Source organism: Mesorhizobium sp. L-8-10 (assembly GCF_016756635.1).
Classification (GTDB): domain Bacteria; phylum Pseudomonadota; class Alphaproteobacteria; order Rhizobiales; family Rhizobiaceae.
The window spans coordinates 1,192,121-1,248,236 of the sequence record NZ_AP023263.1 but is presented as its reverse complement, the minus strand read 5'-3'; the positions used below and the strand labels follow the sequence as shown (position 1 = coordinate 1,248,236).

54 protein-coding genes and 1 riboswitch (1 of these 55 only partly in view) are annotated in these 56,116 nt (G+C 65.5%); of the genes, 36 read left to right on the top strand and 18 right to left on the bottom strand.

From position 1 onward, the window contains the following. The 5 genes from hisA to coaA all read left to right on the top strand — a co-directional run. Positions 1 to 162: the 3' end of a 1-(5-phosphoribosyl)-5-[(5-phosphoribosylamino)methylideneamino]imidazole-4-carboxamide isomerase gene (gene hisA, locus JN280_RS05680; protein WP_202310621.1), read on the top strand. The gene continues 594 nt to the left of window position 1, outside the view; the window shows 162 of its 756 coding nt (coding positions 595-756); its start codon lies off the left edge, out of view; the stop codon is at positions 160 to 162. A gap of 22 nt (positions 163 to 184) precedes the next feature. After that, the gene (locus JN280_RS05675; RefSeq protein WP_202310619.1) at positions 185 to 727 is read left to right on the top strand and encodes a Uma2 family endonuclease; all 543 of its coding nucleotides are present in this window, start codon (positions 185 to 187) and stop codon (positions 725 to 727) included. 9 nt (positions 728 to 736) lie between these two features. Next, positions 737 to 1,531: an imidazole glycerol phosphate synthase subunit HisF gene (gene hisF, locus JN280_RS05670; RefSeq protein WP_202310617.1), complete on the top strand. Its 795-nt coding sequence runs from the start codon at positions 737 to 739 to the stop codon at positions 1,529 to 1,531. An 83-nt stretch (positions 1,532 to 1,614) separates the two neighbouring features. Continuing rightward, complete coding sequence (locus JN280_RS05665; RefSeq protein ID WP_202310615.1) at positions 1,615 to 1,938, top strand: phosphoribosyl-ATP diphosphatase; 324 nt, start codon at positions 1,615 to 1,617, stop codon at positions 1,936 to 1,938. A gap of 22 nt (positions 1,939 to 1,960) precedes the next feature. Beyond that, the gene (coaA, locus tag JN280_RS05660; protein WP_202310613.1) at positions 1,961 to 2,920 is read left to right on the top strand and encodes a type I pantothenate kinase; all 960 of its coding nucleotides are present in this window, start codon (positions 1,961 to 1,963) and stop codon (positions 2,918 to 2,920) included. A 15-nt stretch (positions 2,921 to 2,935) separates the two neighbouring features. Here coaA and JN280_RS05655 read toward each other — a convergent pair whose 3' ends face one another. From JN280_RS05655 to arfB, 3 genes are all read right to left on the bottom strand, one after another. After that, positions 2,936 to 3,556, bottom strand: coding sequence for an alpha-ketoglutarate-dependent dioxygenase AlkB (locus tag JN280_RS05655; RefSeq protein ID WP_202310611.1), 621 nt, complete (start codon positions 3,554 to 3,556; stop codon positions 2,936 to 2,938). Between the two features lie 164 nt (positions 3,557 to 3,720). Beyond that, positions 3,721 to 4,239, bottom strand: a complete 519-nt coding sequence (gene lysM, locus JN280_RS05650; RefSeq protein ID WP_202310609.1) for a peptidoglycan-binding protein LysM — start codon at positions 4,237 to 4,239, stop codon at positions 3,721 to 3,723. A gap of 95 nt (positions 4,240 to 4,334) precedes the next feature. Further along, positions 4,335 to 4,772: an alternative ribosome rescue aminoacyl-tRNA hydrolase ArfB gene (gene arfB / locus JN280_RS05645; protein WP_202310607.1), complete on the bottom strand. Its 438-nt coding sequence runs from the start codon at positions 4,770 to 4,772 to the stop codon at positions 4,335 to 4,337. A gap of 112 nt (positions 4,773 to 4,884) precedes the next feature. Beyond that, a riboswitch (SAM-I-IV-variant riboswitch) is annotated at positions 4,885 to 4,989 on the top strand. A 44-nt stretch (positions 4,990 to 5,033) separates the two neighbouring features. Between arfB and metA the strand changes: the two genes are divergently transcribed. Continuing rightward, a complete protein-coding gene (metA, locus tag JN280_RS05640; protein ID WP_202310605.1) occupies positions 5,034 to 5,951 on the top strand; it encodes a homoserine O-acetyltransferase MetA in 918 nt (305 codons plus the stop codon). 93 nt (positions 5,952 to 6,044) lie between these two features. On the opposite strand, the gene JN280_RS05635 is transcribed toward metA, so the two are convergent. After that, on the bottom strand, positions 6,045 to 6,713 hold the full coding sequence (locus JN280_RS05635) for a nitroreductase family protein (protein ID WP_202310603.1): 669 nt from the start codon (positions 6,711 to 6,713) through the stop codon (positions 6,045 to 6,047). An 89-nt stretch (positions 6,714 to 6,802) separates the two neighbouring features. Then, a complete protein-coding gene (locus tag JN280_RS05630; protein WP_202310602.1) occupies positions 6,803 to 8,413 on the bottom strand; it encodes a phosphoenolpyruvate carboxykinase in 1,611 nt (536 codons plus the stop codon). A gap of 364 nt (positions 8,414 to 8,777) precedes the next feature. On the opposite strand from JN280_RS05630, the gene JN280_RS05625 reads away from it, so the two are divergent. From JN280_RS05625 to JN280_RS05565, 13 genes are all read left to right on the top strand, one after another. Further along, positions 8,778 to 9,479, top strand: coding sequence for a response regulator transcription factor (locus JN280_RS05625; protein ID WP_202310601.1), 702 nt, complete (start codon positions 8,778 to 8,780; stop codon positions 9,477 to 9,479). 20 nt (positions 9,480 to 9,499) lie between these two features. Further along, the gene (locus JN280_RS05620; RefSeq protein ID WP_202310600.1) at positions 9,500 to 11,281 is read left to right on the top strand and encodes a sensor histidine kinase; all 1,782 of its coding nucleotides are present in this window, start codon (positions 9,500 to 9,502) and stop codon (positions 11,279 to 11,281) included. 51 nt (positions 11,282 to 11,332) lie between these two features. Beyond that, the gene (locus tag JN280_RS05615) at positions 11,333 to 11,788 is read left to right on the top strand and encodes an HPr kinase/phosphorylase (RefSeq protein ID WP_202310599.1); all 456 of its coding nucleotides are present in this window, start codon (positions 11,333 to 11,335) and stop codon (positions 11,786 to 11,788) included. 163 nt (positions 11,789 to 11,951) lie between these two features. Beyond that, positions 11,952 to 12,353 (top strand): PTS sugar transporter subunit IIA, encoded by a 402-nt coding sequence (locus JN280_RS05610; protein WP_202310598.1) that lies wholly within the window; start codon positions 11,952 to 11,954, stop codon positions 12,351 to 12,353. Further along, positions 12,350 to 12,652 (top strand): HPr family phosphocarrier protein, encoded by a 303-nt coding sequence (locus tag JN280_RS05605; RefSeq protein ID WP_202310597.1) that lies wholly within the window; start codon positions 12,350 to 12,352, stop codon positions 12,650 to 12,652. Before JN280_RS05610 ends, JN280_RS05605 begins: the two co-directional genes overlap by 4 nt. Before the next feature lie 493 nt (positions 12,653 to 13,145). After that, positions 13,146 to 14,543, top strand: a complete 1,398-nt coding sequence (gene ahcY / locus JN280_RS05600; protein ID WP_202310596.1) for an adenosylhomocysteinase — start codon at positions 13,146 to 13,148, stop codon at positions 14,541 to 14,543. Positions 14,544 to 14,745: 202 nt separating this feature from the next. Continuing rightward, positions 14,746 to 17,310, top strand: coding sequence for a sensor histidine kinase (locus tag JN280_RS05595; protein WP_202310594.1), 2,565 nt, complete (start codon positions 14,746 to 14,748; stop codon positions 17,308 to 17,310). An 8-nt stretch (positions 17,311 to 17,318) separates the two neighbouring features. Then, entirely contained in the window at positions 17,319 to 18,905 is a 1,587-nt protein-coding gene (gene tsaE / locus JN280_RS05590; RefSeq protein WP_202310592.1) for a tRNA (adenosine(37)-N6)-threonylcarbamoyltransferase complex ATPase subunit type 1 TsaE, read from the top strand. Further along, a complete protein-coding gene (locus JN280_RS05585) occupies positions 18,902 to 19,636 on the top strand; it encodes a nucleotidyltransferase family protein (protein WP_202310590.1) in 735 nt (244 codons plus the stop codon). The genes tsaE and JN280_RS05585 overlap by 4 nt, the downstream gene beginning before the upstream one ends. Continuing rightward, the gene (addB, locus tag JN280_RS05580) at positions 19,633 to 22,752 is read left to right on the top strand and encodes a double-strand break repair protein AddB (RefSeq protein WP_202310588.1); all 3,120 of its coding nucleotides are present in this window, start codon (positions 19,633 to 19,635) and stop codon (positions 22,750 to 22,752) included. The genes JN280_RS05585 and addB overlap by 4 nt, the downstream gene beginning before the upstream one ends. Continuing rightward, positions 22,749 to 26,264: a double-strand break repair helicase AddA gene (addA, locus tag JN280_RS05575; RefSeq protein WP_202310586.1), complete on the top strand. Its 3,516-nt coding sequence runs from the start codon at positions 22,749 to 22,751 to the stop codon at positions 26,262 to 26,264. Before addB ends, addA begins: the two co-directional genes overlap by 4 nt. Before the next feature lie 76 nt (positions 26,265 to 26,340). Beyond that, complete coding sequence (gene trxA, locus JN280_RS05570; protein WP_202310585.1) at positions 26,341 to 26,664, top strand: thioredoxin; 324 nt, start codon at positions 26,341 to 26,343, stop codon at positions 26,662 to 26,664. A 376-nt stretch (positions 26,665 to 27,040) separates the two neighbouring features. Then, positions 27,041 to 27,322, top strand: a complete 282-nt coding sequence (locus JN280_RS05565) for a cupin domain-containing protein (protein ID WP_202310584.1) — start codon at positions 27,041 to 27,043, stop codon at positions 27,320 to 27,322. Positions 27,323 to 27,598: 276 nt separating this feature from the next. On the opposite strand, the gene JN280_RS05560 is transcribed toward JN280_RS05565, so the two are convergent. The 9 genes from JN280_RS05560 to JN280_RS05520 form a co-directional block, all read right to left on the bottom strand. Continuing rightward, positions 27,599 to 28,939 (bottom strand): bifunctional folylpolyglutamate synthase/dihydrofolate synthase, encoded by a 1,341-nt coding sequence (locus JN280_RS05560; RefSeq protein ID WP_202310583.1) that lies wholly within the window; start codon positions 28,937 to 28,939, stop codon positions 27,599 to 27,601. Positions 28,940 to 29,085: 146 nt separating this feature from the next. Further along, complete coding sequence (accD, locus tag JN280_RS05555; protein WP_202310582.1) at positions 29,086 to 30,006, bottom strand: acetyl-CoA carboxylase, carboxyltransferase subunit beta; 921 nt, start codon at positions 30,004 to 30,006, stop codon at positions 29,086 to 29,088. 81 nt (positions 30,007 to 30,087) lie between these two features. Next, positions 30,088 to 30,927 carry a tryptophan synthase subunit alpha gene (trpA, locus tag JN280_RS05550; protein WP_202310581.1) on the bottom strand — a complete coding sequence of 280 codons (840 nt, stop codon included), beginning with the start codon at positions 30,925 to 30,927 and terminating at the stop codon, positions 30,088 to 30,090. Between the two features lie 2 nt (positions 30,928 to 30,929). After that, positions 30,930 to 32,180 carry a tryptophan synthase subunit beta gene (gene trpB, locus JN280_RS05545; protein ID WP_202310580.1) on the bottom strand — a complete coding sequence of 417 codons (1,251 nt, stop codon included), beginning with the start codon at positions 32,178 to 32,180 and terminating at the stop codon, positions 30,930 to 30,932. A 104-nt stretch (positions 32,181 to 32,284) separates the two neighbouring features. Continuing rightward, the gene (locus tag JN280_RS05540) at positions 32,285 to 32,944 is read right to left on the bottom strand and encodes a phosphoribosylanthranilate isomerase (RefSeq protein WP_202310579.1); all 660 of its coding nucleotides are present in this window, start codon (positions 32,942 to 32,944) and stop codon (positions 32,285 to 32,287) included. 168 nt (positions 32,945 to 33,112) lie between these two features. Next, a complete protein-coding gene (locus JN280_RS05535) occupies positions 33,113 to 33,871 on the bottom strand; it encodes a M48 family metallopeptidase (RefSeq protein ID WP_202310577.1) in 759 nt (252 codons plus the stop codon). A gap of 115 nt (positions 33,872 to 33,986) precedes the next feature. Then, entirely contained in the window at positions 33,987 to 34,445 is a 459-nt protein-coding gene (locus JN280_RS05530; RefSeq protein ID WP_202310576.1) for a DUF2852 domain-containing protein, read from the bottom strand. Positions 34,446 to 34,663: 218 nt separating this feature from the next. Beyond that, positions 34,664 to 35,806 (bottom strand): benzoate/H(+) symporter BenE family transporter, encoded by a 1,143-nt coding sequence (locus JN280_RS05525; protein ID WP_202310575.1) that lies wholly within the window; start codon positions 35,804 to 35,806, stop codon positions 34,664 to 34,666. A gap of 1 nt (position 35,807) precedes the next feature. Continuing rightward, a complete protein-coding gene (locus tag JN280_RS05520; protein ID WP_202310574.1) occupies positions 35,808 to 36,581 on the bottom strand; it encodes an alpha/beta hydrolase in 774 nt (257 codons plus the stop codon). A gap of 188 nt (positions 36,582 to 36,769) precedes the next feature. Between JN280_RS05520 and infC the strand changes: the two genes are divergently transcribed. The 9 genes from infC to JN280_RS05475 all read left to right on the top strand — a co-directional run bounded on the left by infC (position 36,770) and on the right by JN280_RS05475 (position 44,197). Then, positions 36,770 to 37,306 carry a translation initiation factor IF-3 gene (gene infC / locus JN280_RS05515; RefSeq protein WP_202314564.1) on the top strand — a complete coding sequence of 179 codons (537 nt, stop codon included), beginning with the start codon at positions 36,770 to 36,772 and terminating at the stop codon, positions 37,304 to 37,306. A 235-nt stretch (positions 37,307 to 37,541) separates the two neighbouring features. Then, positions 37,542 to 37,751, top strand: coding sequence for a 50S ribosomal protein L35 (rpmI, locus tag JN280_RS05510; RefSeq protein WP_202310573.1), 210 nt, complete (start codon positions 37,542 to 37,544; stop codon positions 37,749 to 37,751). Positions 37,752 to 37,785: 34 nt separating this feature from the next. Then, complete coding sequence (gene rplT, locus JN280_RS05505) at positions 37,786 to 38,187, top strand: 50S ribosomal protein L20 (RefSeq protein ID WP_202310572.1); 402 nt, start codon at positions 37,786 to 37,788, stop codon at positions 38,185 to 38,187. 123 nt (positions 38,188 to 38,310) lie between these two features. Further along, a complete protein-coding gene (pheS, locus tag JN280_RS05500; RefSeq protein ID WP_202310571.1) occupies positions 38,311 to 39,408 on the top strand; it encodes a phenylalanine--tRNA ligase subunit alpha in 1,098 nt (365 codons plus the stop codon). Next, positions 39,405 to 39,812 carry a GFA family protein gene (locus tag JN280_RS05495; protein ID WP_202310570.1) on the top strand — a complete coding sequence of 136 codons (408 nt, stop codon included), beginning with the start codon at positions 39,405 to 39,407 and terminating at the stop codon, positions 39,810 to 39,812. The genes pheS and JN280_RS05495 overlap by 4 nt, the downstream gene beginning before the upstream one ends. Before the next feature lie 4 nt (positions 39,813 to 39,816). Then, positions 39,817 to 40,443, top strand: a complete 627-nt coding sequence (locus JN280_RS05490) for a DNA polymerase III subunit epsilon (protein WP_202310569.1) — start codon at positions 39,817 to 39,819, stop codon at positions 40,441 to 40,443. Then, positions 40,443 to 42,857, top strand: coding sequence for a phenylalanine--tRNA ligase subunit beta (pheT, locus tag JN280_RS05485; protein WP_202310568.1), 2,415 nt, complete (start codon positions 40,443 to 40,445; stop codon positions 42,855 to 42,857). The genes JN280_RS05490 and pheT overlap by 1 nt, the downstream gene beginning before the upstream one ends. A 116-nt stretch (positions 42,858 to 42,973) precedes the next feature. Continuing rightward, positions 42,974 to 43,564: a cytochrome b gene (locus JN280_RS05480; protein ID WP_202310566.1), complete on the top strand. Its 591-nt coding sequence runs from the start codon at positions 42,974 to 42,976 to the stop codon at positions 43,562 to 43,564. A 51-nt stretch (positions 43,565 to 43,615) separates the two neighbouring features. Continuing rightward, a complete protein-coding gene (locus JN280_RS05475) occupies positions 43,616 to 44,197 on the top strand; it encodes a YceI family protein (RefSeq protein WP_202310564.1) in 582 nt (193 codons plus the stop codon). Positions 44,198 to 44,233: 36 nt separating this feature from the next. On the opposite strand, the gene minE is transcribed toward JN280_RS05475, so the two are convergent. From minE to minC, 3 genes are read right to left on the bottom strand one after another with little or no spacing between them, the layout of a single operon-like run. Next, a complete protein-coding gene (minE, locus tag JN280_RS05470) occupies positions 44,234 to 44,500 on the bottom strand; it encodes a cell division topological specificity factor MinE (protein ID WP_202310562.1) in 267 nt (88 codons plus the stop codon). Continuing rightward, entirely contained in the window at positions 44,497 to 45,312 is an 816-nt protein-coding gene (minD, locus tag JN280_RS05465; protein WP_202310560.1) for a septum site-determining protein MinD, read from the bottom strand. Before minD ends, minE begins: the two co-directional genes overlap by 4 nt. Positions 45,313 to 45,331: 19 nt before the next feature. After that, positions 45,332 to 46,051 carry a septum site-determining protein MinC gene (minC, locus tag JN280_RS05460; RefSeq protein WP_202310558.1) on the bottom strand — a complete coding sequence of 240 codons (720 nt, stop codon included), beginning with the start codon at positions 46,049 to 46,051 and terminating at the stop codon, positions 45,332 to 45,334. 347 nt (positions 46,052 to 46,398) lie between these two features. Between minC and JN280_RS05455 the strand changes: the two genes are divergently transcribed. The 4 genes from JN280_RS05455 (at position 46,399) to JN280_RS05440 (ending at position 49,699) form a co-directional block, all read left to right on the top strand. Next, positions 46,399 to 47,385, top strand: coding sequence for a Gfo/Idh/MocA family protein (locus JN280_RS05455; protein ID WP_202310556.1), 987 nt, complete (start codon positions 46,399 to 46,401; stop codon positions 47,383 to 47,385). A gap of 292 nt (positions 47,386 to 47,677) precedes the next feature. Then, positions 47,678 to 48,601, top strand: coding sequence for an ABC transporter substrate-binding protein (locus JN280_RS05450; protein ID WP_202314562.1), 924 nt, complete (start codon positions 47,678 to 47,680; stop codon positions 48,599 to 48,601). A 12-nt stretch (positions 48,602 to 48,613) separates the two neighbouring features. Next, a complete protein-coding gene (locus JN280_RS05445) occupies positions 48,614 to 49,321 on the top strand; it encodes a L,D-transpeptidase (RefSeq protein WP_202310554.1) in 708 nt (235 codons plus the stop codon). A gap of 21 nt (positions 49,322 to 49,342) precedes the next feature. Beyond that, entirely contained in the window at positions 49,343 to 49,699 is a 357-nt protein-coding gene (locus JN280_RS05440; RefSeq protein WP_244743012.1) for a hypothetical protein, read from the top strand. 247 nt (positions 49,700 to 49,946) lie between these two features. Here the strand turns inward: JN280_RS05440 and JN280_RS05435 are convergent, their stop codons facing one another. Then, entirely contained in the window at positions 49,947 to 51,032 is a 1,086-nt protein-coding gene (locus JN280_RS05435) for a zinc metalloprotease HtpX (RefSeq protein ID WP_202310552.1), read from the bottom strand. Between the two features lie 249 nt (positions 51,033 to 51,281). On the opposite strand from JN280_RS05435, the gene dnaK reads away from it, so the two are divergent. From dnaK to JN280_RS05415, 4 genes are all read left to right on the top strand, one after another. Continuing rightward, positions 51,282 to 53,198, top strand: a complete 1,917-nt coding sequence (gene dnaK / locus JN280_RS05430) for a molecular chaperone DnaK (protein WP_202310550.1) — start codon at positions 51,282 to 51,284, stop codon at positions 53,196 to 53,198. A gap of 185 nt (positions 53,199 to 53,383) precedes the next feature. Further along, entirely contained in the window at positions 53,384 to 54,517 is a 1,134-nt protein-coding gene (gene dnaJ / locus JN280_RS05425) for a molecular chaperone DnaJ (protein ID WP_202310548.1), read from the top strand. A 99-nt stretch (positions 54,518 to 54,616) separates the two neighbouring features. After that, positions 54,617 to 55,234 (top strand): phospholipid N-methyltransferase PmtA, encoded by a 618-nt coding sequence (pmtA, locus tag JN280_RS05420; protein ID WP_202310546.1) that lies wholly within the window; start codon positions 54,617 to 54,619, stop codon positions 55,232 to 55,234. A 147-nt stretch (positions 55,235 to 55,381) separates the two neighbouring features. Continuing rightward, positions 55,382 to 55,975, top strand: a complete 594-nt coding sequence (locus JN280_RS05415) for an NADPH-dependent FMN reductase (RefSeq protein WP_202310543.1) — start codon at positions 55,382 to 55,384, stop codon at positions 55,973 to 55,975. Positions 55,976 to 56,116: the final 141 nt, after the last annotated feature.

The window sequence follows — 56,116 nt, the reverse complement described above, 5'->3', positions numbered from 1 at the left end:
CTGGCCTCGATCGCGGATATCGTGCGCATGACCATGCCGGACGCGAAGAAGCTGGAAGGCGCCATTTCCGGCCGCGCGCTCTATGACGGGCGCATCGACCCGGCCGAGGCGCTCGCCATCCTGCGCGGCGTTTCAAAACCGCCACGCGGCATGCTAGATTGAGGCGATGAACGTTCAGTCCAAAATGCCGGCTACTGCGGACGAATTCCTGCGCTGGAACGAAGGGCGCGAGGGCAGGAGGGAGTTCGTCAGGGGGAAGGTCGTCGAGATGATGATCAACGTCACGCGTGCCCATGCGCGGCTCGCCTTCCGGCTTTCCATGCAATTGGGACGGCAGCTCGACCCCTCCAGATATGACATCGGAGCGGGCGAATTCGCGGTCAGGACCAAGGATGGAATACGCTTTCCGGACGTCTATGTCGATCGCGCCTTCGATACGTTGCAGGATCTCGCGGCGAGGGAGCCTTTGTTCGTCGCGGAAATCCTGTCGTCGTCTTCCTATATCAAGGACTTCGGCGAAAAGGTTGCCGACTATACCGGCCTGTCGACGCTCCGCTATTACCTCGTCCTTTCGCAGGACGAGCCGCGCCTGTGGCTCTGGTCGCGCGATGCTGCCGGCGCCTGGACGGGACCGGCTCAGATCGCCGGCCGGGGCGAAGTCGTCGTCCTCGGCGATTTGGACGTGTCGATCGATGTCGGCGAGCTCTATAGCGGAATCGAGAACTGAAGCGCCTTCATGACCCTCAAATCCCGCGTAATCCCCTGTCTCGATGTCAAGGACGGCCGTGTCGTCAAAGGCGTCAATTTCGTCGATCTGATCGATGCCGGCGATCCGGTCGAGGCAGCGAGAGCCTATGACGCGGCCGGCGCCGACGAGCTCTGCTTCCTCGACATCACGGCGTCGTCGGACAATCGCGAGACCATCTTCGACGTCGTCGCCCGGACGGCCGAGCACTGCTTCATGCCGCTCACCGTGGGCGGCGGCGTCCGCCAGGTCGCCGATATCCGCAAGCTGCTGCTTGCCGGCGCCGACAAGGTATCGATCAACACCGCGGCGGTGAAGAACCCGGACTTCGTGGCCGAGGCCGCGGACAAGTTCGGCGACCAGTGCATCGTCGTCGCCATCGACGCCAAGAAAGTATCGGGCGCGGGTGAAGGAGATCGCTGGGAGATCTTCACCCATGGCGGGCGCGAGCGCACGGGCATCGACGCCGTCGAGTTCGCGCGGAAGGTCGTCGCCCTGGGGGCCGGTGAGATCCTGCTCACCTCGATGGATCGCGACGGGACCAAGGCTGGATACGACATCGCGCTGACGCGCACCGTCGCCGACGCGGTTCGCGTGCCCGTGATCGCCAGCGGCGGCGTCGGCACGCTCGATCATCTGGTCGAAGGCATCCGCGACGGCCATGCCACGGCGGTTCTGGCCGCTTCCATCTTCCATTTCGGAACCTATTCGATCGCCGAGGCCAAGGCACATATGGCCAAAGCCGGGCTCGCCATGCGACTCGACTCCGTTCCCCCGACGCATTAGATCGGACCGAAAGCGGAAAACGACATGCGTATCGGTCCAACCGTCGCGCTTCACCACACGACCGGCGTTCGAGGGGCGCGCCCATGACAGCATTCTCACTGGCCGACCTCGAAAGGATCGTCGCGGAGCGGGCGCAGTCCGGCGATGCCCAGTCCTGGACGGCCAAGCTCTTCCGGTCGGGCATGGAGCGGGCGGCCAAGAAGCTCGGCGAAGAGGGCGTCGAGACCGTGATCGCGGCTGTCGGCGGAGACAAGGCCGCGCTTGTTTCGGAGAGTGCTGATCTCCTCTACCATTGGTTGGTGGTCCTGGCGATCGCCGGCATCCCGCTCGACGACGTCATGACGGAGCTCGAGCGGCGGACCGGCCAGTCCGGGATCGCCGAAAAGGCATCGCGCAAGCACGGCTGAACTGACGAGGGGTCGCGCATTGATGGATCAGCTTGTTCGAACCGAGAAGTACTCACCCTACAGATTCTTCTCGGCCGAACGATGGGCGGAGTTCCGGGCCGATACGCCGCTCACCCTTACCGCCGACGAAGTTCGCAGGCTGAGCTCTCTCTATGATCCGATCGACCTCGACGAGGTCCGCAGGATCTACCTCTCGATGTCGCGCCTGCTGTCCTACCACGTGGAGTCCAGCCAGCTTCTGTTCCATCGCCGCAAGCTCTTCTTCAATGCCGACAATGTGGTGAAGACACCCTTCATCATCGGCATGGCCGGGTCGGTGGCAGTCGGCAAGTCGACCACGGCGCGCGTGCTGAAGGAGCTTCTGGCCCGCTGGCCGTCGAGTCCGAAGGTCGATCTCGTCACCACGGACGGCTTCCTCTATCCGAATGAGGTGCTGCGCCGCGAAAACCTCATGGAGCGCAAAGGTTTCCCCGATTCTTACGATGTCGGCGCGCTGCTGCGTTTCCTGTCGGCCATCAAGTCCGGCCAGCCAAACGTACGGGCGCCGATCTATTCGCACCTCACCTATGACGTCATGCCGGGCGAATTCGTCACCATCGATCGGCCGGATATCCTCATCTTCGAGGGCCTGAACGTGCTGCAGCCGCGCGAACTGCCGAGGGACGGCAAGTTCGTACCTTTTGTCTCCGATTTCTTCGACTTTTCGATCTATATCGACGCCGAGGAGGAGTTGATCCACAATTGGTACATCGCCCGCTTCATGCGGCTGCGAGAGACGGCCTTCCGTAATCCTCAATCCTTCTTCCATCGCTATTCGCAGCTTTCGGAAGACGCCGCCCGCGCAATCGCCGAAGGGCTGTGGAGCAACATCAACCTGAAGAACCTGCGGGAGAACATTCAGCCGACGCGCCCGCGCGCCGACCTCATCCTGAGGAAAGGCGTCGATCACCTCGTCGAGGAGGTCGCTCTCAGGAAGCTCTGACGCCGGGCTGCACGATCATCGTCCGGACAGAGTCACGCGCCTAAGCGTGAGGTTGATGCGCCCGCCATTCTTGAGCAGGGTCGAGGTCGACGGGTAGATGCGGTCTACGCCGTGGAAGGCCAGCCGTCCTTCGCCGCCGAGCACGACGAGATCGCCGCTCTTCAACTGGAAGGATATTGTGCGGCCGTCGCGCCGTGTCTGCCCGACACGGAACAGGCAAGTGTCGCCGAGCGAGATCGAGACCACGGGAGCGGCAAATTCCGCTTCGTCGCGGTCCTGGTGCAGGCCCATTTTCGCATCCTCGCTGTAGAAATTGACGAGGCATGCCTCGGGTGGGTGCGGATAGCCGGAAACCGCTTCCCAGATCCGCAGCAGGCGATCGGGGATCGGCGGCCAGGGTTGGCCGGTCATCGGATGCGTGGCCTGGTAGCGATAGCCGCGATCCTGATCCGTCACCCAGCCGAGCGTGCCGCAATTGGTCATGCGCACGCTCATCGGCTTGCCGGTGCGCGGCATCACCGGCGTATAGAGAGGAGCATTCTGGACGACGTCGCGTATTTCGGCGACGAGCGCCTCCTGCGCCTCGCGGTCGAGGAAATCCGGCATGTGCCTGACGCCCTTCGGCAGAACCTGCATGGTGTCGCTCCCGCTATGCCAATAGGCCTGGATGTCGACACATCCAGGCGCGGCGCGTAGTCGCGCGCCGATTTCATCGGCCGCTCGCATTACTCTCGGGTCAATCAGAAACGGCGGCCCGAGGCCGCCGTGCTGCAGGCTTTGTGAGACGGCCGCCACCCGTTTCAGGCTTCGGCGAGATCCGGGATGCGCAGCACCTGCCCCGGATAGATCTTGTCCGGATGCGTCAGCATCGGCTTGTTGGCCTCGAAGATGATGTTGTTCTTGGCGCCCTTGCCCTTGCCGTAGTGGTGTTCGGCGATCTTCCACAAATTGTCGCCCTTCTTGACCGTGTAGAAGACCGGCTGTTTTGCCGGCGTGGCCGCCTTGACCAGGGCCGTCATGTCCGCATTGGCGTCGAGTTTCAGCCCGGAATCCGGCGCGACAACCTTGAGTTCGCCGGCCTCGACCTTGGTGATGCCCAGCGTATTGCCGACGGCGATGACCGCCTTCTCGAAGACGGACTGGTCGGAGACGACACCCTTGAGGATCGCCTTGTCGCCCTGGACCTCGACTTCCACCTTGTCCGTGCCAAGCTTGTAGGAATCGAGTTCCTGCTTCAGCTCTTCCGGCTTCGGCGCCTCGTCGTCACCGCCGAAGCCGAGCTTCTTGCCGACATTCTTCACGAAATCAAACATGCCCATGGCAGGTTCTCCTCTTGCCGCATGAAATCGCGCCCGACTGTTGCATCCGCCCCCGCAAATTGGAAGGCAGGAAATCTGCCGGCCGCGGCGAGCCGTCATTCCCCGTCGACGCGGCCGCGCAGCTTCTTGACTGTCGACCGCCCGGCCTTGGATTTCAGCCGGCGCTCGACGGCGCCCTTGGACGGCTTGGTCTTCTTGCGCGGCGGAGGCGGCGGCTCGGCCGCCCTGGCGACGAGCGCGGTCAGCCGCGCCCTGGCGTCCGCCCGGTTCTGCTCCTGCGTGCGGAAGCGCCCCGCCTCGATAACGACGATGCCTTCCTTGGTGGCGCGCTGGCCGGCAAGCCTGATCGTTCGCTCGCGCACCCTGTCCGAAAGCCCTGCCGCATTGCGGGCGTCGAAGCGCAACTGCACGGCGGTCGCTACCTTGTTGACGTTCTGTCCGCCCGGTCCGGAGGAACGGATGAAGGTCTCGGTGAGATCGGCCGGGTGAATCACGGCATCCGCGGCGATGATGATCTTGTCGTCGAAGTTCATGCTGCAAGTGATGCCGCGACCCACCGAAAAAGGAAAGGGCCGCCATGCGCGGGCGGCCCCTGCGGCAGCGCGGCAGGTCCATTGAAATTTCGCGCGGCGCCCGCTAGATGTGTCGCCACATCAAGAGTTGGGCCGACGCCCAACGCCAACCTGCTCCCCGGGCAAGGTGGCGCTCCCCAGGGAGGATGTGGCCGAACCGGCAACCAACGGGTCACGCCACAGCGTCTGTCCTACTCGCCGCAACTGAAGGACAGCAGGCAAATGCCGATAAAGATACCTAACGATCTTCCCGCCCGCGCCACACTGGAAGCGGAAGGCGTGATGGTGATGCGCGAGGCGGATGCGATCCGCCAGGACATAAGGCCGCTGCACATAGCCCTGCTCAACCTGATGCCCAACAAGATCAAGACCGAGACGCAGATCGCCAGGCTGCTGGGCGCGACGCCGCTCCAGGTGGAGCTGACGCTGGTGAAGATGACCAATCACGTCGCGCGCAATACGCCGAGCGAACACATGATATCGTTCTACCGCGACTGGGAAGCGGTCCGTTCGGAGAAGTTCGATGGCTTCATCACGACCGGCGCCCCGGTGGAGACAATGCCGTTCGAGCAGGTGACCTACTGGGATGAGCTGCGTCGCGTCTTCGACTGGACGCAGACCAATGTCCACAGCACCTTCAACATCTGCTGGGGTGCGCAGGCCGCGGTCCACCATTTCCATGGCATGCCCAAATACCAGCTGCCCGAGAAGGCGTTCGGCGTCTATCGTCACCGCAACCTCGCACCGGCCTCCCCCTATCTCAGAGGGTTCTCCGACGATTTCTCGATCCCCGTCTCGCGCTGGACCGAAGTCCGCCGCGAGGACATCCCGCAGGACAGCGGCATGGACGTGCTGATGGAATCGGACGAGGCGGGCCTGTGCCTGCTGGATGATCCGGTCCACCGGTCGCTCCATATGTTCAACCATATCGAGTATGATTCCGGCTCGCTCGGCGACGAATATTTCCGGGATCGCGCCGCGAACAAGCCGATCGCGCTGCCGCGGAATTATTTCCCGAAGGACGATCCGGACCGGCGTCCGGAGAATCGCTGGCGCAGCCAGGCCCACCTGCTTTTCGGAAACTGGATCAACCAACTTTATCAGACGACGCCTTTCGACATCTCCCGGATCGGAGAATAGGAGCCTTGAGCCGGGGGAGCCGATCAGTTTACCGGGCAGAACCGGGCTGGCATGCGGCCCGGCGGGTTGACCGAGCCGCTTGGTCGGTGGCTGCTATTCCCGCCAGACGATGACTTCGTCGGCCCGCTTGCGTGCGATGTCGGGAACCTGAGCATCTTCGGCCGGGTAGCCGGCGACGAGCAGGATCAACGCTTTCTCGCTTTCCGGCCGGCCGCAGATGGCGTTGAGGAAACCCATGGGCGACGGAGTGTGGGTCAGTGTCGCCAGGCCGGCATTGTGCAGGCTGGCGATCAGCAGGCCCGTCGCGATGCCGACCGATTCCGGCACGTAATAGTGCTTCGTGCGTTTGCCGCCCGGGCCGACGCCGTAGCGCTGCGCGAAGATTGCGATCAGCCAGGGCGCCGTTTCGAGAAAGGGCTTGTTGGCGTCGGTGCCGATCGGCGCCAGCGCCTCCAGCCATTCCGTGGAGGCCCGGCCGGCATAGAAGGTTCGCTCCTCCTCTTCGGCGGCCAGCCTGATTTCGTGCTTGGTGGCCGGGTCCGCAATACACACGAAGGTCCAGGGCTGCTGGTTGGCGCCGGATGGTGCCGTGGCCGCCGTCATGACGCATTGTTCGATCAGGGCACGCGGCACCGGCCGGTCGGAAAAGTCGCGAACGGTGCGCCGCCGCGTCATCAGCTCGCGGAATTCGAGCGCCCGCTCGTTCATCTCGTCCGTCGGGAGCTCCCGAAAGGAGAGCGGCACTTGTCTGTTGTGTTTCATGGCATCCTCCACGGTCCGGATGCGCCATTCCGGCGAAAAAGAAAAGGCCCGGACGTGCCGGGCCTTTCGAAGAACGATTATATGGCGACCTACTCCGCTGCCTCCAGGACGCGCGGCGCGGCACCCAGCACGCTGGCGTCGACATGGGCTTCGAACTTGCCGAAATTGTCGACGAACATGCCGACCAGGCGACGGGCCTGGTTGTCGTAGGCGGCCTTGTCGGCCCAGGTCGAGCGCGGGTCGAGGATCGCCGGATCGACGCCGGGCACGGCGACCGGCACGGCGAATCCGAAATTGGGATCGGTCCTGAATTCAGCGCCCTTGAGGGAGCCGTCGAGTGCGGCTGCAAGCAAAGCCCGCGTCGCCTTGATCGGCATGCGCCTGCCAGTGCCGTAGGCGCCGCCGGTCCAGCCGGTATTGACGAGCCAGCAGTCGACGCCGTGCTCGGCGATGAGCTGGCGCAGGAGATTGCCGTATTCGGACGGATGGCGCGGCATGAAGGGTGCGCCGAAGCAGGTCGAGAAGGTCGCTTCAGGTTCGGTCACGCCACGTTCGGTGCCGGCGACCTTGGCCGTGTAGCCCGAAAGGAAGTGGTACATGGCCTGCGCCGGCGTCAGCTTTGCGATCGGCGGCATGACGCCGAAAGCGTCTGCGGTCAGCATGATGACGTTCTTCGGATGACCCGCCCGGCCCGTAGCGCTGGCATTGGGGATGAAATCCAGCGGATAGGCGCAACGCGTGTTCTCGGTCAGGCTCCCGTCGTCGAAATCGGGCTGACGCGCGTCGTCGAGAACGACATTCTCGAGCACCGTTCCGAAACGCTGCGTCGTGGCATGGATCTCAGGTTCGGCCTCGGCCGACAGGCGGATCGTCTTGGCGTAGCAGCCGCCCTCGAAATTGAAGATGCCGTCCGGCCCCCAGCCGTGCTCGTCGTCGCCGATCAGGGTGCGCGACGGATCGGCCGACAAGGTCGTCTTGCCGGTTCCGGACAGACCGAAGAACACGGCCGAGCGGCCATCGTCGTCGACATTGGCCGAGCAGTGCATCGGCATCACGCCCCGCGCCGGGAGCATGTAGTTGAGCGCGGTGAACACCGACTTCTTCATCTCGCCGGCATAGGCGGTGCCGCCGATCAGCACGATCATGCGGGTCAGGTCCACGGCGATCACGGTCTCGGTGCGCGTGCCGTGGCGCGCCGTGTCGGCGCGGAAGGACGGCAGGTCGATGATCGTCATGTCAGGCACGAAGCCGGCCAGCTCCTCGGCTTTCGGCCGGATCAGCAGGTTGCGGATGAACAGCGAGTGCCAGGCGAATTCGGTGATCACGCGCGTGGGCAGGCGGTGGGCCGTATCGGCGCCGCCGACCAGATCCTGCACGAAAAGATCCTTGCCCTGGGCATGCGCCAGGAAGTCGGCGAGCAGCGTGTCGAATTGCTCCTGCTCGATCGGCTTGTTGTTGTCCCACCAGACATGCGGGTCGGTCCCGGCGTCGCGCAGCACGAACTTGTCCTTGGGGGAACGGCCGGTGTGCTGGCCCGTGTAGGCGACGAGCGCGCCCTGCGCCGTGACCCGCGCCTCGCCGCGGCGCAACGCTTCCTCATAGAGTTCGGCGGCACCCAGATTGTAGTGCACGGTACCCGGATTGCCGATTCCCGCCTTGTCGATCCCGCAGGCGGGATTGCGTTTGCCGATCTCGTTCATACTCGCTCCCAAGCCTATAACGCTGGACCTGTCCGGGCGGTTGCCGGACCTCGGAAAATAGCCTCCAGAAGGGGGCACAAAAATGGTGAGAAACAGAAAAGGTCAGTGATTTCAAATCATTAATCGATTTAAAATATTCAAAATCGTTTAAACCGTTTATATCTGTAGAAAATCTCGGCGGCCTGCCCAAGGAATGGGCGCAGTCGGTCGTCTCAATAGGCGGTCGAATTGTGGCCAGGTCCTTGGCGGAAGCACTTGCCGCCTGGAAGCCGAGGGCCTATGCCACATTTTGTACCTAATTTGTACGCCAATAGCCCCTTCCTCACGATGGAAGGGACACCCGCTTATGAGGGAGCCGCTTGACATGGCAACAATCGCGCTTGTCGACGACGATCGTAACATCCTGACGTCTGTTTCGATCGCGCTCGAATCGGAAGGGTACCGCGTCGAGACCTTCACCGACGGGGCCTCCGCCCTCGAGGGGCTTACCGCACGGCCGCCGAATCTCGCGATCCTCGACATCAAGATGCCGCGTATGGACGGCATGGAGCTCTTGCGCCGGCTGCGCCAGAAGACCGATCTTCCCGTTATCTTCCTGACCTCGAAGGACGACGAGATCGACGAGCTCTTCGGCCTCAAGATGGGCGCCGACGACTTCATCCGCAAGCCGTTCTCACAGCGCCTGCTCGTCGAGCGGGTCAAGGCCGTGCTGCGCCGCGCCAGCGCCCGCGACGCCGCCGCCAAGGCGCCGAGCCAGCAGGCCCGTTCGCTGGAGCGCGGCCAGCTCGTCATGGACCAGGAGCGGCACACCTGCACCTGGAAGGGCGAGCCGGTGACGCTGACGGTCACGGAGTTCCTGATCCTGCATTCGCTCGCGCAGCGCCCCGGCGTGGTGAAAAGCCGCGACGCGCTGATGGATTCGGCCTATGATGAACAGGTTTATGTCGACGACCGGACGATCGACAGCCACATCAAGAGGCTGCGCAAGAAGTTCAAGGCCGTCGACGACGATTTCGACATGATCGAAACCCTCTATGGCGTAGGATATCGCTTCCGCGAGGCGTGAGGGCCGGGAAACGCTAGCCGATGGCGGTTGATGCAGAGCTCAAGAAACCGGTGATCGCTGTGAAGCGGGCCGTCCGGCGGCCCGCCCATCTGGCGCGGGTGACGGTTCCGCTGCGCCGCTTTCTCGGCCACCACATCTTCTCCAGTCTCACCCGGCGCATCCTCTTTCTCAACCTTGCCGCGCTCGGCGTGCTCGTCGTCGGCATCCTTTATCTCAACCAGTTCCGGGACGGACTGATCGACGCGCGGGTCGAAAGCCTGATGACCCAAGGCGAGATCATCGCCGGCGCCATCGCCGCCTCGGCGACGGTCGAGACCGATTCGATCAGCATCGATCCCGAGAAGCTGCTGGAGCTCCAGGCCGGCGAAAGCCTGGCGCCGGGCTCCGATCAGCTCGACAGCCTGGACTTTCCGATCAATCCCGAGCGTGTCGCGCCGGTACTGCGCCGTCTTATCTCGCCGACCCGCACCCGCGCGCGCATCTACGACCGAGACGCCAACCTGCTCCTCGATTCCCGGCATCTCTATTCGCGCGGCCAGATCCTGCGCTACGACCTGCCGCCGATCCAGGAGGAGGAGCCCGACCTGTTCGAGCGCGTCCAGAAGTTCGTCTTCGACTTCTTCCGCAACGGAGACCTGCCCGTCTACAAGGAGCAGCCCGGCGGCAACGGCGCCGCCTTCCCTGAAGTGCTCAACGCGCTCACCGGCAGCCCCGCTACGGTCGTCCGCATCAGCGAGCAGGGCGAGCAGATCGTCTCCGTCGCTGTCCCCGTCCAGCGTTTTCGCGCTGTTCTCGGCGTATTGATGCTCAGCACGCAGGGCGGCGACATCGACAAGATCGTGGCGGCCGAACGCAAGGCGATCCTCCGGGTGTTCGGCGTGGCCGCGCTTGTCAACGTGGTTCTGTCGCTGCTGCTCGCCTCGACCATCGCCAACCCGCTGCGGCGCCTGGCCGCCGCGGCCGTGCGCGTTCGGCGCGGGGTCAAGAACCGCGAGGAGATCCCCGATTTCTCCGACCGCCAGGACGAGATCGGCAATCTGTCGATCGCCGTGCGCGACATGACCAACGCGCTCTATGCGCGGATCGAGGCGATCGAGAGCTTCGCGGCCGACGTGTCGCACGAGCTGAAGAATCCGCTCACTTCGCTGCGCAGCGCCGTCGAGACGCTGCCGCTCGCCAGGAACGAGAATTCGCGCAACCGGCTGATGGAGATCATCCAGCATGACGTGCGCCGCCTCGATCGGCTGATCACAGACATTTCCGACGCTTCCCGGCTCGACGCCGAGCTGGCGCGCGAGGACGCCGCCCGGGTCGACCTGAGGAAGTTCGTCACCGATCTGGTCAATGTTTCCCGCGAGGCGAGCCGCCACAAGAAGGCGGTCGAGATCGAGTTCCGCGCGTCCAGGCTGCCGCAGGGCGTGAAGGGTTATTTCGTGGTGGGCCACGACCTTCGCCTGGGCCAGGTCATTACGAATCTGATCGAGAACGCCCGTTCCTTCGTCCCGGATGAAAACGGCCTCATCACGATCTCGTTGTCGCGTGCCGGCAAGCACAACGTCATCACCGTCGAAGACAACGGGCCGGGCATCCGCGCCGAGAACATCGACCGCATCTTCGAGCGCTTCTACACCGACCGTCCCGCCGGGGAGGCCTTCGGCCAGAATTCGGGACTCGGCCTGTCGATCAGCCGCCAGATCGTGGAGGCCCATGGCGGGACGCTCACGGCCGAGAACATCTCAGGCACAAAGCCGGGCGACATCAAGGGCGCCCGTTTCGTCGTCACTCTTCCGGCCGAAGGATGATCGCGGATGATGTGCCCGGCGCATGATGCTTTTCGCCCTTCGCGGTAGCTGATGAGGGCCGGCAACATTCACGCCACGGCCGTTCTGCTGGGCGACCGCGGCATCCTCGTCCAAGGTGATTCGGGTTCGGGAAAATCGACGCTGGCGCTCACCCTTGTCGCTGAATCCACCCGCGCCGGCCGTTTCGCGCGGCTGGTGGCCGACGACCGGGTGCTGATCGAGGCGATCCGAGGACGGCTCGTGGCGCGCCCGCCCGGGAGCATCGCCGGCCTTGCCGAAGTCCACGGGCTCGGCCCGCGTGGGATGGAGCATGAGGGCGCGGCCGTCATCGATCTGGTGGTCAGGCTTGTCGAAAAGCCGTCGGCGCCGCGTTTCCAGGAAGACAGGCGGATAGCCTTGGCCGGCCTGAGCCTGCCGGCGCTCGATCTCGAAGCCCGCAACATTGCCGCATCAGCAGCCGTGGTCCTGGCCTGGTTGCGTCAGCCACCCATGTCGGGGGATGGCTGAGGCATATGCGTGACACTCTGCGGCAAAATGGCTCAAGCAAGACCAATTTTGGGCTTGTCAACGGAACGCGCGTCGACAAGATAGCGCTCCTGCCGCGCGGCGAGGGCCGTAATCGGACGAGAAGATGCGCCCGCGAGGGGCGCCTGACGGGAGCCAAAGCAGAATGATCGGACTCGTGCTGGTCACGCACGGTCAGCTGGCCGAGGAATTCCGCCACGCCGTAGAACATGTCGTCGGACCGCAGGAGAGCTTCGAGACCGTCTCGATCGGCGCCGACGACGACATGGAGCAGCGCCGGCAGGACATCGTCGACGCGGTCGCGCGTGCCGATACCGGCGCCGGCGTGATCATTCTCACCGACATGTTCGGGGGCACGCCTTCCAACCTGGCCATCTCCGTGATGGAGGCGGGCCGGATCGAGGTCATCGCCGGCATGAACCTGCCCATGCTGATCAAGCTTTCCGGTGTGCGCAAGGGCGACAACATGGCCCAGGCGCTCGACGAGGCGCAGATGGCCGGCCGCAAATACATCAATGTCGCCAGCCAGTTGCTGACGAGCAAATGAGCGGTGAACAGGTGCTGGCCAAGGACCATGGCATAACCCGCGAATTCCTGATCGTGAACCAGCGCGGCCTGCATGCGCGCGCCTCGGCCAAGTTCGTCCAGCTCGTCGGCAGCTTCCAGTCGGACATCCACGTGGAGAAGGACGGCATCTCCGTCGGCGGCACGTCGATCATGGGGCTCATGATGCTGGCCGCATCGCCGGGCTGCACCATCAAGGTGACGGCATCGGGACCCGACGCCGACGAGGCGATGGATGCGCTCGAAGAGCTGATCGCTTCGCGCTTCGGCGAGGAGATCTGATACCCAACGGTCGATGAAATCGACCGTTGGAGCGCGCGACTGCGCGGCCCAAGCCTGTCGGCGCGCCGCGCGTCCACTTGGATGCGCAGGACGCTCTGACACTATTGAGTGCCGTATCGCGCTTTCCGAAAATCGAACGCGATTTTCGAGCCGATGCGGTAGCATCGTAAGCCGAGTGCCCGCCCGCAGAGAACGCGACGGCGATTGAGCCGGGTGGATTGGGCGGCATCCACCTCACTGGATGCCCCAGGCATCCGCGCCCTTTGGTAGGGCCCGCCGGGAGGCTCACACCTCCGCGACATATGCACGAATAAAGATTTCTTTATATCCCATTGTCGAAATCGGGGCGATCTGCTAGTCAGACGCCATCTCGCGCCTGCCGGATCCGCTTGAACGCACCTTGGCGCGCGGGGCATCGGGGGCGGATACGCATGACGGTTCCCGGTCGTGCCGGTGCCCGACACGTGAGACAGAGCATTCATGGAGAACTGCCGTGGCAGCCAAGGACTACGTCGTCAAAGACATTTCGCTGGCCGATTGGGGCCGCAAGGAAATCGAGATCGCCGAAACCGAGATGCCGGGCCTGATGGCTTGCCGTGAGGAATTCGGCGAAGCCAAGCCGCTCAAGGGCGCCCGTATCTCCGGTTCCCTGCATATGACCATCCAGACGGCCGTGCTCATCGAGACGCTGAAGGCGCTCGGCGCCGATGTCCGCTGGGCGTCATGCAATATCTTCTCGACCCAGGACCATGCCGCGGCGGCGATCGCCGAAGCCGGCATCCCTGTCTTCGCCGTCAAGGGCGAATCGCTCGAAGAATATTGGGAATACACCGACAAGATCTTCCAGTGGGCCGACGGCGGCTCGTCGAACATGATCCTCGATGACGGCGGCGATGCCACCATGTACATCCTCATCGGCGCGCGCGCCGAAGCCGGCGAGGATGTATTGTCCAGGCCCGGCAGCGAGGAAGAGGAGATACTCTTCGCCCAGATCAGGAAGCGCATGGCCGCGACGCCGGGCTTCTTCGCCAGGAACAAGCAGGCGATCCGCGGCGTGACCGAGGAGACGACGACGGGCGTCAACCGCCTGTACCAGCTTCAGAAGAAGGGCCTGCTGCCCTTCCCTGCGATCAACGTCAACGACAGCGTCACCAAGTCGAAGTTCGACAACAAATATGGTTGCAAGGAATCGCTGGTCGACGGCATCCGTCGCGCCACCGACGTCATGATGGCCGGCAAGGTCGCCGTGGTCTGCGGCTACGGCGACGTCGGCAAGGGCTCTGCCGCCTCGCTCAAGGGCGCCGGCGCGCGCGTCAAGGTCACCGAGATCGATCCGATCTGCGCGCTGCAGGCCGCGATGGACGGTTTCGAGGTCGTCACCCTCGAAGATGCCGCCCCGACCGCCGACATCGTGATCACCACGACCGGCAACAAGGACGTCATCACCCTCGATCACATGCGCCAGATGAAGGACATGGTGATCGTCGGCAATATCGGCCACTTCGACAACGAGATCCAGGTCGCCGCGCTGCGCAACCTGAAATGGACCAACATCAAGCCGCAGGTCGACCTCGTCAATTTTCCTGACGGCAAGCGCATGATCCTGCTTTCGGAAGGCCGCCTGCTCAATCTCGGCAACGCCACGGGCCATCCGAGCTTCGTCATGTCGGCGTCCTTCACCAACCAGGTGCTCGCCCAGATCGAGCTCTGGTCGAAGCCGGGCCAGTACGAGAACCAGGTCTATGTGCTGCCGAAGCATCTCGACGAGAAGGTGGCGCGCCTCCATCTCGACAAGCTCGGCGCGAAGCTCACCGAGCTTTCCGGCGAACAGGCGGCCTATATCGGCGTGACGACACAGGGTCCGTTCAAGCCGGAGCACTACAGGTACTAATTCTTTCCAAGATACCTACAAGATATTGAAGCCGGGCAGTTGACTTTCTGCCCGGCTTCTTTTTTGCGCGCCCGCCTTCTTCACGGCGATTCGCCCACCGGTTATTGTGCGCTGATTCGCGATGCCCTTCGTCCGGGGTCCGGGGACAACAGGGCCACGCAAAAGGGCAGTCTTGCATTCAGGCGGCGGAGAGGAACAAGACATGCCGGGCGAAGACCCGCTTCAGGCGGGAAGGGCCGTAACCGGCGGCCACGACGATTCGAGCGGCGATGCCGGCAGGGCGCCGGAATCGGAACTCTTGCGCTCCGCGCGACACATGCTTCCGGCTGCGGCCGGCCTCGCTCTCCCGATGGTGCCGCTCGTCGCCCACGCCCAGCAGCGCGCCGCCGCATTTCCCGTCGGTACATTCGAAATCGTTCAGGGTTCCGTCTTCGCCGGCGTGCTTGGGGCGGCATTGCTTTCGGCGTTCTGGCTGATCCGCGAGCGCACCCGCATCGCCCGGGAGAATGCCGAGCTGCGCGGGCGTGTCGCCGATCTCAATGCTTCGCTGCATCGCACCGAGGCCCTGCTCAACCTGCGCGACCAGCGTGTCGTCGTCTGGGCCGGCGACGACCGCAAGGCCGAGCTGCTCGGCGCCCTTCCGGCGGAGAGCGGCGCGCCGGACGATCGCGCGGCCTTCCTCGCCTTCGGCCGCTGGCTTTCGCCCCGCTCCGCCGCCGCGCTCGAACACGCTGTGATGGGGCTTCGGGAGAAGGCGGTCTCGTTCGACCTGACCATCGAGACACAGGCCGGGGCGCCGCTGGAGGTCCAGGGACGCAAGAGCGCCCGCCACGCCTTCGTGCGCTTCGTCTCGCTGTCGGAAGCGCAGCGCCTGCATGCGCATATGCGGCTCGAGAACCAGCGCCTCGCCTCCGACTATGAGGTCCTGCTCGGCCTGATCGATGCGCTGAAGATGCCGTTCTGGCTGCGCGCCGCGGACGGCCGCCTGAAATGGGTGAACCGCGCCTATGCGGAGGCGGTCGAGGCAGAGGGCCAGGACATGGCGGTTCGCGAGTCCCGGGAACTTCTTGGGACCCAGTCGCGCGCGAACATCGCGGACCAGCATCTCGTCCGGCCCGTGTTCGAGCAGACCGTGTCGACGGTCATCCATGGGGATCGCCGCATGTTCGCGATCACAGATTTCGCCAGCCGCGAAGGCTCTGCCGGCATCGCCGCCGATCTCAGCGACGCCGAAAACATCCGTGAGGAATATGAGCGCACCGTGCGTAGCCACGCCGACACGCTTGATCAGCTCAACACGGCGGTGGCGATCTTCGACCAGCAGGAGAAGCTGCGCTTCTTCAACCAGGCCTTCCAGAAGCTGTGGGGGCTCGACCAGGCGTTCCTGGAAAGCGCGCCTGACAATGCGCTGCTTCTCGACAGGCTGCGCAGTGAAGGAAGGATCGCCGAGCAGCCCGAATGGCGGCGCTGGAAGGAAACCGTCCTCGGCGCCTATCGTTCGCTCGATCCCCAGGAACATTGGTGGCACTTGCCCGACGGCCGCACGATCCGCGTCGTCGCCAATCCGCAGCCCAAGGGCGGCGTGACCTGGCTGTTCGAGAATCTCACGGAAAAGATCGACCTCGAAAGCCGCTACAACACCGCGGTCCGGGTCCAGGGTGAGACGCTCGACAATCTGGCCGAAGGCGTCGCCGTGTTCGGCCCCGACGGCCGTATCCGCCTGTCGAATCCGGCCTTCGCCAGCCTGTGGGGGCTTCCCCCGGAAAAGGCGGAGCGCAACACTCATATCACGGCGATCCGGGCCGAATGCGACCGTCTCGCAGTCGACAGCCCCTGGGGCGGCTTTGTTGCGTCGGTGACCGGTTTCGACGACGAGCGCCGCGACGGGCATGGCCAGGCCGAGCTGCGAAACGGCACCGTGCTGCGATACGCCGTCATCCACCTGCCCAACGGCCAGGTCATGATGACCTTTGTCGACGTGACCGACAGCGTCAATGTCGAGCGCGCGCTGAAGGACAAGAACGAGGCGCTGCAGAAGGCCGACCAGCTCAAGAACGATTTCGTACAGCATGTCTCCTACGAACTGCGCTCGCCTTTGACCAACATCATCGGCTTCACTGAACTCCTGACGCTGCCGGGCACCGGCGACGGTCCGGGCTCCGGCCCGCTGACGCCGCGCCAGCGCGAATATATCGATCACATCTCCTCCTCCTCGTCGGTGCTCCTGACGATCGTCAACGACATATTGGACCTGGCGACGGTCGATGCCGGCATCATGGAGCTCGACATCGGAGAGGTGCGTGTGGAGCACACGATCTTCGCCGCGGCCGACCTCGTCGCCGAAAGGCTGCGCGAGCATTCGATCGCGCTGCGGCTCGACGCCGCCCGTGCGCCGAGCACCTTCGCCGGCGACGAGAACCGCATCCGGCAGATCCTGTTCAACCTCTTGAGCAATGCGGCCAACTATGCGCCGGAGGGCGGCACCATCACGCTTTCCTGCAGGATGGCCGGCGGCTCGATCGAGTTCGCCGTGCATGACGACGGGCCCGGCATGTCGCCGGAGGTCCTGGACACCGTGTTCCGGCGTTTCGAGACCCACAGCAATGGCGGGCGCCGCCGCGGGGCCGGCCTCGGCCTGTCGATCGTCAAGAGTTTCGTCGAGCTGCATGGCGGCACGGTCGCGATCGATACAGGCAGCGGGCGCGGCACCACCGTCATTTGCCGCTTCCCCCTCGCGCCGTCGGGTGTCAAGGTCGCGGCGGAGTAACAGTCGGCATGGCCGTCCTCGAACGCCGTCTTCCCGATGAGCAGGCGACGACTCGCCTCGGCGGGGATATCGCGGCCGCCCTGCGGCACGGCGATGCCATTGCCCTGCGTGGAGATCTCGGCGCCGGCAAGACCACGTTGGCGCGAGGCCTGATCCGCGCGCTGGCCGGCGATCCGGACCTGGAGGTCCCGAGCCCGACCTTCACCCTGGTGCAGGCCTACGACACGCGAATACCCGTCCAGCATTTCGACCTCTATCGGCTCGCGGCACCCGATGAACTCGACGAACTCGGTTTCGACGAGGCCCTGGCCGCCGGCGTCGCGCTGGTAGAATGGCCGGAAAAGGCCGGTGACCGCCTGCCAACCGACATGGTCGTCGTCGAGCTCGCCGACGCCGGCGCGGGGCGTGTCGCCAGGATCAGGGGGCCGGACGGCGCGGTCGGACGCATCGGCCGCTCGCTGTCGATCCGCGATTTCCTCGATCGCTCTGGCTGGCACGGAGCCAGCCGCAGCCACCTCGTCGGGGACGCCTCGGCCCGCTCCTATGAGACCGTGAGCCTTCCCGGCCGTCCCGACCGCGTGCTGATGAATTCCCCTCGCCTGGTGCTCGGTCCGGCCGTGCGCGACGACAAGCCCTATGCGGTGATCGCCCGCAGCGCGCAGTCGGTCCATGCCTTCGTCGCCGTCGCCCGGCTGCTGCGGGACGCCGGCGTCTCGGTGCCGGAGATATATGCGGGGGATCTCGATCAGGGCTTCCTGCTGATCGAGAATCTCGGTTCGGGCAGTTTCCTCGACGCCCAGGGTGCGCCGATACGCGAGCGCTACGAGGCGGCGGCCCGGCTGCTCGCCTTCATGCATGAAAGGAACTGGCCGGATCGCGCCGAGGCGGCCCCCGGCGTGGAGCATGTGATCCCGCCATTCGATCGCGGCGCGATGATGATCGAGGCAGAGCTTCTGATCGACTGGTACCTGCCCTTCGTGACGGGTCGTCCGGCGAGCGAAGCCGATGTCGAGGGTTTCCGCGATGCCTGGAGCGCGGCCTTCGACCGGCTTGCCGGCAAGGAGACGAGCCTCATGATGCGCGACTTCCATTCGCCGAACATCATCTGGCGGGCGGAACGCGAAGGGCACGATCGGCTGGGCATCATCGACTTCCAGGATGCCCTGATCGGACCGGCCGCCTATGATGTCGCCTCGCTGGCGCTCGATGCGCGCGTCACCATTCCGCCCGATATCGAGAAGGCGACCGTCGACGCTTATGTCACGGCGCGGCTCGCTGCGTCCGTCACGGCGCGGCTCGCTGCGTCCGTCACGGCGCGGCTCGCTGCGTCCGTCACGGCACGCGACAGCGCGTCCGCCGCGGCTCCTTTCGACCGCGCGGCCTTCGACGAGGCCTATGCGATCATGGGCGCGCAGCGGAACTCGAAGATACTCGGCATCTTCGTGCGGCTCGACCGCCGCGACGGCAAGCCGCTCTATCTGCGGCATCTGCCGCGCATCCGCGACTATGTCAGGCGCACGCTCGGTCACCCGGCGCTGGCCGAAGTCCGCGACTTCTACCACAGGACCGGTCTCGTCGAGGAACCGAAATCATGACGGCCGGGAGCTTGCCCGATATCGCGATGGTGCTCGCCGCCGGCCTCGGCAAGCGCATGCGGCCGATCACCGAGACCATTCCCAAGCCGCTGGTGCGGATCGCGGGCAAAACGCTTCTCGACTGGGGCCTGGACAGCCTCGTTGCGGCCGGGGTCGAGCGCGCGGTGGTCAATGTCCATCACTTTCCCGAACAGGTCGTGGCCCATCTCGCCGGCCGGTCTCGGCCCAAGGTCACGGTCTCCGACGAAAGTGGCCGTCTGCTCGATTCCGCCGGCGGCGTCGTCAAGGCGTTGCCGCTCCTCGGACCTTCGCCCTTCTTCATCCTGAATGCCGACACCTTCTGGATCGACAGGTCGCAATCGAACCTCGCGTCGCTCGCCCTTGCCTGGGATGCGGCCGCGATGGATATTCTGATCATGCTTGCGGATTTTCAGTCGGCGACGGGCCATTCCGGCAAGAGCGATTTCCTGCTCGGCCTGGACGGGCGCCTCGCGCGGTCGGGCGGCGCACCCGAAGGGCTGATCTATGCCGGCGCGGCGATCGTGCACCCGCGCATCTTTGCGGGTGCGAATGCCGAGCCGCATTCCCTCAACCTTTATTTCGACCGTGCGATCGCCGCCGGTCGGTTGTTCGGCCACCGGATGGATGGCCGTTGGATCACGGTCGGAACGCCTGAGGCCATTGCGCAGGCCGAAGCAGCCGTGGCGAAGGCTCTGGCCGAAGGACGATGAGGCCGAAGGTCTTTTCGATCCCGCCGGGTGTTCGATTTCTGCCGACGCTCGCCGAGGCGCTGATGTCGGGAGAGCTGGTTCCCGGTTTCCGCTTCGACGGCGACCCGCTGAAGCTCGCCGACGCCACCATCTATGTTCCGACCCGGCGTGCGGCGCGAGAGCTGAGGAGTGCCTTTGTCGACCTCGCCGGCGGCCGGTCGGCGATCCTTCCCGTTATCCGCGCGCTCGGCGAATTCGACGAGGACGAGGCCGCGTTCGAAGGGACCGGTGCGGACGACATGACCCTGCCGCCGCCGATCGCTCCGATCGAGCGCCTGCTGCTGCTCGCCCCGCTGGTGCGCGCCTGGAAACGCAAGCTTCCCGCGCATGTCGCCGCCCTCTACGCGGAGGACGTGATCGTGCCGGCCTCCTCGGCCGACTCGGTCTGGCTCGCGCGCGATCTTGCCGTCCTGATGGACGAGATCGAGACGGAAGGTGCGGACTGGGGCCGACTGGGCGAATTGGTGTCGGGCAATCTCGCCGGCTGGTGGCAGGTGACTCTGAACTTCCTGGAAATTGTCACGACGGCCTGGCCGCAGGCGCTCGCCGAGCGCGACCGCTCGAATCCGGCCGCGCATCGTGATGCGCAGATACGAGCCGAGGCGAGACGGCTGGAACGCAACCCGCCCACCGGGCCGGTGGTGGCTGCCGGCTCCACCGGTTCGATCCCCGCGACGGCCGAGTTGTTGTCGGTGATCTCCAGGCTGCCAGGCGGAGCCGTGGTGCTGCCGGGCCTCGACAAGCGGCTCGACGAAAGATCCTGGTCTCTGCTGCGCGGTGCGACGCCGAAGCCCTCGGTGTTCGGCCATCCTCAATATGGCTTGGCCAAGCTCGCCGACAAGATCGGCGTGGCGCGCGACGAGGTCGAGGAGATCGGCCAGCCCGGGTCACGGCTGGGGCTGCGCGCGGCGATCCTCAGCCAGGCCTTGCGGCCGGCCGAAACCACCGATCTCTGGGCCGAAGCCCGCGACGCTTTGCGCGGCGAGGAAGCCGAAGCGGCCCTCGCGGGCATAACCCTGCTCGAAGCCGCCAATGAGCGCGACGAGGCGATCGCGGTGGCCATCGCCTTGCGGCTGGCTGTCGAGCAGCCGGGAAAGACGGCCGCACTCGTCACCGCCGACCGCAACCTGGCGCGGCGCGTCTCGACCGAACTGCTGCGCTTCGGCATACGCGCCGACGATTCGGGCGGCACCCCGCTGGTCCAGACGGCGCCGGCCACGCTGGCCGGCCTCATGCTGCAAGCTGTGTTCCGGCCGGGCGATCCGGTGCCCGTCCTGTCCCTGCTGAAACATCCCCTGCTCGGTCTCGGCCTCGAACGCGCCACGGTGCGGCGTGCCGCCGAGACGATCGAGCTGGTTGCCTTGCGCGGCGGAACCGGCCGTCCTGACATTGCCACGCTGGCGGATGCGTTCCGGTATCGCCTCGGCCAGCTCGCCGGCGACGGCCGCAAGCCGTTCTGGTATGACCGAATGTCGGCGCGTCGCATGGCGGAAGCGCAAGAGCTACTTAGCCGGCTTTCTATCGTGCTTGCGCCCCTCGTCGCGCAGCGCGGCCAGCCGTCGGCGACGCTCGCCGAACTCCTGCGGACGACCATCGTCGCGATGGAGGGTCTGGCCCGTAGCGCGTCCGGCGACGTCTCCGCGCTTTATGCGGGCGATGCCGGCGACAAGTTCGCTGCCCTTCTGCGGTCGCTGCTTTCCGCCGACGCCGCCTTCGAGCTCGCCGCCGACGAATGGCCCGACGTCATGGTGGCGCTGGTCGCGCCCGAGGTCGTGAAGCCCGCCGCCGGCGGCGATGGCCGGGTGTCGATCTGGGGCGCGCTGGAAGCGCGTCTCCAGGCGGTCGACACACTGGTCCTGGGTGGGCTCAACGAGGGTTCCTGGCCGCGCCGGGCAGAGGCCGACCGGTTCATGTCGCGGATGATGAAGACGGGCCTCACGCTCGAGCCGCCGGAACGCCGCATCGGCCAGGCCGCGCACGACTTCATGATGGCGATGGGCACCGAAAGGGTGATCCTGACGCGTGCGGCCCGTGCCGGCGATGCGCCGGCGGTCGCGTCGCGATGGTTGCAGAGGCTGCTCACCTATGCCGGGCCGGAACTGGCCGAGGCGTTGCGGCGACGCGGCCAGGACTATCTTTCCTACGCCAGACAGATCGACGAGGGGCCTCGGCAGGCCTACGCGCCCAGGCCGAGCCATGCGCCGCCGCTCGAAGCGCGGCCGCGCCGCTTCTCGGTGACCGAGATCGAGACGCTGCGCCGCGACCCCTACGCCGTCTATGCGCGCTGGGTGCTCGATCTTTTCCCGGTCGAACCATTGGTGCGGGATCCTGGTGCGGCCGAACGCGGCACGCTGTTCCACGAGATCCTGCACCGCTTCGTTGCTTCCGGCGCCGATCCCTATGCGGCCGATGCGACCGAGCGCCTGCTCGCCTGCGGCCGGGCGGCTTTCAGTGAGGCAGCGCTTCCTCCCGATGTCGAGGCTGTCTGGTGGCCGCGATTCCTGGCCATGGCCGGCAATATCGTCGCGTGGGAACGCGGCCGGGGTGACCAGACGACGGCGCGGCATTCGGAGGTGAGGGCCGAGCCGCTGGTGGTTGGCGCGAGCGGTGTCACGCTTTCCGGCTACGCGGACCGCATCGACCTTCTCGCCGCCGGCTTCGCCGACATACTCGACTACAAGACCGGCATGTCGCCGTCGCGCGGCCAGGCCCACACATTGCTTGCGCCGCAGCTCGCTTTGGAGGCCGGGCTTCTATTGCGTGGCGCCTTCGTTTCCCTCGGCAAGAGAACCCCTTCCCGCCTCGCTTATGTCAGGCTGAAGCCCAATGGCGAGGTCGAGGAGGAGTCGATCCTGGAATTCCACAAGCAGCTGCGCACGGCCGACGACCTTGCCAACGACGCCTGGCAGCGAATGGAAAAGCTCTTCGAATACTACAACAGTCCGGCCACGGGCTATCTCTCCCGGGCCCTGCCCTTCCGCGAGGGCGAGACCGACGGCGACTATGATCATCTGGCGCGTGTGCTGGAATGGTCGGCCGGTGGAGACGACGGTTCCGACGGCGGAGAGGCATCGTGAAGAAGGCCTACCCCATCCCGCAGGAGACGGCCGAGCGGCAGGCGATTGCCGCGGACCCTCGCTACTCGGTCTGGGTGTCCGCCAATGCCGGTTCCGGCAAGACGCATGTCCTGTCGCAGCGTGTGATCCGTCTGCTGCTGGAAGGAACCGATCCTTCCAAGATCCTCTGCCTGACCTATACGCGGGCCGCGGCGGCCAACATGGCGAACCGCGTGTTCCGCGACCTCGCCGCCTGGGCCGTGCTCGATGAGGCGAGCCTCGCTGCGCAGATCTCCAAGGTCGAAGGCAGGACGCCCACACGTGACCGGCTGCTGCGGGCGCGCCGCCTCTTCGCCGAGGCGCTGGAAACGCCCGGGGGCCTGAAGATCCAGACGATCCATGCCTTCTGCGAGGCGGTGCTTCACCAGTTCCCGCTCGAGGCCAACATCGCCGGGCATTTCGAGATGCTCGACAGCCAGATGGAAGCAGCACTTTTTGCCGAGGCGCGCCGCGACATGATCAGCGGTGCCGCCGGCCCTCAAAACGAAAGCCTCGCCGAAGCCTTCGCCACGGTGCTCGAACGTGGCGGAGAATGGGGCCTCGATGCGCTGCTCGCCGAGATCGTTTCGAAACGTGACGGATTGCGCAAGCTGATTGACCAGATCGGCGGCAATTATGCGGCTCTGTTCGAGGAGTTCGAATTCGACAGGCACGACACCGCCGCCGGCGTCGCTGCTGATGTGTGGCCTCTGCCCGGTTTCTCGCTGGAGCAGTATGCCGAATTTCGCGAGGCGGCGGAGGCGGTCGATGCCCGCAAGGTGCTGGGCGCCATCGTTCCCAACGCCGACCGCGCCTTTGCCGAGCACGATTCCGTCAGGCGGCTTGCCCTGCTCGCGGCCGGCTTCCTGAAGACGGACGGCGATCCCTACGATCCCGTGAAGACATTCAAGAGGGCGCTCCATGATCGCTTGCCCGATCTCGCCGATCGCTACTCGGCGGCCGCCGGTGCTATCGTGGCGGCGCGTGAGCGCCTGGCTCTCTTCCGTATGCTGGAGGGCACCCGGGCAGCGCTCGTCGTCGCCGATTGGCTGATCGCGCGCTATGAGCACCTGAAGAATGCGCGCGGCTTCCTGGATTTCAACGATCTCATCATGCGCACGGTGCGGCTCCTCGCCCGCCGGGATGCCGGCCCCTGGGTCCAGTACAAGCTCGACCAGGGCATCGACCACATCCTCATCGACGAAGCGCAGGACACCAGCCCGCATCAGTGGGAGGTCGTGCGCCGTCTCGCGGAAGAGTTCTTTGCCGGCTATGGATCGCGTGAGGGCGTGGATCGAACTGTCTTCGCGGTCGGCGACGAGAAGCAGTCGATCTACTCCTTCCAGGGTGCCGACCCGGCCGCCTTCGCCGAAAGCGGCCATGCCTTTTCGGAAAAGGTGCGGGCTGCGGCGGGCAATTTCGAGCAGGTGCGGCTCACCTGGTCCTTCCGCTCGACCGGCGACGTGCTGGCCGCGGTCGACCGCGTCTTCGAGCGTCCCGACATCCGCAAGGGTCTGACCCGCGACACCGAGGAGATCGACCACAAGGCGATCCGTCATAACGCACCTGGCTATGTCGAGGTCTGGCCGCCGATCGGAGCCGATACGGTCGAGGAGCCTGACGACTGGACCCAGCCGGTCGACCATGCCAGTGCGCCGTCGGTCAAAGTCGCGGAGAATGTCGCCAGGACCATCCAGGGCTGGCTGCAGAGAGGCGAACGCATCGAAGGTACGGGCAAGCGCCTGGCGCCTGGCGACGTGATGGTGCTGGTGCGCAAGCGCGACCGGTTCGTCCACGCTCTGTCGCGAGCGCTGAAGAGCCGCGGCATTCCCGTAGCCGGCGCCGACCGGTTGAGCCTGCCGGGCCACATCGCCGTCAAGGACCTGATCGCGCTCGGCCGGTTCGTGCTGCAGCCGGAAGACGATCTCTCGCTTGCCGCGCTGCTGCGCAGCCCGATCTTCGGCCTGTCCGAGGACGCGCTGTTTGGCCTTTCCTGGGGCCGCGGCAAGGGCGTGTCGCTCCACGCCTCCCTGCTGCGGGCCGGACGCGAGGACCCGTCATTCGCTGACGTCGCGTCCCGGCTGGACGAATGGGCGACCGCGGCCGCCTTCCGGCCGGTCTTCGAATTCTATGCCGGCGTGCTCGGCCGCGATGGCGTCAGAAGCAGGATGATCGCCAGGCTCGGTCACGAGGCGGGTGACATCCTCGACGAGTTCCTGAACTTCTGCCTCGCCCAGGAGCGCACCGGGCTGCCCGGGCTCGAAGCCTTCCTTGCCACGCTGGAGAGCGCCGGCCCGGAGATCAAGCGCGAGATGGACCAGACCCGCGACGAGGTCCGCATCATGACGGTCCATGCCTCCAAGGGCCTGGAGGCGGCGGTGGTCTTCTTGGTCGACAGCGGCAGTGCGGCCTTCAGCGAACAGCACCTGCCGCGGCTGATGCCGTTCGCACCGCGCAACGGCATTTGGCAGGGTGACGGCTATCTCTGGCGCGCGTCGAGCGACGTGGCCAACAGCTTCTCGCGCACAGCCGGCGCACTGGCCAGGGAAAAGGCCGAGGAGGAGTATCGCCGGCTTCTTTATGTCGGCATGACCCGCGCCGAAGACCGGTTGATCGTCTGCGGCTATCACGGCAAGCGCACGCCCGGTCCCATGACCTGGCTCGCGATCGTGAGCGGCGCGCTCGTCGGTGCCGACGAGGCCGAACAGCATATCGAGCCGGCGACCGGCCAGGCAGTTCACCGGTTCCGGATCACACCGCTCTCGACAACCGCTGCGACCGACGCCGCGGTGCCGCGCGATCGGGAACAGACGGGTGCCGTTCTGCCGCAGAGGCTGCGCGAGCCGCTTCCTGCCGCCCCTGCCTTGCCGCGGCCGCTCGCGCCGTCAGGTGCTTCGGCCCTGATAGAGGAGGAGCGTCAGGCAGTGATATCGGGCCGGTCGCCGGTGCTCGACGCGGCCGCCGAGCCCACCTTCGCGATCGCGCGCGGCCTTGCCGTCCACCGGCTCCTGCAGATGCTGCCCTCCTTGCCCGCAGCCGACCGGCTTGCCGCAGGAGGCCGCTATCTCGACCGTATCGGCCGGGAATGGCCCGCTGGAGAAGGGGAGCAGGCGCTGGCTTCGGTGGCACGGATCCTGGAGGACGACCAATTCGCTCCGATCTTCGCGCAGGGCTCGCGCGCCGAGGTGTCGTTGATGGGTACGCTTTCGGTGCGAGGAGCCGAGCGGGCTGTCTCCGGCAAGATCGACCGGCTGGCGGTGATCTGTGAGACGGTGCTGATCGCCGACTACAAGACCAATCGGCCCGCCCCTTCCACGCTCGCCGAGGTGCCGCCGGGCTATGTGGCCCAGCTCGCGCTCTACCGGGCGCTGCTCGCGCCGATCTATCGCGGGAAACGCATCGCCGCCGCCCTCGTCTTCACCGAGGCGCCGCGCCTGATCGCCGTCCCGGAAGACGTGATGGACGAGGCCCTTGTCCGACTCACACAGGCGTGACACAAGGGCTGCTTGAAGCTTCGCTCTCCCCGTACCACATCTTGTGCGAACGAATCCTCGCGAAAGGAATGCCAGCATGGCCACCGTCAAGACCGACAAGAACAGCTTCCAGGCCGACGTGCTCGATGCGAAGGAGCCCGTCGTCGTCGATTTCTGGGCCGAGTGGTGCGGACCCTGCAAGATGATCGCCCCGGCGCTCGAGGAGATCTCGACCGAGCTGGACGGCAAGGTGAAGGTCGCCAAGCTCAATATCGACGAGAATCCGGAGCTGGCCGCCCAGTACGGCGTGCGCTCGATTCCCACGCTGATGATCTTCAAGGGCGGCGAAGTGGCCGATATGAAGGTCGGCGCGGCGCCAAAGACGGCCCTGTCGCATTGGATCAACGGCGCCGTCGCCTGACGCGCTCCGCTCCACACCATGCACGAGCCCGGCCGTCACGCCGGGCTTTTTGCTGGTCGTATTGAACTATACCGGCGGTCGATCTCATCGACCGCCGGAGCGCGCGATTGAGCGCCGCGCGTCCACTTGGACCCGCAAAGGACCCTCTGCGACTGAGTGCCACCGCTATCCGAAGATCGTGTCCGATTCTCGGGCCGATGCGGTAGCGCGAAAGCCGGGGGGCCCGGATCGGCCGCGCCGGCGACTGAGGTAAGGGGATGCGTGAGCATCCATCTGGCCTGGACATCCAGGCCTATCGGTATGAGGCCACCTGGCACTCGTCCGGCCCGCTTTCCGCCGCTTTGCTCGGCGCAAAGTCCCCAGCCAGGAGCCCATAATGTCGACAGCGGCAAAAGCAAAGGTCCTCATCGACAATGACCGCGTGATCGTCACGGAGTACCGTTTCGCCGATGGCGCCAGTACCGGTTGGCATCGGCACGGCCACGATTATGTCGTGGTGCCGCTGATGGACGGCCGCCTGAAGCTGGTGACAAAGCAGGGCGAGACCTTCGCCGACATGAAGCAGGGCGTGCCATATTTCCGCAGCGCGGGCGTCGAGCACGACGTCGTCAACGCCAGCGGCGCCGAATACACCTTTATCGAGGTCGAGCTGAAGTAATACCAACGGTCGACAAGATCGACCGTTGGAGCGCGCGACCGCGTTGCCCACGCCCGTTGGCGCGAAAGCTACCGCATCGGCCCGAAAATCGTGCACGATTTTCGGAAAGCACGATGCGTTGGCTCAAAGTGCTGGAGCGTCCTTTGCGCGTCCAAACGGACGCGCGGCGCTCCAAGCGGCCCGGATGGGCCGCGCCGGTGACTGAGGTAAGGTGGATGCCTGAGCATCCACCTTACCTGGATGTGTCAACATCCAGGCCCCATTGGTGTAAGCCCCTCACACCGGCGGCGTGCCGTTCTGCGCCAGCACGGCCCCGACCAGGTAGAGCGAACCGCCGATGAGGATGCGCGGCGGCGTCTCCGACGGATCCCAGGTGTCGCGCAGCAGCATGAGGGCATTGGCGACCGAATTCACGGGCTCGGCCGACAGGCCGGCTTCCGCGGCGCGCGCCGCGAGCTCGGCATTGGGCACCCCGGTGTCGCTGGCACTCACCGGAACGGTGTAGACGTGGCGGGCCATGCCGTGGAAGGCGCTGAAATAGCCGGTCTGGTCCTTGGTGTTGATCATGCCCGAAATGAGGAAGAGCGGCCGGGGGAACTTCTCCTCCTGCTCCGTCAGCGCCTCGGCGATGACCAGGCCCGCGCCGGGATTGTGACCGCCGTCGATCCACACCTCGGCGCCGGTCGGAGCCAGCTCCGACAGGCGACCCTGCGGCAGCCGCTGCATGCGGCCGGGCCATTCGACCGTGACCATGGCGCGGTCGACGGCCGTATGGCTCAGCTCGAATCCCGCCGCCTTGACCGCGGCGATCGCCGCCGCCGCATTGGCGAACTGGTGGCGGCCGGCCAGCCGTGGCGGTGTCAGATCCATCAGGCCTTCCTCGTCCTGATAGATCATGCGTCTGTTCTCCTCGTAGGCGAGGAAGTCCTGTCCGTAGACCCAAAGCGGGCAGCCGTGCCGCTCGGCGGTCTCGACCAGCAGGTCCTGCGCCGCATCATATTCCTGCGCGCCGATGACGACGGGCGCGTCCGGCTTGATGATGCCGGCCTTCTCCGCCGCGATCAGTTCCACCCTGTCGCCGAGATAGGCCTGATGGTCGAGCGAGATCGGCATGATCAAGCTGACCGCCGGGTTCCTGATGACATTGGTCGCGTCGAAGCGGCCGCCCAGCCCGACCTCGATGATGGCGGCATCGGCCGGATGTTCCGCGAAGAGCAGGAAAGTGACGGCGGTCAACACTTCGAAGACGGTGATCGTCTCGCCGCTATTGGCTGCAGCCACGCGTGCGATCGCGTCGGCGAGCACGTCGTCGGCGACCAGCCTCCCGCCATCAGGCGCGCCGATGCGGTAGCGCTCATGCCAGTTCACCAGATGCGGCGAGGTGTGGACATGCACCCGCTTGCCTTCGGCCTCCAGCAGCGCCCGCGAGAAGGCCGCGGCCGAGCCCTTGCCGTTGGTGCCGGCGATATGGATCACCGGAGGTAGCCGGTCCTGCGGGTCGCCGAGCCGCCTCAACAGCCGGGTGATTCGTTCCAGCGAAAGGTCGAAACCCTTCGGGTGGAGCGCCATAAGGCGCTCTATTTCGAGATCGGCGGCGGTTGTGGCGGTCACGGTCATACCTTGCTGCGGCGTCAAAGCATGTCTCCCGAAAATGTGCGGCGGCTTCGGGAAAAAGACATGCGCTAAACCAAGAACCTGAACCTGGTCGCGTGCATCCTTCTTCATGCGACGCGCTTCAGGCGCGCCGGCCGGAGGGGCGGGCGTCAGGCGTGCGGCCGCGCTTCTGCCGATAGCACGGACGGCGGCGGCGCCTCCGCTTCGATCGCGTCGTCGTCGGGTGTCTTCAGGAGGATCTTCAGGAGCCGGGCGATCGTGTCCTTCAGGTCGAGGCGGGAGACGACCATGTCGACCATGCCGTGCTCCATCAGATATTCGGAGCGCTGGAAGCCCTCGGGCAGCTTTTCGCGGATGGTCTGCTCGATCACGCGGGGGCCGGCGAAGCCGATGAGCGCGCCAGGCTCCGCGATGTGGACGTCGCCCAGCATGGCGTAGGAAGCTGTGACGCCGCCGGTGGTCGGATTGGTGAGCACCACGACATAGGGAAGGCCCGCCTCCTTCAGCCGGTCGACGCCGACCGTGGTGCGCGGCAGCTGCATCAGCGACAGGATGCCTTCCTGCATGCGCGCGCCGCCCGAGGCGGCAAAGAGCACCAGCGGCCGCTTCTTCTCGAGCGCCACCTCGAACGCCCTGATAATGGCGTCGCCGGCGGCCATGCCGAGCGAGCCGCCCATGAAGGCGAAGTCCTGCACGGTCGCCACGATGGGCAGGCCTTCGATGGTGCCCGTGGCGTTGAGGATAGCGTCTTCCAGGCCGGTCTTGGCCTTGGCGTCCTTCAGCCGGTCGATGTAGCGTTTCTCGTCGCGGAACTTCAGCGGATCGACGGTCACCTTGGGGTTCTCGATGACCTCGTATCTGCCGTCGTCAAAGAAATATTTGAGCCGCTCCTTGGCGGCGATCTTCATGTGATGGCCGGAGGAGGGGATGACGAACTGGTTTTCCTCGAGGTCCTTGTGGAAGACCATTTCGCCGCTCTCGGGATCCTTGATCCAGAGATTTTCCGGCATCTCGCGGCGGCCCAGCATCGAATTGATCTTCGGCCGGACGAAGTTGGTGATCCAGTTCATCGCGTCATTCCTAGTTTGTCGGGGCCTAGTTTGCCGAGGCCTCATCTGCCCGGGACGGGCCGTACCAAACAGATGGGCGAACTATCGGGCCGAAGCAAGGCGGGCCGAGCGCACGCCTTGGGCGAGCCCGTTGACCAGCGTCGCCACGGCCTCGGCCGGGTCCGCCGTCTTCTCGCCCCTGGGGCCGAGCACATTGGCGACCGCATTGACGATCGCCGTGCCCACCACCACGCCGTCTGCCGATCCGCCGATGACCCGCGCCTGCTCGGCGGTCTTGACCCCGAAGCCGACGCAGACCGGCAAGTCGGTGTGGCTCTTGATGCGGTCGACCGCGTCGGCGACCTTCGTCGTGTCGGGCAGTGCGGAGCCGGTGATGCCGGTCATCGACACATAATAGACGAAACCAGAGGTGTTGCGCAGCACGGTCGGCAGGCGGCGGTCGTCGGTGGTCGGGGTCGCGAGCCTAATGAAGTTCAAGCCGGCCCTGAGGGCGGGCAGGCAGAGCTCCTCGTCCATCTCGGGCGGCAGGTCGACGACGATCAGCCCGTCGATGCCGGCTTCGAGCGCGTCGGCCACGAAGCGCTCGACCCCGTAGCTGTAGATCGGGTTGTAGTAGCCCATCATGATGACGGGCGTGTCGGCGTCGTGCTTGCGGAACTCGCGGGCGAGCTGCAGCGTCCTGGCCAGCGTCTGCCCGCCCTTCAGCGCCCGCAGCCCCGCCGCCTGGATCGCCGGGCCGTCGGCCATCGGGTCGGAGAACGGCATGCCGAGCTCGATCACGTCGCTGCCGGCCCCGGGCAGCGCCTTCATGATCGACAGCGAGGTGTCGTAGTCGGGGTCGCCCCCCATGAAATAGGTGACCAGCGCCGGGCGGCCCTCGGCCTTGAGCTTTGCGAAGCGGCGGTCGATGCGGGTCGTCATGATCAGATCTCCATGCCCATCATCTGGGCCACCGTATGCACGTCCTTGTCGCCGCGGCCCGACAAATTGACGATGACGATCCGGTCCTTGTCCATGGCGGGCGCGAGCTTGACCGCATGGGCGATGGCATGGGCCGATTCCAGCGCCGGGATGATGCCTTCGACCTTGGTGGTCAGCTGGAAGGCGTCGAGCGCCTCGTCGTCGAGGATGGGCACATAGTCGACGCGGCCGCTGTCGCGCAGCCAGGCATGCTCGGGCCCGACGCCGGGATAGTCGAGGCCGGCCGAGATCGAATGGCCGTCGAGGATCTGGCCGTCGTCGTTCTGCAGCAGATAGGTGCGGTTGCCGTGCAGCACGCCCGGCCGCCCGGCATTCATCGAGGCGCAGTGCTCGATGCCGTCGAGACCGCGGCCGCCGGCCTCGACGCCGACGATCCTGACGCCGCGGTCGTCGAGGAAGGGATGGAAGATGCCGATGGCGTTGGAGCCGCCGCCGACGGCGGCGATGACGACGTCGGGCAGGCGGCCCTCCTGCTCGAGGATCTGGGCCCGCGCCTCGGTGCCGATCACCGACTGGAAGTCGCGCACCAGCTCCGGATAGGGATGCGGCCCGGCGGCGGTGCCGATCAGATAATAGGTGTCCTCGACATTGGTCACCCAGTCGCGCAGCGCCTCGTTCATGGCGTCCTTCAGCGTGCCGTGGCCGGCCGACACCGGCCGCACCTCGGCGCCCAAAAGCTTCATGCGGAAGACGTTGGGTTTTTGCCGCTCGACGTCGGTGGCGCCCATATAGACCACGCAAGGATAGCCGAAGCGGGCGGCGACCGTGGCCGAGGCGACGCCGTGCTGGCCCGCACCCGTCTCGGCGATGATGCGCTTCTTGCCCATGCGCTTGGCCAGGAGGATCTGGCCGAGGCAGTTGTTGATCTTGTGCGAGCCGGTGTGGTTCAGGTCCTCGCGCTTGAAATAGACCTTGGCGCCACCCCCGCGGCCCTTGGCCGCGGACACCTCGCGCAGATGGCGGGTCAGCCCCTCGGCGAAATAGAGCTTCGAGGGCCGGCCGGCATAAAACGTCGACAGCGCCTGCAGCTCGGCGCGGAAGGCCGGGTCGTCCCTGGCTTCGTTCCAGTGCCGTTCGAGGTCGAGGATCAGCGGCATCAGCGTCTCGGCCACGAAGCGGCCGCCGAAGATGCCGAACATGCCCTGCTCGTCGGGGCCGGTGCGGAAGGAATTCGGATCTAAGGGCTTGTTCATCGTTCTGTCCTGTGCTGCCCGGGGCAGTTCAATCTCTCATCCCGGCAAGGTTCCGGCGGCCGCGGGCGTGCGCGAGGGGAAAGGAGACGACCTCCCGCGCGGCTTCATACGGCGCTCTTCTCCTGCGCGGTCCGAACGGCCCGGAAGAATTCCGTGATCAGCCCCACATCCTTGACGCCCGGAGCGCTTTCCACACCGGAGGAGATATCGATTCCGGGCGGCTTGGCGAGACGGAGCGCGTCGCCGATATTGGCGGCGTTGAGCCCACCCGAAAGCATGTAATCGACTTCAGCGTCAAGGCCGGCGAGCAGGCGCCAGTCGAACGAAACACCGTTGCCGCCGGGCAATTCCGATCCCGCCGGCGGCTTGGCATCGAACAGGAAGCGGTCGGCGATACCGGCGAAGGCTCGTGGTTTCCGCAGATCATCGGGCGTGCTGATGGAAAAGGCCTTCATGACGGGCAGGCGATAGCGTGCCTTCACGGCCGCCGCCCGTTCGGGCGTCTCCTTGCCGTGAAGCTGCAGCATGTCGGGCGCCATGGTGGCCACGATCGCGTCGAGCGCGGCATCGTCGGCGTCGACGGTCACGGCAACGGCTTTCGCCCTGCCGCTGGCCGCCTGCCGCAGCCGTCCCGCCTCTTCGGGCGCGATGTTGCGCGGGCTCTTGGGGAAGAAGATGAAGCCGACATGCGAAGCGCCGGCGGCAAGCGCCGCTTGCAGCGTTTCGTCGGTCTTGAGGCCGCAGATCTTGACGTCGATGGACATGGCGTTGGCAGTGGCACGAAAAGCCGGCGAAGTCGAGGAAAAGAGGGAATGAGCGAATAGCGAATAGTGAGTAGCGAATAGGGGAGCCGCGTGAGAGGTTGCTTAGCCGGCCCTGTCAGCCAATCCTCTTCTTCCCCTATTCGCTATTGGCTACTCGCTATTCGCTCATCACTCGAACTGTATCGCATGCAGCGCGCCGCCATTGCGTTTCAGCCAGTCCCGGCAGCGCTCGGTGTCGGGACAGAGTTCCTTGCAGAGCTTCCAGAACTTCGGCCCGTGGTTCATCTCCTTGAGATGCGCGACCTCATGGGCGACGAGATAGTCGATGACGGGTGCGGGTGCCATCATGATGCGCCAGGAGAAGGAGAGCGTGCCGTCCGAGGTGCACGAGCCCCAGCGGCTCGAGGTGTCACGGAAGCGCACCGCCTTGGCCCGCTTGCCGATGGTTGTCGTGTGCTTCGCGACCAGCGCCTCGATATCGCGCTTGGCCTCGCGCTTCAGGAAATCGGCCAGCCGCCGCGGCAGATGCCGGCGGTCGCCATGGACGACGAGCAGCGGTCCCGTCTCGTCGCGGTCGATGCTGACGCTGCCGCGCGTGCCGGGTTCGTGCACGATGCGGTGCGCCACGCCGCGCAGCGGGATCTTGATGCCGGGACGCACCTGCGGCCGGTCAGGCACCTTGGCCAAGCGCTGTTCCAGCCAGCCCTGGTGGCGGTCGAGGAAACGTTCGACGTCGCGGGCGGCGACGCCGGGCGGAATGGTGATCCGAAGGCCCCGGCCGCCGCTGTCGATACGCAGCGTCAGGCGGCGGGCGCGGTCGTTCTCGACGATCCTGAGCGGCAGCGTGCGGCCGGCGACCTCATGCATCCGTTCTTGCACGGGCACGGGCCTCGGCGTCTGCAGGCGTTTCAGGAATGCGAAGGGCATGGGTGGAGAAAACACTGATTCGTGGTGTCAGGCGAGGGTGGAATGCCGGTGCGTATTCTCCCGATGAAAAACGGCGCCGTTGCCGGCGCCGATTCTGCCGTTGATGGATCCTGTCTCAGACTTCGTCGAGCAGGCCCGACGAAGAACCCTTGCGCTTGCCCGTGTTCTGGGTGGGCGCGGGCGTCGTCTTCGAGCGATTGGCCATGAAGCGGTCGAACTCTTCCTGGTCCTTGGCGCGGCGCAGCTCGCGCATATATTCGTCGAACTCGTTCAGCGTCTCGTCGAGCTTGCGGCGCTCTTCGGCGAGACGCTCGAGTTCCTTCTCGCGCCAGTCGTCGAAGGCCACGTTGCCGGTGCGGCCATAGCTGCGATGATGGCCGTGGCGCCCGCGGCAGCCGGCGAAAATGCCGTCCGTGGCGCGGTTTACGTCGCGCTTGAAGCCGTCGAGCCGGTCGCCCCAGATGATATAGGCGAGCATGGCGAGGCCGAGCGGCCAGAACACCATGAAGCCGATCACCATCAGCGCGATGGTCGCCGGCGTCCACGCCGGACGGATCAGTGCAGTCGTGTTCATCTTCTCCCGTTCCTTCCGTTGGGGGCAACCGATTCCGGCTGCTCCACTCGACATGGGAAGGGAAAAATGGCGATTCAAGATGGTTTTGGGCAAAACCCGACAAGCAGTCGCGATATCGGGAGCAACCTGAGCGCTGACAGAATTGCTGCTGCAGCTCTATCCATTTGCTGCAGCATCGGATTTTCCTCGAAGCCGATGCCACGCTCGAGCCAGATACGCTAGCGTTTTCTGAAGGCGTCGAGGGCGAGCACGGCCAGCCCTGCGACCAGGCCCCAGAAGGCTGCGCCGACGCCGAATAGGGCGAGGCCCGAAGCGGTGACGGCGAAGGCGGTGGTCGCCGCCATGCGCTGCCGCTCGTCGCCGAGCGCGATCGACAGCGCATTGGCGAGCGGCGCCATCAAGGCGAGGCCGGCGACCAGCACGATCAGGTGTTGCGGAAGCACCGCCAGGATCGCCACGAGCGATGCACCGAATATGGCGAAGACCAGATAGGCGAGAGCGTAGAAGGGACCCGTCTTCCAGCGTTCGGCGGGGTCCGGATGCGCGTCGGGGCCGGTGCAGATCGCGGCCGAGATCGCGGCGAGATTGCTGGTCAGCGCGCCGAACGGTGCCGATAGCAGCGACAAGAGCCCGGTGACGCCGATCAGCGGCCCCGCGTCCGGATGGTAGCCGGCTGCGCGCAGCACGGCGAGGCCGGAAAGGTTCTGCGACGCCATGGTGACGAGATAGAGCGGGATCGCGAGGCCGACCGTCGCTCCGACCGAGAATTCGGGCATGGTCAAGGTCAGCGTCGAGAGTTCCGGGGCGGGCAGGCCGCCGATGCGGCCGGTCAGGAAGGCGGCCGCCCCGCCGCCGACCAGCACCGCGAGCACCGATAGCGCGGGATTGAACAGGCGGATCACGAAGAAGGCGGCAATGAGCGGCAGGATCAGCCAGGGGTCGCCGGGCACGGTCTTCGCGGCATTGATGGCAAAGCTCACAAGGATGCCGCCGAGCATGCCCGACGCCACCGAGGGAGGAATGCGCGAGACCAGCTTGGTCAGCGGCCGGAACAGGCCCGTGGCGACCAGGAGAAGCGCTGCCACGATGAAGGCGCCGACGGCGTCGGCCATGGTGAAGCCGCTCGACGCCGCGACGAGCGCGGCGCCCGGGGTCGACCAGGCGCTGATGATGGGCATCCTGGTGCGCCAGGAGAGCCACCCCGTCTCCACCGCCATGGCCAGGCAGATCGCCGTCACCCCGCTCGCAGTCTGGGCCTGTGTCGCACCCACCGCGTCGGCTGCGGCGACGACCACGGCGAGCGTGCCGCCGAAGCCGACGATCGCGGCGACGAAGGCCGAGACGGGGATCGATGCGCGCACTTCAGGCTGCCTGTTCGACCATCGCCGCGACCGTCTTGACGAGGAGGTCGAGATCCTGAGGCCGCGACAGGCGGTGGTCGCCGCCCGGAATCAGCGACAGCGTCACATCGTCGGCCGGCAGCAGCCCGACCAGCTTCAGCGCATGCCGATGCGGGACATCGGGGTCGGCGAGACCTTGCAGGATGTGGACATGGCAATGCGTGTCGATCGGCCCGGTCATGACCCGGTTGGCCGCGCCGTCCTCGAACAGCGCGCGGGTGTAGATATTGGGCTCCGGCGAATATTCCGACGGCTCCTCGAAATAGCCGCGCTCGGCGAGCGAGCGCCGGTGCTCGGCCGTCAGTTGCGGCTCCATCAGCTCGCTCGTGAAGTCGGGCGCCGGCGCGAGCAGCACCATCCCGCCGACACGGTCGCCCTCGCCGGCCTTTCCGAGCTCGGCCGTCATGCGCAGCGCGATCCACGCCCCCATGGACGAGCCGACCAGCACCTGTGGGCCGGTCGTGAAGCGGCGGAAAACGGCGAGGCTCTCGTCGAGCCATCGCGAGATCGTGCCGTCCCGGAACGAACCGCCCGACGTGCCGTGGCCCGAATAGTCGTGGCGCAGATAGGCGTGGCCGGTCTCGGCAGCCCACTGGTCGAGCCTTTCGGCCTTGGTGCCGACCATGTCGGAGCGGAAGCCGCCAAGCCAGACCGCGCCCGCCGGGCGGCCGGGACGATGGCGCACCTCGATCCGGTTGCCGGCCACCTCGATGCAGGTCTTCAGTTCTTTCGTCATCATGCCCTCTCGGTCGATACGCCTTTTGGCATAGGCGGCATCGCGCGGAAAGAGCCGGGCGACGTTGCGGTCCCGCGTGCGGTTTCGGGTGATTTATTCTGTTTGCTGTGCTATTGACTTGCGCCGCGCCCGCACGACATAGGCGCGACCGACACAATTTTCGTCAACGGCTCAAGGAGACCACGACCATTCGCAGGCCATTCAAAGCCGCGGCGCCTACCAAGGACGGCCCGCGCGCAAACAGGGACATCCGGGTTCCCCGGGTTCAGCTCATCGACGAGACCGGCAACAATCGCGGCGATGTTTCGATCAACGAAGCACTGCTGGCGGCCGAAGAGGCAGGGCTCGACCTTGTCGAGATCTCTCCGAACGCAACGCCGCCCGTCGTCAAGATCCTCGATCTCGGCAAGCTGAAATACGCCAACCAGAAGAAGGCGGCCGAGGCGCGCAAGAACCAGAAGGTCATCGAGATCAAGGAGATCAAGATGCGCCCCAACATCGACACGCATGACTATGACGTGAAGATGAAGGCGGTCCGCCGGTTCTTCGAGGAAGGCGACAAGGTCAAGCTGACGCTGCGCTTCCGGGGCCGGGAGATGGCGCATATGGAGCTCGGCATGCAGCTCCTGAACAAGGTCCGTGAAGAGGTCGCCACGATCGCCAAGGTCGAGGCCGAGCCGAAGCTCGAGGGCCGCCAGATGATGATGGTGCTGGCCCCCCGCTGAGCGGATCTCATGGCGGCTTCCACACCGGACGCCGGCCTCCGTGGCCGGGCGTCCGATGTGTCTTGGCAAGGCAGTTGCGCTTTCGCAGACTCGCCGCTATAAGGCCGCGTTCCAAAAAAGCCGCCCGGCAGGGCATGCCGTGGCGGTTTCTCTTGCTTTCCGGACTTTGGTCGGTCCGGAAACAACAACAAGGGGTGGTCGCCGAAGGCGCCGGACCCGTCGAAGGAGTAGCAAAATGCCCAAGATGAAGACCAAATCGGCTGCCAAGAAGCGGTTCAAGATCACCGCCAACGGCAACGTCAAGGCGCAGGCCGCCGGCAAGCGCCATGGCATGATCAAGCGCACCAACAAGTTCATTCGCGATGCCCGCGGCACGATGGTTCTGGCCGAGCCGGATGCCAGGAAGGTCATCAAGAATTTTCTTCCCAACGGCGGCGGCCTCTGAGCCCTGCCTGGACAGCGTTTAAGGAGATCATGACATGGCACGCGTCAAAAGAGGCGTAACCGCCCACGCCAAGCACAAGAAGGTCCTGAAAGCCGCCAAGGGTTTCTACGGCCGCCGCAAGAACACGATCCGCATCGCCAAGCAGGCGGTGGAGCGGTCGAAGCAGTATGCCTATCGCGACCGCAAGAACCGCAAGCGTTCGTTCCGCGCCCTTTGGATCCAGCGCATCAACGCCGCCGTCCATGAGCAGGGGCTGACCTATGGCCGCTTCATCGACGGACTGAACAAGGCCGGCATCCAGATCGACCGCAAGGTCCTGTCCGACATGGCGATCCATGAGCCGCAGGCTTTCGCCGTCCTGGTCGCCAAGGCCAAGGTCGCGCTCGAATATCTCAAGAACACCACCCCGAATGCTTTTGAAAGCGCTGTCGCCTAAGACCAGCGCTTCCCAAGCTTTCGAAATTCTGATTTGGGAAACCCGCGCTGGCAGGGCCGGCGCGGGTTTTTCTTTGACCGGTCACCGGTGCGGTGACGACGCAGGAACGAAGTGGGTTTGATCGTGAACGACGCAAGCACCAATCTGAACGCGCTTGAAGATGCGCTGGTCGCCGACATTGCAGCGGCGTCGGACGAGCAGGCGATCGAGGCCGTGCGGGTTTCTGCGCTCGGCAAGAAGGGCTCGATCTCGGAGCTTCTGAAGACGCTGGGCGCGATGAGCCCCGAGGAGCGCCAGGTCAAGGGCCCGGCCATCAACGGTCTCAAGAACCGCGTCGCCGAGGCGCTCTCGGCCCGCAGGGCGGAACTGAAGGATGTCGCGATTGCCGCACGGCTCGCGGCGGAGAAGGTCGACGTTACCCTGCCGGTGCGCCAGTCGCCGGGCGAGCGGGGCCGCATCCATCCGATCAGCCAGGTCATCGACGAGATCGCGGCGATCTTCGGCGATCTTGGCTTCGCCATCGCCGAAGGCCCTGACATCGAGACCGACTATTACAATTTCACCGCGCTGAACTTCCCCGAGGGCCATCCGGCGCGCGAGATGCACGACACCTTCTTCTTCCAGCCGGACGAGAAGGGCGAGCGCAAGGTCCTGCGCACCCACACCTCGCCGGTCCAGATCCGCACCATGGAAGCGCAGAAGCCGCCGATCCGCATCGTCATCCCGGGCAAGACCTACCGGCAGGATTCGGACGCCACCCATTCGCCGATGTTTCATCAGGTCGAAGGGCTGGTGATCGACAAGACGGCCAATGTCGCCAATATGAAGTGGGTGCTTGAAGAGTTCTGCAAGGCCTTCTTCGAAGTACCGTCGGTGAAGATGCGGTTCCGGCCGAGCTTCTTCCCCTTCACCGAGCCGAGCCTCGAGGTCGATATCCAGTGCGACCGTTCGCGGCCGGGCGAGGTGCGCTTCGGCGAGGGTTCCGACTGGATGGAGATCCTCGGCTGCGGCATGGTCCATCCCAACGTGCTGCGTTACGGCGGCCTCGATCCCGACGAGTATCAGGGCTTCGCCTGGGGCATGGGCATCGACCGCATCGCCATGCTGAAATACGGCATGCCCGATCTGCGCGCCTTCTTCGACGCGGATGTGCGCTGGCTGTCGCATTACGGCTTCCGGCCGCTCGACATGCCGACCTTGTTCGGAGGCCTCAGTACATGACGGCGCTGCATTCCGGCGGTTGCCGCTGCGGTGGCGTGCGGTTCGAGACTTCGGCCGACCCCAACCACATCAGCTATTGCCACTGCACTGACTGCCGCAAGGCGTCGGGCGCGCCGGTCTCTGCCTTCGTCGGCTTCATGGCGGATGCCGTGGTCATCGCCGGCGATACTTTGCGCCGCTACACCAACGGACCGGTGACGCGCAGCTTCTGCGGCACCTGCGGCTCGCCGATCGCCTATACCGACAAACGGCTCGCCGACCGCATCTACTTCATGCTGGGTGTCATGGACATGGCCGCCTACTACAAGCCGACGCAGCATGCCTGGGTGCGCGAGCAACTCCCCTTCGTGCATATGCCCGACGGACTGCCCAGGCATCTGTCGACCAGCGTGCCGAGGCCGTAGCACCATGACCGGAAGCCAGCCGACCTATGTGGTGACCGATATCGAAGCCGATGGCCCGGACCCGCAGTCGAACTCGATGCTGAGCTTCGCCTCCGTCGCGGTGGACGGTTCGGCAGCGATTGTCGGAGAGTTCGAGGCGGTGCTCGCCCCTCGTCCCGATCGCAGTCCCAACCTTGAGACCACGGCATGGTGGGCGGGATATCCGGAGGCGTTCAGGGCGGCGACGACCGACCCCCGTCCGGCCGAAGCCGAGATGCGGCGTTTCGCTGGCTGGGTCGAGGGCCTGCCGGGACCGCGCGTCTTCGTGGCGCGGCCGCTGATCTTCGACGGCGCCTGGATCGACGAGTATCTCAAGACTTTCCTCGGGATCCGCCTGCTCAGCAGCCCCTTCCCCGGGCCCAAGCTGTTCGACGGCCCGGGCATCGACCTTCCGAGCTTCATGGGTGGTCTCTTCGGCTGGCCTTACGGGGACTGGCTGAAGAACGACTTTCCGCCGGACTGGCTCGGTCATGTCGAACACACCCATCGCGCGATCGACGATGCGCGCGGCTATGCCAACATCCTGTCGCGGCTCCTGAGCATCGCCGCAACCCAATCGAGAAAACCGGAAGACTTCCGGAGGATAGCCTGATGAAACTGACCCTCTCCTGGTTGAAGGACCATCTCGAGACCGACGCGTCGCTCGACGAGATCGTCGAGCGCCTGACCGCAATCGGGCTCGAAGTCGAAGCCGTCGACGACAAGTCCGGTCTCAAGCCCTTCGTTATCGCCAAGGTGCTGACGGCGGCGCGTCATCCCGACGCCGACAAGCTTCAGGTGCTCACTGTCGACACCGGCGACGGCAAGCCGATCCAGGTCGTCTGCGGCGCGCCCAATGCACGGGCCGGCCTCGTCGGCGCCTTCGCCGCTCCAGGCACCTATGTCCCGGGGATCGACGTGACGCTTTCGGTCGGCAAGATCCGGGGCGTGGAGAGCCACGGCATGATGTGCTCGGAGCGCGAGCTCGAGCTTTCCGAGGAGCATGACGGCATCATCGACCTTCCGGCCGATGCGCCGGTCGGGCAGCCTTTCGCCGCCTGGGCGAAGCTTGACGATCCTGTCATCGAGATCAATCTCACCCCCAACCGTCCCGATGCGACCGGCGTCCACGGCATCGCCCGCGATCTGGCCGCGAGCGGGCTTGGCCGGCTGAAGACGCCGCCGGTCGAGACTGTGCCGGGCAAGGGCAGGACGCCGGTGGCGGTGACGCTCGATTTCGGGGACACGCCGTCGCTCTGCCATGGCTTCGCGTTGCGGCTGGTGCGCGGCGTGAAGAACGGGCCGTCGCCCAAATGGATGCAGCAGCGCCTGCTCGCCATCGGACTCAGGCCGATCAATGCCCTGGTCGACATCACCAACTACATCACCTTCGACCGCGGCCGTCCGCTTCACGTCTTCGACGCAGCCAAGGTCAAGGGCGATCTCGTCGTGCGCCGCGCGCGTGACGGCGAGAAGGTTCTGGCGCTGGACGGCCGCGAATACGAACTGACGCCGGAAATGTGCGTCATATCGGATCAGGACGGCGTCGAGTCGATCGCCGGCGTCATGGGCGGCGAGCATTCCGGCTGCGACGAGAACACGATCGACGTGCTGATCGAGTCGGCGCTTTGGGAGCCGCTCAACATCGCCCGCACCGGCCGTTCGCTTGGGATCATCACCGATGCGCGCTACCGCTTCGAGCGCGGTGTCGATCCCGAATTCATGGTTCCCGGCCTGGAACTGGCGACCCGCATGGTGCTCGACTTCTGCGGCGGCGAACCCGCCGGGACCGAGGTTGTCGGTTACGCCGGACATCGGCCGAAGATCGTCTCCTTCCCGGTGTCGGAAGTGAAGCGGCTGACCGGTCTCGACGTGCCGAATGCCGAAAGCCTCGATATCCTGTCACGCCTCGGCTTCGTCCCGGATCGCTCGGGCGACGTGGTCGACGTGGCGGTTCCGTCGTGGCGCCCCGATGTCGACGGCAAGGCCGACCTCGTGGAAGAGGTCATGCGCATCCACGGCGTCGACAACATCGCGCCGCAGCCGCTGACCAGCCATGACGTCGTAAACGCGAAGATCCTGACGACGCTGCAGATCCGCACCCGCTCGGCGAAGCGCGCGCTTGCCGTCCGGGGCATGCTGGAAGCGGTCACATGGTCGTTCATCCCGGCGAAGCATGCTGAATGGTTCGGTGGCGGCCAGCCGTCGCTGAAGCTTGCCAATCCGATCGCCGCCGACATGTCCGACATGCGCCCCTCCCTGCTGCCGGGCCTGATTGCGGCCGCGCAGCGCAATGCCGACAAGGGCATCGGCGACGTGGCCCTGTTCGAAGTGTCGGGCACCTATGAAGGCGATGCGCCTCAGGGCCAGCGCCGCGTGGCGGCGGGCGTGCGCCGCGGCACCGCCGGGCTCGAGGGGGCGGGCCGCCACTGGGCCGGCAATGCCGGGACCGTCGGGGTGTTCGACGCCAAGGCCGATGCCTTCGCCGTCCTGGAAGCCTGCGGCGCCCCTGTCGACAAGCTGCAGGTCGAGGCCGGCGGGCCGGCCTGGTATCATCCCGGCCGCTGCGGCACCATCAGGCTCGGTCCCAAGACCGTGCTCGGCACCTTTGGCGAGTTTCATCCCCGCACGCTGCAAGTGCTCGACGTCTCCGGCCCGCTCGCCGGCTTCGAAGTCTATGTCGACGCCGTTCCGGAACCGAAGGCCAAGCCGACGCGCACCAAGCCCAGGCTGGAACTTTCGGCCTTCCAGGCGGTCAAGCGCGATTTCGCCTTTGTCGTCGACAGGACGGTGGAGGCGGGCACGCTGACCCGCGCGGCACTTGCCGCCGACAGGAAACTCATCACGGGCGTGTCCGTCTTCGATGTCTTCGAAGGCTCTGCCCTCGGCCCGGACAGGAAGTCGATCGCCATCGAGGTCTCGATCCAGCCCGTCGACAAGACCCTGACGGACGAGGATTTCGAGGCGCTGGCCGGCCGTATTGTCGAGAATGTGAAGAAACAGACCGGCGGCTTGCTGCGCGCATAGAGCACGTCTCCCGCAGGAGGCAGCGGACGGCTGGGTGCTGTGGTACCGGTCGCGACCCCTTGAAGTCGCGGGAAGATCGGCGTTTCCTCCGGCGTTGATGTCGTCGGAGGCCGACGGTGATCCGCAACGGCAAGGACAGTTACGGCTTGGTGGCGATTGCCCTCCATTGGGCGATCGCCCTGCTCATCATCAGTCAGCTTGTGATGGGAACGGTGATGGTGCGGCTGGCGAACCAGCGTCTCGCCTTCGACCTGATCCAGTGGCACAAATCCTTCGGCCTTTTGACACTGGCGCTGGTGATGATCCGGCTGGGGTGGCGGCTGGCCAATCCGTTGCCTTCCTATCCTGCGACGGTGTCGGACGTGGAGACCCGCCTGGCGCGCGGGATGCACCGGCTGCTTTATGCGCTGATGTTCGTGCTGCCGCTGAGCGGCTGGGCGCTGGTGTCGGTCTCGGTCCTCGCCATACCTACCCTTGCCTTCTACCTCTTCCTCGTGCCCCATCTTCCGCTCGGCGTCTCGGAAGGAGCCGAGCAATTCTGGATCGCTGTGCACCGCCAGCTCGGCTATGTCATGATGGCGGCCGTCGCGATCCATGCGCTTGCGGCGCTGCGCCATCATTTCCTGCTGAAGAACGGCCTGCTGGTGCGCATGCTCCTGCCGTCGCGATTTCGTGAAGGGGGCAGCCGGAATAGTGACGGCGCTTGAGACGTTGGGACTGGTCGCAAGGCGGCTTGGCGCAACTGAACGGAGGACAAGATGTTCGTCCGCGCGATCGGCATGGCCTCGGCACTCTTGCTTTCGGTTGTTCCCATGCCGGCCGGCTCGGCCCCGTCGCTCGCCGATGCCGCCGGCCGCTACCAGGTAAGCACAGCCGGTTCCAGCATCCGCTTCTCCATCGGCAAGACGGGGGGTGGTTCGCTGGCCGGCGCATTCGGACGTTTCAAGGGAAACATCCGCATTGACGGCGGCAACATCGCGGCCTCCCAGGTAAACTTCGTCATCTACCCCGACAGTGTAAGCACGGGCGAGAGCCGCACCGATGCCTTCCTGAAGTCCGATGCCATATTCGATACGGCGCGGGAGCGCGAAATCCGCTTCCGCTCGACTTCGGTCAAGCGCACAGGCGACAGCTCGGCCATCGTGTCGGGCCCGCTGACGGCGCGCGGTCGCACGGGAACAGAGAGCTTCAACGTGGAGCTCAAACGGCTCGGCAAGGGTACGATCAGCTTCCGCGTCACCGGAAAGGTGCTTCGCTCCCGCTATGGCATGGATGCCGGCACGCCGATCTATTCCAACGTGGTCGTCTTCGACATGACGCTGGCCGCCAGGCGCGGGTGATCGCTCCCGATACGGTGTCGGACCGGTAGCGTTCCGTCAGACCGCCGCCGCGATCGCGCCCTTGTTGGGGATATGGATGTCGATCTCCAGCGTCGACATCGTCTTGCCGCGGTCCATCGTCACGCGCACGTCGTCCTGATCGACCTGAACATGCCTGGTGATCACGGCCATGATCTCCTCGCGCAGCACGGCGACGAGATCGGGCTGGTTGCGGTTGTTGCGCTCATAGGCGAGCAGCACCTGCAGGCGCTCGCGCGCCACCGGCGCGCTGCCCCGGCGTTTGAAGAGGTCGAACAAGCTCATGCGGCCCTCCTTCCCAGGAGCCGGTTCAGAAAGCCTCGCTTCTCGACCGGCAGCACAACGGGCAGTTCCTCGCCCTGAAGCCGTTTCGCGGCATCGACATAGGCGCGTGCCGCCGCGTTGTTGGGTTCGTTGAGCGTCACCGGCGAGCCGACATTCGATGCGCGCAGGACGCCCTGATTCTCCGGAATGATGCCGAGGAGCGGCGTCGACAGGATCTCGAGCACGTCGTCGATGCTGAGCATCTCGCCGCGTGAGGCACGCGCCGCGTCGAAACGGGTGACGAGCACGTGCTTGGAGACGCTTTCGCCGCGCTCGGCTTTGAGCGTCCGGGAGTCCAGCAGGCCGATGATGCGATCGGAGTCGCGCACCGAACTGACTTCCGGATTGGTCACCACCACGGCCTCGTCGGCAAAGCGCATGGCGAGCTGCGCGCCGCGCTCGATGCCGGCCGGGCTGTCGCACAGCACATAATCGAATTTCTCGCGCAGTTCCGCGACCACGTCGGCGACACCTTCCTCGGTGAGGGCGTCCTTGTCGCGGGTCTGCGAGGCGGGCAGCAGGAACAGCGTGTCCAGCCGCTTGTCGCGAATCAGGGCCTGCGAGAGCTTGGCGGCGCCTTGCGTCACATTGACAAGGTCGAACACCACGCGCCGCTCGGCGCCCATGACCAGGTCGAGATTGCGCAGGCCGACGTCGAAATCGACGAGCGCGACCTTCTTGCCGGTCTGGGCCAGTGCGGCCCCGAGAGCGGCAGTCGAGGTCGTCTTGCCGACGCCCCCCTTGCCTGAAGTGACGACCACCACCTTGGCCATGCTCTTGTCTCCAATCCTGTCAGTTGAGCGCCGCGACCAGAACTATGCCTTCGTCCAGAAAGGCCTGTATCGCCCTGCCGCGCGAGGAAGGCTCCATGTCCTCCGCGGTGCGATACCAGCCGTCCACCGCCAGAAGCTCGGCTTCGTTGCGGCGGCAGAAGATGCGTGCGTTGCGGTTTCCCGTGGCCCCGGCGAAGGCGCGGCCGCGCAGCGTCCCGTAGACGTGGATCGACCCTCCCGCGATGATCTCCGAACCGGAGCCGGCCGAGCCGAGAACGATCACGTCCCCGTCGGGATGGAAGATCGACTGGCCGGAGCGGACCGGCGCTTCGATGATCAGGGCGCCGGGCGCCGGCGGCCCGGCCGCCTTGTCCGCCTCGACGGGTTTGTCTTCGGGCTCGACCTGGGCCTCCTCGATGATCGTCTGCTTGGCGCCGGCCAGCACCGGCGGCAGGTCGCAGCCCAGATCGTGCACGCCCTTGGCCTCGATCGCATAGGTCCTGATGCCGCGCTCCGCGAGCCGCGTCACCAGCGGCCCGATCTCGCTCGCCTCCGGCTTGAGCACGTTGAGGTCGAGGACGACCGGTCTGCCTGTGAAGAACCCCGGGGAATTCGCGATCCAGCCGTCCAGCCCGTGCAGCCACTCTTCGAGGGGGGCTTCAGGCACCAGCGCGAAGGCGACGAAAGAGCGCGCGCGAAAGCGGATCGACTTCTTCTGGATCGGAGCGACGCTGTTCACGGGAGGCGAATCCTTACTAATTGGTTAACGGTAAGTCGCGATTGGTTAATGAAAGGTTAACCATGATTCGTGTGTCCTTGGCATCCGGCCTCCGGCCCCGCGACGCCCGAGGTGGATTCTCGATGCTGTTCCGCCGTGCTTGTCTTCGCACCGGATTCTTGCCCGAAACCGGTGTATGTGTTTTCGGTCCGGCAGGCGGCCCGTGCGGCGCCCGTGCCGAATCAGCGGCTCGAGCGCGATCTATTCGCGCTGTCGGTGCCCGACGCAAGCCCGCCCTGCAGGCTGTGCCGGCACTTTTCTTCAAGGCCCGGGCCGGATAGTCTCGTCCGATCATCCGAGGAGGAGCCATGTTCCGCTGGGGTATTCTTTCCACCGCCAGGATAGCGCGCGAGCAGCTGATCCCCGCCATCGTCGAGGCCGACAACGGCGTGCTTTCGGCGATCGCCAGCCGCGACGCCGACAAGGCGCGGGCGCTCGCCGACCGTTTCGGCGCGCCGCGGGCCTTCGGCTCCTATGAGGAACTGCTCGCTTCGGATCTGGTCGACGGGGTCTACATCCCCTTGCCGACGTCGCAGCATGTCGAGTGGGCGAAAAAGGCCGCGGAGGCCGGCAAGCACGTTCTGGTCGAGAAGCCGCTGGCGCTCGACGCCGCCGACATCCTGCCGCTCATCGCTCTGCGCGACGATCGGAAAGTGTTGATCAGCGAGGCCTTCATGGTCGTCCACCATCCGCAATGGATCAAGATCCGCGAGCTGGTGGCGTCGGGCGCGATCGGCCGGCTGCGCCATGTGCAGGGCGCGTTCTCCTACTACAATGTCGACCCCGCCAATATGCGCAACCAGCTTTCGCTCGGCGGCGGGGCGCTGCCCGACATTGGCGTCTATCCGACGGTTTCGACCCGCTTCGTCACCGGCAGGGAACCGCTGCGCGTCCAGGCGACGATCGAGCGCGACAAGACCTTCGGCACCGATATCTATTCGAGCGTCAGACAGGATTTCGGCGACTTCGAGCTGAGTTTCTACCTGTCCACCCAGATGGCGGCCCGCCAGCTCATGGTCTTCCACGGCGACAAGGGCTTCATCGAGGTCCATTCGCCCTTCAACGCCGGGCTCTACGACCATCATCGCGTCGAACTGCACAATCGGAACCATACGGAAGCGACGGTGTTCCGTTTCCCGGGCGCGCAGCAATACAGGCTTCAGGTCGAAGCCTTCGCCCGGGCAGCGCTCGGCGGCAAGGACCGCGTGTTCACGCTCGAGGAATCGGTGCTCAACCAGAAGGTCATCGACGCGATCTTCCGCGCCGGCGAACATGAGGGTTGGGAGAAGCTGTGACGACTGATCCCTGACCAGGGAAGAACTCTTTCATCGTCCGCGAATCTCTTCGATGCCGCGGCAGCAATATGCTTTTCCGTTCGTTGGGAAAGTATCGCTTGCAAGTGCACCGGCGACGGTGGCGGCCGCGACAGCAACGGCCGCCTATCCGAAGAATACGAAAAGTTTCTCTGGCGCCCGCGCCGTGCTTGTGGTTTCAATGTGCGCTGACGGGACGGCATAGGTCGCGCAAAGCGACGCTGGAGGAGCGGTTTTGGCCAAATCTTACTGGCTGCGTCAATGCAGTCTTTCGATGGCTTTCCTGGCGGGATTCGGTGGTGCCGGCCAGGCCGCCGATCTGGTGGTGGGAATGCCCAACTGGCCGTCCGGCCAGGCGGCCGCCAACATCATCAAATACGGGATCGAAAAGCAGCTCGGCCTCACGGTCGATGTTCGCGAGATGGGTACCATGACGATCTTCGCCGGGCTCGACACCGGCGAGGTCGACATCCATCCGGAGGTCTGGCAGCCGAATTTCGATTCACTCGTGAAGAAATATGTCGAGGACAAGAAGACGGTCCGTCTCAGTCCCAGGACGGTGGCGGCAACCCAGGGCCTTTGCGCCACCAGGGACACCGCCGAGAAATTCGGCATCAAGGACGTCGCCGACCTGAGCGACGCCAGGAAGAGCGCCGCCCTCGACACAGACGGCGACGGCCAGGGCGAGATCTGGATCGGTGCGGAAACCTGGTCGTCGACGACCATCGAGAAGATCCGTGCCAAAAGCTATGGCTACGCCAAGACGGTCACCTTGCTGGAAGCGCCGGAGGATGTGGCCATGGCCGCGGTCGATGCCGCCGCGGCGACCGGCCAGCCGATCGTGTTCTACTGCTACAGCCCGCACCATGTGTTCAAGCTGCACGATGTCGTCCATCTGAGCGAGCCGGCGCATGACGACGGCAAATGGAATGTCGTGCTGCCGAGCGACGATACCGACTGGCTGTCGAAATCCGAGGCCGCGGTCGCTTGGCCGGCGTCGAAGTTCGAGATCGCCTTCGCCGCGGCCACGGCCGACAGATTACCGAAAGTTGCGTCCTTCCTGTCCAATATCGATTTCACGCCCGACGAGATCGTCCAGATGAGCTACGCCATCGAAGTGGAGCGGCAGGAGCCCGCCGATTTCGCGCGGCAATGGGTCGCCGATCATGCAGAGCGCCTCAGCGCCTGGTCGAAATAGGGGGCGCGCGCCATGATCTTCTCTCCCAGAAATAGGGCCTCGGGTGAACGGACCGCCAAGTCCCGCCGCGGCGGGATCGCGGCCTGCGCCGCCCTCGCCCTGATCGCGGCCGGCGCGACGCTGGCTTATGCGGCACAGACGCAGATATTCGATCCGCAGACCCGCAAATGGGTGGACTACGACCGCACCAAGGCCCGCAAATACTATGCGATGTACAAGCAGGTGCCGGAGGCGTTCCGGCGGCAGGAGGTGCCCTTCCGCACCGCCGAGAAGCCGGGCACGATCATCATCGATGGCAACCAGCATTTCCTCTATCTGGTCCAGCCCGGCCAGAGGGCGATCCGCTACGGCATCGGTGTCGGCCGCGAAGGGTTCGGCTGGGCCGGGATCGTGCGTGTGGGCCGCACAGCGGAATGGCCGACCTGGACGCCGCCGGCCGAGATGGTCGCCCGCGACCCGAACGCCGTGAAGTGGGCCAACGGCATGCCGGGCGGGCCCGACAACCCGTTGGGCGCTCGCGCGCTTTATCTTTATGAAGGCGACCAGGACACGATCTACCGCATCCATGGCACGCCGGAGCCATGGTCGATCGGGCTCAACGTCTCGTCCGGCTGCATTCGCATGAACAATGACGACATCGTAGACCTCCATTCGCGCATTAGTGTCGGCGCGAAAGTGATCGTGCTGATGCAAGGTGCCTCGCTCTACAAGGGAGTTTGACAGGGGATGACGAACAGGGGGATGACGAACAGAAGCGACTGGATATCCGGCGCCGCCGGCCGGGCCGCGACGGCCTGGAGGAAGCGTGGCGCGGGCCCGTCCATCGTGGTCCTGGCCGGCTTGCTCGCCAGCTGCGTGGCGAACCAGCCGACCGCCAACAGCGTGCGCACCGCCGAGCAGACGGCCCCGGCGGACCTGCAACTGGCCTGCGCGGCGGCAGCCGCCACTCCGCTGGGCGTGGAGAGCTCGCGCATCCTGCCTGTAAGCTCGTCGCAGATCGACCCGCAGAGATATCAGGTTCACCTCGACGCGAGCGGACAGAAGGCAACCTGCGTCATCGACACCGCCGGCAACGTCATCTCGGTCCAGAAGGCCTGATCCGACGGTCTGATAGCGCCATCAATGAAATCGACCGCTGGCGCGCGCGGCCGCATGGCCCACGCTTGTTGGCGCGAAAGCCAAGCGGCCCGGAGGGGGCCGCGTCGGCGATCGAGGCCGTGCGGATGCGTCGGGCATCAACCCACCGGATGTGCCCGAATGCAGTGCCGTCAGCATGGTCCGGCCGGGCGTCGATCTCGCAAGAACGCGACAGCCGTCCAGGCATTCGGGCGGGCGGTGGCGTCGCTCACCACCACACGCCGCCGCGCAAGGTCCGTATACGTGGCGGGCCGGCGGGCGGATTGAGCGCATGGCCGCAGGCCGGTGGTGCATCTTCGCCGGCCAGGAACTGAGCGCCGAATGCGTCGTGCGGAGGGTGCCACCGTATCTTCGGAACGGTCGAAGACCGCGCCGGCATCGGGCGTCCCGGGCCTGGATGATCCGGCTCCGGCGTTGCTGGCGGTGGCGTCTTCAGGGCGGCAAGCCGCGCGATACGGTCCTCGGTCGTCGGATGGGTCCTCAGGATCGACGGGTCGGGAATGCGGCCGCCCGGCAGAAGGATGCCTTCCCACACTCTGCCCTGGGCCCGCTCGAGCTTGAGCAGCGCGATCGCCAGGCCGTCGGGATCGCCGGTCAGAATGGCCGCGCCCAGATCGGCATCGAATTCGCGCGTGCGCGACAAGGCCATCTGCAGCAGGCCGCTCGCGGTCGGGGCCGCCAGCAGCACGACGACGCCGGGCCACGGAACCTGTGCTTCGTAGCCGCCGGCAAAGCCGACGACGTTGAGGAACAGCGAGAACAGCCCGATCGCCGACATCAGCGAGGTGAAGCGCGACACCATGTCGGCAAAGGCCATCACCTTCACGTCCTCATGGGCGATGTGGCTCATCTCATGGGCGAGCACGCCGGCCAGTTCTCGCGTGGTCAGCGAACGGGCCAGCGCGTCGGTGATGGCGATCGCCGAGTCGTCACGCTGTCCCACGGCGAAGGCATTCATCATCCTGGAGGGAATGACGTAGAGCTTCGGCGCCGCCGGCAGGCCGGCGCGGCGCGCCAACTCCTCCACGATCCGGTATCCGGCGGGAAATTGCGCGGGCGAAACCTGCACGGCCTTATACATGGACAGCACCAGCCGCGGGCTCACCCGGCGCATCACGACGAGCGGCACGATACCGAACAGTGCGGCATAGACGACGCCGGCCGCGCCGCCGAAGGCCCAGGCGGTGGCCGCCAGCAGCAACAGGCATGCGACGCCGAGCAGCCAGGTGTGGAGCACGTTGCGCATCCGGTTGCGGCGCTGGACGAGGAGATCGATCGTGTTCAACGTGGACATGCAGCTGATATGGTGTGGCGCGAGGCTTTTTCCGAGTGCGGAAGCTTGACGCAAGAGTTCGCGTCCGTTGCAAAAATGGCTGCGCGGCCGCATGCGCCAAGCGCTTGCGCGTCGAAGAGCGTCTTCTTATATACGCCGCAATGTCGTCCGGGGCGGGAGCCTACCGGTCCGGACGAAAATCTTGTGAACAGGGGCTGACGTCGGAACGCCTCAGGGGTCCTGTCGGCCTGCTTAGCGGAGAGAAACGAAATGGCAAAAGTTATCGGTATCGACTTGGGAACGACGAATTCCTGTGTCGCCGTCATGGACGGCAAGGACGCCAAGGTCATTGAGAATGCGGAGGGCGCGCGCACCACGCCGTCGATCGTCGCCTTCACGGACGGCGACGAGCGCCTCGTCGGCCAGCCGGCCAAGCGCCAGGCGGTCACCAATCCGGAGAATACGATTTTCGCGGTCAAGCGCCTCATCGGCCGCCGCTATGACGATCCGGTGACGGAGAAGGACAAGAAGCTCGTCCCCTACAAGATCGTGAACGGCGACAATGGCGACGCCTGGGTCGAGGCCGGCAGCAAGAAGCAGTCGCCTTCCCAGATCTCGGCCATGATCCTGCAGAAGATGAAGGAGACGGCGGAAGCCTATCTCGGCGAGAAGGTCGAGAAGGCGGTCATCACCGTTCCGGCCTATTTCAACGACGCCCAGCGCCAGGCGACGAAGGATGCCGGCCGCATCGCCGGCCTCGAGGTGCTGCGCATCATCAACGAGCCGACCGCGGCCGCGCTCGCCTACGGCCTCGACAAGAGGGACGGCAAGACGATCGCCGTCTATGACCTCGGCGGCGGCACCTTCGACATCTCCGTGCTGGAGATCGGCGATGGCGTGTTCGAGGTGAAGTCGACCAATGGCGATACCTTCCTCGGCGGCGAGGATTTCGACATGCGCCTGGTCGAGTATCTGGCCGGCGAGTTCAAGAAGGAACAGGGCATCGACCTGAAGAACGACAAGCTCGCGCTTCAGCGCCTCAAGGAGGCCGCCGAGAAGGCCAAGATCGAGTTGTCTTCCGCCTCCCAGACCGAGATCAACCTGCCCTTCATCACCGCCGACGCCAGCGGTCCGAAGCACCTGACGATGAAGCTCACCCGGGCGAAGTTCGAGAACCTCGTCGAGGATCTGGTTCAGCGCACGATCGAACCCTGCAAGGCGGCGCTGAAGGATGCCGGCCTGAAGGCGGGCGAGATCGACGAGGTGGTGCTCGTCGGCGGCATGACCCGCATGCCGAAGGTCCAGGAAGTGGTGAAGCAGTTCTTCGGCAAGGAGCCCCACAAGGGCGTCAACCCGGATGAGGTGGTCGCCATCGGCGCCGCGATCCAGGCCGGCGTGCTGCAGGGCGACGTCAAGGATGTGCTGCTGCTCGACGTGACCCCGCTGTCGCTCGGCATCGAGACCCTGGGCGGCGTCTTCACGCGCCTGATCGACCGCAACACGACGATCCCGACCAAGAAGAGCCAGGTTTTCTCGACCGCCGAGGATTCGCAGTCGGCCGTCACGATCCGCGTCTTCCAGGGCGAGCGCGAGATGGCCGCCGACAACAAGCTGCTCGGCCAGTTCGATCTGGTCGGCATCCCTCCGGCGCCGCGCGGCGTCCCGCAGATCGAGGTCACCTTCGACATCGACGCCAACGGCATCGTCAACGTCTCGGCCAAGGACAAGGGCACCGGCAAGGAGCACCAGATCCGCATCCAGGCTTCGGGCGGCTTGTCCGATGCCGATATCGAGAAGATGGTGAAGGAGGCGGAAGCCAACGCCGAGAGCGACAAGAAGCGTCGTGAGCTGGTCGAGGCCCGCAATCAGGCCGAGTCGCTGGTCCATTCCTCGGAGAAGTCGCTCAAGGATTATGGCGACAAGGTCTCCGAGGCCGACCGCTCGGCCATTGCCGACGCGATCGCCGCGCTCAAGGCCGCGACCGAGGGCGACGACGTCGAGGCCATCAACGCCAAGAGCCAGGCGCTGGCGGAGGTGTCGATGAAGCTCGGCCAGGCCATGTATGAAGCCTCCCAGAAGGAGGCCGCGGAGGCCGACGCCAAGGCCGATGCCGCCAAGGACAGCGATGTGGTCGACGCTGATTTCGAGGAAATCGATGAGAACGACGACAAGAAGAAGTCCGCCTGAGGCTCTTCGGGTGGTCTGAACCACGGGCCCGGCTCCCAAGCCGGGCCTTTTTCACAGCCGGCAATGAAAAATGAGGCCGGAATGCGCCCTCGACTATGGCATCGAAGGCTTTCGTTTACTAAATCGGAAGCCAGCCGGAAAAAAATGACGGTCGACAATGCGCGAAGACCGGACGACGGGACAAGATGAAAGCTGATTTCTACGAAACGCTCGGCGTCCAGAAGGGCGCGGACGAGAAGGAGCTCAAGGCGGCGTTCCGGAAGCTGGCCATGCAGTTCCATCCGGATCGCAATCCCGGCGACACCGCCTGCGAGCACCGTTTCAAGGAAATCAACGAAGCCTACGAGACGCTGAAGGACCCCAACAAGCGCGCCGCCTATGACAGGTTTGGCCACGCCGCCTTCGAGAATGGCGGTGGCGGCGGCTTCGGCGCCAACGGTTTTGCGGCCGGCGGCTTCGCCGACATCTTCGAGGACATCTTCGGCGACATGATGGGCGGCCGCCAGCGCCGCTCCTCCAACGGCCGCGAGCGCGGCGCCGACCTGCGCTACAATATGGAGATCTCGCTCGAGGAGGCCTTCGGAGGCAAGACCGCGCAGATCCACGTGCCGGCTTCCATCTCCTGCACCGACTGTTCGGGCACAGGCGCCAGGCCCGGCACGCAGCCGGTCACCTGCACCATGTGCTCCGGCGCCGGCCGGGTGCGCGCCAGCCAGGGCTTCTTCTCGGTCGAGCGTACCTGTCCGCAGTGCCATGGCCGCGGCCAGATGATCAAGGATCCCTGCCCGAAATGCTCCGGCCAGGGCCGGGTCACGGAAGAGCGCTCGCTTTCCGTCAATATCCCGGCCGGCATCGAGGACGGCACGCGCATCCGTCTCGCCGGCGAAGGCGAAGCGGGCCTGCGCGGCGGGCCATCCGGCGATCTCTACATCTTCCTGTCGGTGAAGCCGCATGAGCTTTTCCAGCGCGACGGCGCCGACCTCTATTGCAAGGTGCCGATCTCGATGACATCAGCCGCTCTCGGCGGCTCCTTCGAGGTCACGACGCTGGACGGAACCCAGACGCGCGTGAAGGTGCCCGAAGGCTCGCAGAACGGCCGCCAGTTCCGGCTCAAGGGCAAGGGCATGCCGGTGCTGCGTCAGCCGGCGGTCGGCGATCTCTATATCCAGGTGTCGGTCGAGACCCCGCAGAACCTGACCCGGCGCCAGCGCGAGCTGCTCGAGGAGTTCGAGAAACTGTCCTCGAACGACAATTCCCCGCAGTCGAGCGGCTTCTTCTCGCGCATGAAGGACTTTTTCGAATCCTTCGGCGAACGGTGACCGAACGCGCGGCTTTCCACAGCGGGGGCAAGACCGTATCTTGCCCCCAGTGGCATTGCCGCTAATGATCCGCTCACGGCGGGGTTGAGGAGAACGTTCATGGCACGCGGTAACGGACTTCGCAAAGCCTTCGCCGAGAAGTTCGACGACGAGCTTCGCTTCTTCAAGGGCTGGATAGACAAGCCGAAGGCCGTTGGGTCGATCATCCCCACCAGCTCGATCACCGCGCGCCGCATGGCCTCGGTCATCGATCCCGGCTCCGGCTTGCCGGTGCTCGAGCTCGGGCCCGGCACGGGCGTCATTACCAAGGCGATCCTGGCGCGGGGCGTCAAGCCGCAGGATCTCTACACGGTGGAATATTCCGAGGACTTCGTCCGGCATCTCAGGAGGCAGTTTGACGGCATCAACGTCATTCACGGCGACGCGTTCAACCTCGACGCCACGCTGGGCGACAAGCGCGGCATGATCTTCGATTCCGTCATCTCGGGCGTGCCCCTGCTCAACTTCCCGGTCGCCCAGCGCATCCGCTACATCGAGGACCTTCTCGGCCGCATCCCGGCCGGACGCCCGGTCGTGCAGCTCACCTACGGCCCGCTCTCGCCCGTCCCCGCCGGCAAGGGCGACTACACGGTCGAGCATTTCGACTTCGTGCTGCGAAACATTCCGCCCACCCAGCTGTGGATCTATCGCCGCGCCGTTTCCGGCCGCAGGCACTAGCGTCCATTCGTATGCGCAATGGATGCCCGGATACTTCGTATCTGCGCATCGCGAGCTCCGAAGATCGAAAGCCAATCGGGCCGGCACGGTGGTTGACTTCGCGCGCTCGTCCTGTACCGGTCTCGTTGGATATGCGGGAGATAAGCCTTGCCGGTGCCGAAAATACTGGTCTTCGCCGGATCGATCCGATCCGGGGCCTTCAGCATCCGCACGGCCGACGCGGCCGTCGGGGAGCTCGCGAGGCAGGGAGCCGACGTCACCCGCGTCTCGCTCGTTGACTATCCCCTGCCGATCATGGACGAGGACCTGGAGCGCGAGAAGGGCATCCCGGAGAACGCCTTGCGGCTCGGCCGGCTGATCGCTGCCAGTGACGGCTTGCTGATCGCGAGCCCCGAATACAATTCCTCGATCCCGCCCCTGCTGAAGAACACGGTCGACTGGGTGAGTCGCATCCGCAGGGATAACGGACGTGCTTTCAGGCCCTTCGCGGGCAAGGTGGCCGCGCTCTGCTCGTCGTCCGACGGAGCCTTTGCCGGCGTGCGCGGTCTCTACCACCTCCGCTCCGTGCTGATGGCCTGCGGGGTCGAGGTGGTGACACCGCAATGTTCGGTCGGCCGCGCAAGCGAGGCCTTCGACGAAGACGGCGGTTTCCGGGAAGAGCGGCTGCGCCAGGCCATGGAGAATGTCGTGCGCGCGCTGGTCGAGCGAGCCCACATGTTTTCCACGGCGGTGGAGCGGTGATCGCCGGCTGCTGCACGCAGCCCGCAGGCTGAGCCCGGTGGGGGTAGCCGGCCTCGAAGCGAGGAGCTTGAATATCTCCATGTTCAGGCTTTCCGATTGCGCCGCGATCTGCGATTGGACGCTCGTGGAAATTCATCGAAG

What these genes read in the sequence shown, in the direction of transcription:
- JN280_RS05450 (WP_202314562.1), top strand. Translation starts at nt 47,678, where the DNA reads ATGGCTTTCCTGGCGGGATTCGGTGGTGCCGGCCAGGCCGCCGATCTG.
- JN280_RS05440 (WP_244743012.1), top strand. Translation starts at nt 49,343, where the DNA reads ATGACGAACAGAAGCGACTGGATATCCGGCGCCGCCGGCCGGGCCGCG.
- coaA (WP_202310613.1), top strand. Translation starts at nt 1,961, where the DNA reads ATGGATCAGCTTGTTCGAACCGAGAAGTACTCACCCTACAGATTCTTC.
- JN280_RS05490 (WP_202310569.1), top strand. Translation starts at nt 39,817, where the DNA reads ATGACCGGAAGCCAGCCGACCTATGTGGTGACCGATATCGAAGCCGAT.
- JN280_RS05675 (WP_202310619.1), top strand. Translation starts at nt 185, where the DNA reads ATGCCGGCTACTGCGGACGAATTCCTGCGCTGGAACGAAGGGCGCGAG.
- JN280_RS05615 (WP_202310599.1), top strand. Translation starts at nt 11,333, where the DNA reads ATGAGGGCCGGCAACATTCACGCCACGGCCGTTCTGCTGGGCGACCGC.
- pheT (WP_202310568.1), top strand. Translation starts at nt 40,443, where the DNA reads ATGAAACTGACCCTCTCCTGGTTGAAGGACCATCTCGAGACCGACGCG.
- JN280_RS05520 (WP_202310574.1), bottom strand. Translation starts at nt 36,581, where the DNA reads ATGACGAAAGAACTGAAGACCTGCATCGAGGTGGCCGGCAACCGGATC.
- JN280_RS05475 (WP_202310564.1), top strand. Translation starts at nt 43,616, where the DNA reads ATGTTCGTCCGCGCGATCGGCATGGCCTCGGCACTCTTGCTTTCGGTT.
- addB (WP_202310588.1), top strand. Translation starts at nt 19,633, where the DNA reads ATGAGGCCGAAGGTCTTTTCGATCCCGCCGGGTGTTCGATTTCTGCCG.
- JN280_RS05610 (WP_202310598.1), top strand. Translation starts at nt 11,952, where the DNA reads ATGATCGGACTCGTGCTGGTCACGCACGGTCAGCTGGCCGAGGAATTC.
- JN280_RS05455 (WP_202310556.1), top strand. Translation starts at nt 46,399, where the DNA reads ATGTTCCGCTGGGGTATTCTTTCCACCGCCAGGATAGCGCGCGAGCAG.
- trpB (WP_202310580.1), bottom strand. Translation starts at nt 32,180, where the DNA reads ATGAACAAGCCCTTAGATCCGAATTCCTTCCGCACCGGCCCCGACGAG.
- JN280_RS05595 (WP_202310594.1), top strand. Translation starts at nt 14,746, where the DNA reads ATGCCGGGCGAAGACCCGCTTCAGGCGGGAAGGGCCGTAACCGGCGGC.
- JN280_RS05630 (WP_202310602.1), bottom strand. Translation starts at nt 8,413, where the DNA reads ATGAACGAGATCGGCAAACGCAATCCCGCCTGCGGGATCGACAAGGCG.
- JN280_RS05665 (WP_202310615.1), top strand. Translation starts at nt 1,615, where the DNA reads ATGACAGCATTCTCACTGGCCGACCTCGAAAGGATCGTCGCGGAGCGG.
- minE (WP_202310562.1), bottom strand. Translation starts at nt 44,500, where the DNA reads ATGAGCTTGTTCGACCTCTTCAAACGCCGGGGCAGCGCGCCGGTGGCG.
- JN280_RS05435 (WP_202310552.1), bottom strand. Translation starts at nt 51,032, where the DNA reads ATGTCCACGTTGAACACGATCGATCTCCTCGTCCAGCGCCGCAACCGG.
- JN280_RS05495 (WP_202310570.1), top strand. Translation starts at nt 39,405, where the DNA reads ATGACGGCGCTGCATTCCGGCGGTTGCCGCTGCGGTGGCGTGCGGTTC.
- JN280_RS05655 (WP_202310611.1), bottom strand. Translation starts at nt 3,556, where the DNA reads ATGCAGGTTCTGCCGAAGGGCGTCAGGCACATGCCGGATTTCCTCGAC.
- rplT (WP_202310572.1), top strand. Translation starts at nt 37,786, where the DNA reads ATGGCACGCGTCAAAAGAGGCGTAACCGCCCACGCCAAGCACAAGAAG.
- dnaJ (WP_202310548.1), top strand. Translation starts at nt 53,384, where the DNA reads ATGAAAGCTGATTTCTACGAAACGCTCGGCGTCCAGAAGGGCGCGGAC.
- JN280_RS05585 (WP_202310590.1), top strand. Translation starts at nt 18,902, where the DNA reads ATGACGGCCGGGAGCTTGCCCGATATCGCGATGGTGCTCGCCGCCGGC.
- tsaE (WP_202310592.1), top strand. Translation starts at nt 17,319, where the DNA reads ATGGCCGTCCTCGAACGCCGTCTTCCCGATGAGCAGGCGACGACTCGC.
- dnaK (WP_202310550.1), top strand. Translation starts at nt 51,282, where the DNA reads ATGGCAAAAGTTATCGGTATCGACTTGGGAACGACGAATTCCTGTGTC.
- arfB (WP_202310607.1), bottom strand. Translation starts at nt 4,772, where the DNA reads ATGAACTTCGACGACAAGATCATCATCGCCGCGGATGCCGTGATTCAC.
- JN280_RS05530 (WP_202310576.1), bottom strand. Translation starts at nt 34,445, where the DNA reads ATGAACACGACTGCACTGATCCGTCCGGCGTGGACGCCGGCGACCATC.
- JN280_RS05635 (WP_202310603.1), bottom strand. Translation starts at nt 6,713, where the DNA reads ATGAAACACAACAGACAAGTGCCGCTCTCCTTTCGGGAGCTCCCGACG.
- pmtA (WP_202310546.1), top strand. Translation starts at nt 54,617, where the DNA reads ATGGCACGCGGTAACGGACTTCGCAAAGCCTTCGCCGAGAAGTTCGAC.
- hisF (WP_202310617.1), top strand. Translation starts at nt 737, where the DNA reads ATGACCCTCAAATCCCGCGTAATCCCCTGTCTCGATGTCAAGGACGGC.
- JN280_RS05565 (WP_202310584.1), top strand. Translation starts at nt 27,041, where the DNA reads ATGTCGACAGCGGCAAAAGCAAAGGTCCTCATCGACAATGACCGCGTG.
- JN280_RS05560 (WP_202310583.1), bottom strand. Translation starts at nt 28,939, where the DNA reads ATGACCGTGACCGCCACAACCGCCGCCGATCTCGAAATAGAGCGCCTT.
- lysM (WP_202310609.1), bottom strand. Translation starts at nt 4,239, where the DNA reads ATGGGCATGTTTGATTTCGTGAAGAATGTCGGCAAGAAGCTCGGCTTC.
- JN280_RS05535 (WP_202310577.1), bottom strand. Translation starts at nt 33,871, where the DNA reads ATGCCCTTCGCATTCCTGAAACGCCTGCAGACGCCGAGGCCCGTGCCC.
- JN280_RS05605 (WP_202310597.1), top strand. Translation starts at nt 12,350, where the DNA reads ATGAGCGGTGAACAGGTGCTGGCCAAGGACCATGGCATAACCCGCGAA.
- JN280_RS05540 (WP_202310579.1), bottom strand. Translation starts at nt 32,944, where the DNA reads ATGTCCATCGACGTCAAGATCTGCGGCCTCAAGACCGACGAAACGCTG.
- rpmI (WP_202310573.1), top strand. Translation starts at nt 37,542, where the DNA reads ATGCCCAAGATGAAGACCAAATCGGCTGCCAAGAAGCGGTTCAAGATC.
- trxA (WP_202310585.1), top strand. Translation starts at nt 26,341, where the DNA reads ATGGCCACCGTCAAGACCGACAAGAACAGCTTCCAGGCCGACGTGCTC.
- JN280_RS05620 (WP_202310600.1), top strand. Translation starts at nt 9,500, where the DNA reads ATGGCGGTTGATGCAGAGCTCAAGAAACCGGTGATCGCTGTGAAGCGG.
- trpA (WP_202310581.1), bottom strand. Translation starts at nt 30,927, where the DNA reads ATGACGACCCGCATCGACCGCCGCTTCGCAAAGCTCAAGGCCGAGGGC.
- metA (WP_202310605.1), top strand. Translation starts at nt 5,034, where the DNA reads ATGCCGATAAAGATACCTAACGATCTTCCCGCCCGCGCCACACTGGAA.
- minD (WP_202310560.1), bottom strand. Translation starts at nt 45,312, where the DNA reads ATGGCCAAGGTGGTGGTCGTCACTTCAGGCAAGGGGGGCGTCGGCAAG.
- JN280_RS05625 (WP_202310601.1), top strand. Translation starts at nt 8,778, where the DNA reads ATGGCAACAATCGCGCTTGTCGACGACGATCGTAACATCCTGACGTCT.
- accD (WP_202310582.1), bottom strand. Translation starts at nt 30,006, where the DNA reads ATGAACTGGATCACCAACTTCGTCCGGCCGAAGATCAATTCGATGCTG.
- JN280_RS05445 (WP_202310554.1), top strand. Translation starts at nt 48,614, where the DNA reads ATGATCTTCTCTCCCAGAAATAGGGCCTCGGGTGAACGGACCGCCAAG.